General features: G+C 62.6%; 41 protein-coding genes (1 of these 41 running past the window's edge). 19 read left to right on the forward strand and 22 right to left on the reverse strand.

What is annotated here, in order from left to right; translation table 11 throughout:
• The 6 genes from NN5_RS07205 to NN5_RS07230 form a co-directional block, all read left to right on the forward strand.
• Positions 1–877 (forward strand): transferrin-binding protein-like solute binding protein (locus NN5_RS07205; RefSeq protein WP_067733418.1); only part of this gene is annotated, 877 nt, incomplete at its 5' end.
• A 196-nt stretch (positions 878–1,073) separates the two neighbouring features.
• Entirely contained in the window at positions 1,074–2,390 is a 1,317-nt protein-coding gene (locus NN5_RS07210; RefSeq protein WP_169800963.1) for a surface lipoprotein assembly modifier, read from the forward strand.
• A gap of 4 nt (positions 2,391–2,394) precedes the next feature.
• Entirely contained in the window at positions 2,395–4,077 is a 1,683-nt protein-coding gene (locus tag NN5_RS26270) for a DUF6065 family protein (protein ID WP_067733421.1), read from the forward strand.
• Positions 4,074–5,366 (forward strand): phospholipid carrier-dependent glycosyltransferase, encoded by a 1,293-nt coding sequence (locus NN5_RS07220; protein ID WP_067733422.1) that lies wholly within the window; start codon positions 4,074–4,076, stop codon positions 5,364–5,366. Before NN5_RS26270 ends, NN5_RS07220 begins: the two co-directional genes overlap by 4 nt.
• Positions 5,367–5,640: 274 nt before the next feature.
• The gene (locus NN5_RS07225; protein WP_067733424.1) at positions 5,641–6,462 is read left to right on the forward strand and encodes a sterol desaturase family protein; all 822 of its coding nucleotides are present in this window, start codon (positions 5,641–5,643) and stop codon (positions 6,460–6,462) included.
• Positions 6,459–7,133 (forward strand): TetR/AcrR family transcriptional regulator, encoded by a 675-nt coding sequence (locus NN5_RS07230; RefSeq protein WP_067733426.1) that lies wholly within the window; start codon positions 6,459–6,461, stop codon positions 7,131–7,133. Before NN5_RS07225 ends, NN5_RS07230 begins: the two co-directional genes overlap by 4 nt.
• 49 nt (positions 7,134–7,182) lie before the next feature.
• On the opposite strand, the gene NN5_RS07235 is transcribed toward NN5_RS07230, so the two are convergent.
• The 3 genes from NN5_RS07235 to NN5_RS07245 all read right to left on the reverse strand — a co-directional run bounded on the left by NN5_RS07235 (position 7,183) and on the right by NN5_RS07245 (position 13,246).
• Entirely contained in the window at positions 7,183–8,616 is a 1,434-nt protein-coding gene (locus tag NN5_RS07235) for an efflux transporter outer membrane subunit (protein ID WP_067733497.1), read from the reverse strand.
• A 331-nt stretch (positions 8,617–8,947) separates the two neighbouring features.
• Complete coding sequence (locus NN5_RS07240; RefSeq protein WP_067733428.1) at positions 8,948–12,130, reverse strand: efflux RND transporter permease subunit; 3,183 nt, start codon at positions 12,128–12,130, stop codon at positions 8,948–8,950.
• Positions 12,131–12,145: 15 nt separating this feature from the next.
• A complete protein-coding gene (locus NN5_RS07245) occupies positions 12,146–13,246 on the reverse strand; it encodes an efflux RND transporter periplasmic adaptor subunit (protein WP_067733430.1) in 1,101 nt (366 codons plus the stop codon).
• A gap of 247 nt (positions 13,247–13,493) precedes the next feature.
• Between NN5_RS07245 and NN5_RS07250 the strand changes: the two genes are divergently transcribed.
• Together NN5_RS07250 and pip are read left to right on the forward strand one after the other, a co-directional pair.
• On the forward strand, positions 13,494–14,090 hold the full coding sequence (locus NN5_RS07250) for a TetR/AcrR family transcriptional regulator (protein WP_067733432.1): 597 nt from the start codon (positions 13,494–13,496) through the stop codon (positions 14,088–14,090).
• A gap of 173 nt (positions 14,091–14,263) precedes the next feature.
• The gene (gene pip, locus NN5_RS07255; protein ID WP_067733434.1) at positions 14,264–15,205 is read left to right on the forward strand and encodes a prolyl aminopeptidase; all 942 of its coding nucleotides are present in this window, start codon (positions 14,264–14,266) and stop codon (positions 15,203–15,205) included.
• Between the two features lie 128 nt (positions 15,206–15,333).
• Here pip and NN5_RS25695 read toward each other — a convergent pair whose 3' ends face one another.
• Entirely contained in the window at positions 15,334–15,687 is a 354-nt protein-coding gene (locus tag NN5_RS25695; protein WP_157081049.1) for a hypothetical protein, read from the reverse strand.
• 129 nt (positions 15,688–15,816) lie between these two features.
• Here NN5_RS25695 and NN5_RS07265 point away from each other — a divergent pair, with 129 nt between their 5' ends.
• The 3 genes from NN5_RS07265 (at position 15,817) to NN5_RS07275 (ending at position 23,573) form a co-directional block, all read left to right on the forward strand.
• The gene (locus tag NN5_RS07265) at positions 15,817–20,340 is read left to right on the forward strand and encodes a DUF8508 domain-containing protein (protein ID WP_067733438.1); all 4,524 of its coding nucleotides are present in this window, start codon (positions 15,817–15,819) and stop codon (positions 20,338–20,340) included.
• A gap of 102 nt (positions 20,341–20,442) precedes the next feature.
• Positions 20,443–22,203, forward strand: coding sequence for a type I secretion system permease/ATPase (locus NN5_RS07270; protein ID WP_245656308.1), 1,761 nt, complete (start codon positions 20,443–20,445; stop codon positions 22,201–22,203).
• Entirely contained in the window at positions 22,200–23,573 is a 1,374-nt protein-coding gene (locus NN5_RS07275; RefSeq protein ID WP_067733440.1) for an HlyD family type I secretion periplasmic adaptor subunit, read from the forward strand. The genes NN5_RS07270 and NN5_RS07275 overlap by 4 nt, the downstream gene beginning before the upstream one ends.
• Before the next feature lie 242 nt (positions 23,574–23,815).
• On the opposite strand, the gene NN5_RS07280 is transcribed toward NN5_RS07275, so the two are convergent.
• Entirely contained in the window at positions 23,816–24,922 is a 1,107-nt protein-coding gene (locus tag NN5_RS07280) for an ROK family transcriptional regulator (RefSeq protein ID WP_067733442.1), read from the reverse strand.
• A 162-nt stretch (positions 24,923–25,084) separates the two neighbouring features.
• Here NN5_RS07280 and NN5_RS07285 point away from each other — a divergent pair, with 162 nt between their 5' ends.
• The 3 genes from NN5_RS07285 to NN5_RS26800 all read left to right on the forward strand — a co-directional run bounded on the left by NN5_RS07285 (position 25,085) and on the right by NN5_RS26800 (position 29,815).
• A complete protein-coding gene (locus tag NN5_RS07285; protein WP_067733444.1) occupies positions 25,085–27,577 on the forward strand; it encodes a TonB-dependent receptor in 2,493 nt (830 codons plus the stop codon).
• Positions 27,578–27,723: 146 nt separating this feature from the next.
• Positions 27,724–28,794 carry a YdcF family protein gene (locus NN5_RS07290; RefSeq protein WP_245656310.1) on the forward strand — a complete coding sequence of 357 codons (1,071 nt, stop codon included), beginning with the start codon at positions 27,724–27,726 and terminating at the stop codon, positions 28,792–28,794.
• Between the two features lie 25 nt (positions 28,795–28,819).
• Positions 28,820–29,815: a phospholipase C/P1 nuclease family protein gene (locus NN5_RS26800; RefSeq protein WP_245656312.1), complete on the forward strand. Its 996-nt coding sequence runs from the start codon at positions 28,820–28,822 to the stop codon at positions 29,813–29,815.
• Here the strand turns inward: NN5_RS26800 and NN5_RS07295 are convergent.
• Together NN5_RS07295 and NN5_RS07300 are read right to left on the reverse strand one after the other, a co-directional pair.
• On the reverse strand, positions 29,781–31,184 hold the full coding sequence (locus tag NN5_RS07295) for an MFS transporter (RefSeq protein WP_245656313.1): 1,404 nt from the start codon (positions 31,182–31,184) through the stop codon (positions 29,781–29,783). The two genes, NN5_RS26800 and NN5_RS07295, sit on opposite strands and share 35 nt — an antisense overlap.
• Positions 31,185–31,998: 814 nt before the next feature.
• Positions 31,999–33,144, reverse strand: a complete 1,146-nt coding sequence (locus NN5_RS07300; RefSeq protein WP_067733446.1) for a sterol desaturase family protein — start codon at positions 33,142–33,144, stop codon at positions 31,999–32,001.
• A 131-nt stretch (positions 33,145–33,275) separates the two neighbouring features.
• Here NN5_RS07300 and NN5_RS07305 point away from each other — a divergent pair, with 131 nt between their 5' ends.
• A complete protein-coding gene (locus NN5_RS07305) occupies positions 33,276–36,668 on the forward strand; it encodes a DUF2339 domain-containing protein (protein WP_067733448.1) in 3,393 nt (1,130 codons plus the stop codon).
• A gap of 125 nt (positions 36,669–36,793) precedes the next feature.
• Here NN5_RS07305 and NN5_RS07310 read toward each other — a convergent pair whose 3' ends face one another.
• Positions 36,794–37,228: a MerR family transcriptional regulator gene (locus NN5_RS07310; protein ID WP_067733450.1), complete on the reverse strand. Its 435-nt coding sequence runs from the start codon at positions 37,226–37,228 to the stop codon at positions 36,794–36,796.
• A gap of 72 nt (positions 37,229–37,300) precedes the next feature.
• Between NN5_RS07310 and NN5_RS07315 the strand changes: the two genes are divergently transcribed.
• Positions 37,301–38,344 (forward strand): SDR family oxidoreductase, encoded by a 1,044-nt coding sequence (locus tag NN5_RS07315; RefSeq protein ID WP_067733451.1) that lies wholly within the window; start codon positions 37,301–37,303, stop codon positions 38,342–38,344.
• A gap of 142 nt (positions 38,345–38,486) precedes the next feature.
• Here the strand turns inward: NN5_RS07315 and NN5_RS07320 are convergent, their stop codons facing one another.
• Positions 38,487–39,458, reverse strand: a complete 972-nt coding sequence (locus tag NN5_RS07320; protein ID WP_245656314.1) for a threonine dehydratase — start codon at positions 39,456–39,458, stop codon at positions 38,487–38,489.
• A gap of 134 nt (positions 39,459–39,592) precedes the next feature.
• On the opposite strand from NN5_RS07320, the gene NN5_RS25010 reads away from it, so the two are divergent.
• A complete protein-coding gene (locus tag NN5_RS25010) occupies positions 39,593–40,390 on the forward strand; it encodes a helix-turn-helix domain-containing protein (protein ID WP_084384793.1) in 798 nt (265 codons plus the stop codon).
• A 121-nt stretch (positions 40,391–40,511) separates the two neighbouring features.
• The gene (locus NN5_RS07335) at positions 40,512–41,660 is read left to right on the forward strand and encodes a threonine aldolase family protein (protein ID WP_084384794.1); all 1,149 of its coding nucleotides are present in this window, start codon (positions 40,512–40,514) and stop codon (positions 41,658–41,660) included.
• A gap of 225 nt (positions 41,661–41,885) precedes the next feature.
• Here NN5_RS07335 and NN5_RS07340 read toward each other — a convergent pair whose 3' ends face one another.
• The 11 genes from NN5_RS07340 to NN5_RS07385 all read right to left on the reverse strand — a co-directional run bounded on the left by NN5_RS07340 (position 41,886) and on the right by NN5_RS07385 (position 53,913).
• Entirely contained in the window at positions 41,886–42,359 is a 474-nt protein-coding gene (locus NN5_RS07340) for a DUF2269 family protein (RefSeq protein ID WP_067733457.1), read from the reverse strand.
• Positions 42,359–43,639: an SDR family oxidoreductase gene (locus NN5_RS07345; RefSeq protein ID WP_067733458.1), complete on the reverse strand. Its 1,281-nt coding sequence runs from the start codon at positions 43,637–43,639 to the stop codon at positions 42,359–42,361. Before NN5_RS07345 ends, NN5_RS07340 begins: the two co-directional genes overlap by 1 nt.
• Positions 43,640–43,751: 112 nt before the next feature.
• Positions 43,752–44,165 (reverse strand): adenosylmethionine decarboxylase, encoded by a 414-nt coding sequence (gene speD, locus NN5_RS07350; RefSeq protein WP_084384795.1) that lies wholly within the window; start codon positions 44,163–44,165, stop codon positions 43,752–43,754.
• Position 44,166: 1 nt separating this feature from the next.
• The gene (locus NN5_RS07355; protein ID WP_067733460.1) at positions 44,167–45,798 is read right to left on the reverse strand and encodes an NAD(P)-binding protein; all 1,632 of its coding nucleotides are present in this window, start codon (positions 45,796–45,798) and stop codon (positions 44,167–44,169) included.
• The gene (locus NN5_RS07360) at positions 45,788–47,332 is read right to left on the reverse strand and encodes a polyamine aminopropyltransferase (RefSeq protein ID WP_067733461.1); all 1,545 of its coding nucleotides are present in this window, start codon (positions 47,330–47,332) and stop codon (positions 45,788–45,790) included. Before NN5_RS07360 ends, NN5_RS07355 begins: the two co-directional genes overlap by 11 nt.
• Positions 47,325–47,534: a DUF350 domain-containing protein gene (locus tag NN5_RS07365; protein ID WP_067733463.1), complete on the reverse strand. Its 210-nt coding sequence runs from the start codon at positions 47,532–47,534 to the stop codon at positions 47,325–47,327. The genes NN5_RS07360 and NN5_RS07365 overlap by 8 nt, the downstream gene beginning before the upstream one ends.
• Positions 47,535–47,566: 32 nt before the next feature.
• Complete coding sequence (locus NN5_RS26275; RefSeq protein WP_169800964.1) at positions 47,567–47,710, reverse strand: hypothetical protein; 144 nt, start codon at positions 47,708–47,710, stop codon at positions 47,567–47,569.
• The gene (locus NN5_RS07370; RefSeq protein ID WP_245656315.1) at positions 47,707–48,981 is read right to left on the reverse strand and encodes a DUF4178 domain-containing protein; all 1,275 of its coding nucleotides are present in this window, start codon (positions 48,979–48,981) and stop codon (positions 47,707–47,709) included. Before NN5_RS07370 ends, NN5_RS26275 begins: the two co-directional genes overlap by 4 nt.
• Positions 48,978–49,652 carry a DUF4178 domain-containing protein gene (locus NN5_RS07375; RefSeq protein WP_067733467.1) on the reverse strand — a complete coding sequence of 225 codons (675 nt, stop codon included), beginning with the start codon at positions 49,650–49,652 and terminating at the stop codon, positions 48,978–48,980. The genes NN5_RS07370 and NN5_RS07375 overlap by 4 nt, the downstream gene beginning before the upstream one ends.
• Before the next feature lie 51 nt (positions 49,653–49,703).
• A complete protein-coding gene (locus NN5_RS07380) occupies positions 49,704–50,690 on the reverse strand; it encodes an SPFH domain-containing protein (protein WP_067733468.1) in 987 nt (328 codons plus the stop codon).
• A gap of 859 nt (positions 50,691–51,549) precedes the next feature.
• Entirely contained in the window at positions 51,550–53,913 is a 2,364-nt protein-coding gene (locus tag NN5_RS07385; protein WP_067733469.1) for a TonB-dependent receptor, read from the reverse strand.
• Between the two features lie 391 nt (positions 53,914–54,304).
• Here NN5_RS07385 and NN5_RS07390 point away from each other — a divergent pair, with 391 nt between their 5' ends.
• Positions 54,305–54,976: a cysteine hydrolase family protein gene (locus NN5_RS07390; RefSeq protein ID WP_217998613.1), complete on the forward strand. Its 672-nt coding sequence runs from the start codon at positions 54,305–54,307 to the stop codon at positions 54,974–54,976.
• Positions 54,977–55,066: 90 nt separating this feature from the next.
• On the opposite strand, the gene NN5_RS07395 is transcribed toward NN5_RS07390, so the two are convergent.
• Both NN5_RS07395 and ggt read right to left on the reverse strand, forming a co-directional pair.
• On the reverse strand, positions 55,067–56,326 hold the full coding sequence (locus NN5_RS07395; RefSeq protein ID WP_084384796.1) for an alpha/beta hydrolase: 1,260 nt from the start codon (positions 56,324–56,326) through the stop codon (positions 55,067–55,069).
• Positions 56,310–57,671, reverse strand: partial view of a gamma-glutamyltransferase gene (gene ggt, locus NN5_RS07400; RefSeq protein WP_067733476.1) — the 3' portion only. Its footprint extends 198 nt past the window's final position; the window shows 1,362 of its 1,560 coding nt (coding positions 199–1,560); the start codon falls outside the window, past its right edge; the stop codon is at positions 56,310–56,312. The genes NN5_RS07395 and ggt overlap by 17 nt, the downstream gene beginning before the upstream one ends.

A 57,671-nucleotide genomic window follows, 5' to 3' on the forward strand; every position in this document is an offset into this window, starting at 1 on the left:
GACGCCGACGCCCACCCCGACGCCGGTCCCTCTGGCTATCAATGCTGTGGGTGCGACGATTTCGGTCAACGGTAGCGGCGACATTGTTGCCCCCGTCACGCCCTTCTCGATTACGGGCACGTCAACCGACGATGCGACCGGCAGTGAATCGACCGTCGCTCTCAATTTTACGAGCGCGAACGGGACAGTCTCCGCGTCGTATTACACCGGAGATTCCGCCAACGTGGCGCTTGCGGGCGGGACGGCCGAAGCCGCCGAGGCAACCGTCTCGGCAAGCTCTGACAGTGCGATTACAGCCGGAACCGGCGTTGTGAGGACTTTCGATTTCGGCCAAGCGCTTCAATACACGTCCTATGGTCTGTGGGAGATCGCGTCCGATCCGGATGCCCTGTCGACTTATGCGGGTGTATTCGCAGGTGCTCCGCAAACGGCGCTGACCAGTGATATGCCGACCACCGGCAGTGCGACCTATTCCGGCAATGCCGTCGGCTATGTCGTCGACCCTTCGAGCGCGAGCGCTTATGGAACAGCCGGCCGCTTCTATGGCGATGCTACGCTGACCGCCAATTTCGCCGGCAATTCGCTTTCCGGTTCGATCACCAACAACACCGTCTACAGTGTTGGCGATGCGCAGGAGACCCTGGCGATCGGCGGCATGAATGACATTGCCCTGAGCGCCACGATTTCCGGCAATACCTATTCCGGAACGGCGACCGCAGGCAGCGGCACGGGCAATGTATTCGATATTGCCGGGGCCACTGGCACGCTCAATGGTGCCTTCTACGGAACCGCCGCAGCGGAAACGGGCGGCACCTTCTCGCTGGAGGGGGGAACCAACGGCGTTACCGTGATCGGCTCGTTCGGCGCGGCGCAATAGCGAAGCCTCGGGTATCAGCCTGCTGCGGGCATCGAGCTTCATGTTCGCAGCAGGCCATGCCTTCTGTTTCCGGCCTCGTGATCGCGAAGTACCGCGTATGCAGGAAGTCCTAGAGCAGGATCATGCCGTGGGCCCGTATCCCGCCAGCCCAGACGAACGGCCATAATTGATGCAATTGCTCCTGCCGGTCGCATTCATGGCCGTAGTATCCGCAGACCCTGTGCCGTCTGGAGCGGGCGTGCCGGAGCCGCCGGCTGCACCGCAGCAAACAGCCGGCCCGGCCGAAACTCTCGAGCGGGCCAAGTGGCTGATTTTCAGGAACAGGCAGGACGAAGCGCGAACGGCTCTTGAGCGGTTGGCGCAAACCGGCGGGGAAATGACGCGCGAACAGGCCAATGAGGTGCAGTTCCTGATCGGCCTGATCGATATCACCGGCAAGGATTACCCCGCTGCCATTTCCCGTTTCCGGCGGGTACTGGCGTCGGATCCCGATGCCGTGCGCGTGCGGCTGGAACTGGGGCGGGCCTTTTTCCTCAACAACGATTACAACAATGCCCGGCGGCAGTTTCTGTTCGCCCGCGCCGGTGACGTGCCGCCCACCGTCCGCAAGAATATCGATCGCTATCTTGTCGCGATCCGTTCCTTGCGCACGATGAAGTATTCCTTCTCGATATCGCTTGCGAGCGACACCAACCTGAACGCGGGGCCTTCGGCGGATACGATCACGATCTACGGCCTGCCGTTCGAGCTCTCGAAATCGGCCAGGGCGAACAGCGGAGTGGGGCTGGCGATCGATGCTGGGGCGGAATATGCCCCGCGCATCAGCGAGCGGCTGAAATGGCGCATGGGGACGCAAATTCACCGGGCGCAATATCGCTATACCGAGTTCGACGACATGACCATGAGCGTCTATACCGGGCCTCATCTCACGCTTCGCAAGTGGGATTTCAACCTCCTCGCCACGGCGGCGCGGCGCTGGTACGGCAATCGCGTCTATACCAACATCTTCGGCGGCCGTGTTTCCTCGACTTACTTCGTCACGTCGCGGTTCGGTATCGGTGCGGCGCTTGCCGTCAATCGCCTGAACTACCCGCGCTATACCCCGCAAAGCGGGACCGGCGGCAATGTGTCGCTCAACATGTTCTACACGCCCAGCACATCGAGCATCCTGAGCGCGCGCGCCACGCTCGGGCAGCAGGGCGCGAAGGACAAGGCGTTCGCCAATCACCTTCAGCAGTTCAATGTCAGTGTGACCAAGGAACTGGGGAGCGGCTTCACCGTGACGGCTTCTCCCTCCTACAGCAGGATTGCCTACGACGCGCGCCTCGCCGCGTTTGACCGGCGCCGGATAGATCATCAGTTTGTCGGGAGCCTCACGCTGCTCAATCGCAAGATCGACATCTTGGGCATCACACCGCGCATCGTTTACGCCTACACCAATAATGCCAGTTCGGTTCCGCTCTACCGCTATACCAAGCACCGGATCGAAATCGGTCTCACCACGCAGTTCTGATCCCATGACATCCACGCCAGAGAATACCGATTTCGTCTGCTACGTCGCGCCGGGCTGGGCGCCCCGCATCCGCGCGGCCTCCAGCAAGCGGGACTGGATGGACGCGGCCCCGGAATCCTTTCCCTACCGCTGCCTGCCGCTTGCCATCGCCAATAGTCACGGCTGGGAAATCCTGAGCCCCTGCGGTTTCGAAGTGACCTGGAACGGCGGGATGGCGCCGGAGGATGTGACGGTCCGCGCCGATGAAGGGGCAGAGCCGCACGAGCTTCCCGTGGCGCTTTTCGGGCTGGGAACGTTCACGGTCCATGTGCAGGGACTGTTCCGCACGCCGCCGAGGTGGAACCTCTATGTCTCGGGCCCGCCGAACAGCGCGAAGGACGGGGTGGCGCCGCTGACCGGCATCGTCGAGACGGACTGGTCGCCTTACACTTTCACGATGAACTGGCGGCTGACCCGGCCCGGCCATACCGTGCGGTTCGAAGAGAACGAGCCGATCGCCCATATCTTCCCGGTCGAGCGCGGCGCGATCGAGACAATGCAGCCGCGCGTGGCGCCGCTTTCGGACAATCCTGAACTGGAAGCAGGGTTCACGAACTGGTCGCGGTCACGCGATGCCTTTCAGGCGCATGTCGCAGCGAACCCTCCCGAAAAGCCCGCCGACAAGTGGCAAAAGCTCTATTATCGCGGCTTGACGCCGGAAGGGCGCTGTCCGGTTGCGGATCATCAGGGCAAGCTGCATGTGCCGGAATTCGCCAATACCCCGGAGATTCCACCAGCAAACGGCGCGATCCCGCAGGCAAGCGGCCCTGTTTCGCGTCCTCCGCAAGGCGATCAGGAAGCGCTCCGGCAGGCGCAATGGAAAATCGCAAAATACGAATGGCTGCTTGAAACCCTTGAACAGCAACGGGCGCTGAGCGCGACGGGCAACAGCATTTTCCGCTGCCAGGATGTGCCGCCGGAAGAGTTCCTGGAACATTTCTATGCACCGGGCTGGCCGGTGGTCCTGACCGGCCTGATCGACGGCTGGCCGGCGCGGCACAGATGGACGCCGCAATACCTGCGCGAGCGTGTCGGCGCGGCCATGGTCGAATGCCAGGCGGGACGCAGCGGCAATGCGCGCTTCGAACTCGATAAGGAGGCCCATGCCGCGCGACTTCCCTTTAATACCTTCATCGACGCCATTTCCGCTGCCGAGGGCAACGACCTTTACCTGACCGCCTTCAATTCGCGGGCCAATGGCGAGGCGCTGGCTCCGCTGGAGGCGGATATCGGGCGCATCGACAGCCTTCTCGATCACCCGGACGGTTCCAGTGGCGGCATGATCTGGATAGGGCCGAGCGGGACTTTCACGCCCCTGCATCACGATCTGACCAACAATCTGCTGGTGCAGGTGGCGGGCCGCAAGCAGGTGATCCTCCTGCCGCCGTCGGACACGCCCAAGCTGCACAACGATGTCCATGTCTTCAGCGCGATTTCCGACGTCTCCGATCCCGCGCTGGATCGGGGCCGCTATCCGCAGATCGACGCCTTGCGGAAATACGAGATCGTGCTCGAACCCGGCGAGGCGCTGTTTCTGCCGCTGGGCTGGTGGCACCAGGTGCGCGCGCTGGATTTCAGCGTATCGATGACATTCACCAATTTTCGCTGGCCGAACGAGGGCTATCGCGGGCATCCCGTTGCGCCATGAACGATCGCGGGAAATCCTGGGGGCTGTCTCCAAGGCTTACGTCACCAAGGCTCACCGGCGCGCTGCTGGGGCTCGTCGCGCTGGCCCTGTTCTGCTGGCATATCACGAGGCCCGATCATCCGTACTTTGACGAGACGCACTATGTGCCGGCGGCAAGAGCGCTGCTGGAGCGAGGCGCTCTGCTCAACCCGGAACATCCGCTTTTCGCCAAGACCCTGATTGCCGCGGGCATTGCGCTGTTCGGCGACAATCCCCTGGGCTGGCGCCTTCCGGGGGCATTGTGCGGCGCCTTGGGGATCGTCGCGATCTACTGGATTGCCATCCATGTCTTTGCCGACCGGCGCGCCGCGCTGGCAACGGCCTTGCTGGCGCTGTTCGACCAGACCTATTTCATCCAGGCGCGCATCGCGATGCTCGAAATGCCGATGATGGCCTTTCTGCTGATCGGCGCCGGGTGCCTGGTCCATGCGGGAAAAGACGGCACTCGCTGGCAGCAGTGGCTGGGAGCAGGGGCCTTCTGCATGGGGCTGGCTATGGGGGCGAAATGGCTGGCGGCCCCTTACGCTGCGTTGTACCTGCTGCTCGCCTGCCGGACTGCGTGGAAGAAGTCTGCGGGCGAAGGCGATGGCGGGGGCAAGGGCGGGGGCAGCGGCCGGGCCGCATCCTGCCTTCGTGAGGGGCTGGTGCTGTCGCTGATCATGGCGGCGGTCTATCTGGCCACGTTCCTGCCGGCGTTCCTGTCCCGGCAGGCGCCCATGACGCTGGCCGGGCTGATCCCTTTCCAGTTCGAAATGCTGGCCTTGCAGCGCGGTAGCCTCGCGCCGCATCCCTACCAGAGCAGCTGGTGGCAATGGCCCTTGATGCTGAGGCCCATCTGGTATCTCTTCGAAAAGAGCGATGACGCTTATCAGGCGGTGTTGCTGGTCGGAAATCCTGTTCTTTACTGGTCCGGCCTTCTCGCGGGTCTGGCGATCCTGTCCGGCTGGATGAAATCGCGCAGTGCCGCGGCCATTGCCGTTACGGCCCTTTATGCGGGGTCTGTGCTCATCTGGGCCGTGATCCCGAAGCAGATCGGGTTCTTCTATTACTACAACTTTTCCGCGATCATCCTGTGCTTCGTCGCGGTTGGATTTCTCATGGCGCTGGGCGATCTCGGCAAGCGCTTGCTGCCTTGGTACGTCGCGGCCAACGCCTTGGCATTCATCTACTTCCTGCCCATCATTTCCGCATCGCCGCTCCCAACGGACGATACCTGGACCCAATGGGTCTGGATGAAGTCCTGGTTCTGATGCTGGCGCGGGCCGGACGAACAGCACCTCGATAGCCTGAGGCCCGGAAAGACACATGAGCTCGCCGGTCGTAAGCGAAACGCCCGGTTCGCTCGTCCTCGCGGCCCAGATCACCAGAACGCTGCAATCATGTCTCCGCACCCGGCGCCAGAGGGCATCGGGTTTTGCCCCTGCGCCATGACTGGCCGCTGTTGGCAGAGAAAGTAAATCACTTGTTTTATTAAAGCGCATGAGTTACTAAATCGCCATCGAGTGGCAAAGTTGGAGAGTCGCGATGGCGATGCATGCACTTGGAATCATCCTGCCTGTCATGTTCCTGACCATGTTCGCGATCGAGGCTTTCGGCGGGCATCACACGCTGTCGAAAAAGACGTTCAAGGAACTGGGCTTCGCGGCCGTGACTATCCTGACCAGCGGCACGATCGCCGCACCGTTGATCGGCGTGCTCATCGGCTTTGCGTTCAATGCGATCTCTCCCGCGACCAGGGGCGCGCTTTCCGGCTACGGCTTCTGGACGATTTTCCCGCTGTGGTTCTTTGCCGATGAATTCGCGCACTACTGGGTGCATCGCCTTGCGCACGAATGGCCCTGGCTGTGGAAGTTCCACCGCACGCACCACAGCGCCGAGGAGATGAATGTCACCGTGGTTTACCGGATCAACGTGTTCTGGAACTTCATGCTTCCCCAGACCTGGTTCGCCGCCGCTGCCATTCACCTCGGCATCCCGATGGTCTTCGTCGCCTCGACACTGATTACCTTCGGCATCAACGTGTTCACGCACACCAGTTATCGCTGGGATCTGGCGTTGAGGCGCCTGCCGGGGATGGAGCCGGTGATGAACGTGCTTGAAAAGATCATAACCCTTCCCGATACCCATCACGCGCACCATGGCCTTGGGCGAGAGGCCTTCATGAAGGGCAATTACGCTGTGACCTTCTTCTTTTTCGACGTGCTGCTGGGGACTGCGCGTTTTCCGCACCGGCGCCAGTCGCGCTTCGGCCTGCCTCAGCGTTTTGACTGGCGTGAGGAGCTGTTCTGGCCGGTGTACAAACGCCGCCGGGCCAAGGATCCGGTGGCAGCCCCGATCGCCGAATGACCGGAGCGGCGACGACATCGCGCGCGCGCCAACAGCGCGACGGCCGGGCGGAACGGGGGGAGGAGACGCGCGCGCGGATGCTCGACGTGGCCGAGGCGCTGATGGCCGAGCACGGCATCAACGGCGTCTCGCTGCGCCGCATCAGTGCGGCGGCCGGCCTCGCGAATACGGCCGGATTCCAGTACTATTTTTCCGGCAAGGACGCGCTGGTCGAAGCGATCCAGCAACGCCGCCGCACCCGTTTTGAAGGGCGGCGCAAGCAGCTTCTCGCCGCAGCCCCCGCCGAGGGGCGCGAAGCCGTTGCCCGCGCCATGCTCGAAGTGATGTTCGCCCCGATCGCCGAGGCCATGGATGAGCAGGGCCGCCACGTCTATGCGGCGTTCCTGCTGCAGCTCACGGGCCTTGCCGCGCAGCACTCGGGCTTTTCAGCCCTGACGCAGGAACCGGGGGGCTCCATAGCGCAGGCAATGGAGCGCCTCTCCGCGCTGGTTCCCGGCATCCCGCAGGATTTGCTGACCAGCCGCGTGCTGCGCCTGAACCAGACATTCCTCTTCGCCTTGCTCGAACGCGACAATGCAAAAGAAGCGGGACAGGCGCAGGCCACCGACGAAGCCTTCTTCGCCGAACTCTATGCCTTCATGGCTGGCGGATTGCTGGCGGCGACAGAGTAGCGTCCCGGCGCCCGTCGAGGCTGGCGCTCGGGCGCCGGGACTGCATCCGTCAGAGCTTCTGCTCCGCTTGCGGCCCAGCCTGATCGGCCCCGGCATCGGCGCTTTTCCAGCCGCCGCCCAGAACCTTGTAGAGCGTGATGAGGTTGGTCTGCCGTGCCAGTTCGGTCTGGATCAGCGCCTGTCGCGCGGCATAGGCGCTGCGCTGGGCATCGAGCACTTCGTAATAGCCGGAGACCTTTTCCCTGTACCGCTTCTCAGTCAGGTTCTGGGAGGCCAGCAGCGCCTCGCTTCGCCTTTGCTGCGCGGTGAGGCGGGCATCCATCACCCGGCGCTGCGCCAGCGCGTCCGACACTTCGCGAAAGGCGGTCTGGATCGCCTGCTCGTATTGCGCGACGGCAATGTCGCGGCTGGCCTTGGATACGTCCAAATTCGCCTTCAGCCGCCCGCCGGTGAAGATTGGCAGGTTGATCTGCGGGGTGAAGCTCCATGCCGAGTTGCCGCCGTCGAACAATTTGTCGAGCGCGGTGCTGGCGCGCCCGATGCTGCCCGTGAGGCTGATGCTGGGAAAGAAGGCGGCCCGTGCTGCCCCGATATCGGCATTCGCGGCCATGAGATCATGCTCGGCGGCCAGAATGTCGGGCCGGTTCTGCAACAATGCCGACGGCAGGCCGGCAGGAATGTCTCTCACGCCGAGCATGGACGTCAGCCTTTGCCCACTGGGCAGCATGTCGTCCGTCAGCGGCGTGCCGGCCAGCAGTTCCAGGGCATTGCGGTCGAGATCGACCTGGCTGTCAGCGGTGAGGGCCGAGGAGCGGGCGTCTTCCAGTTCGCCTTCGGCCTGCCGCAATTCCAGCATGGAGATCGTGCCTGCGCCAAAACGCTTTTGCTGGATGGTGTAGGAGCGCTGCCGGGATTGCAGTGTCTCCTGCGCCAGTTGCTGCAAGTCCTTGTCCGCCGCCAGCGTGATATAGGCCGTGGCGACTTCGGCAATCAGGCTGATATGCGTGGCGCGCCGCGTCTCCACGGTGGAGAGGTAGCTTTGCAGCGCCTCGTCCTTCAGGCTGCGGACGCGGCCGAACAGATCCAGTTCATAGGAACTGACGCCCACGCCAAGGCTGTAGCTGCTGTCCAGCGTGGTCATATTGGCAGGCTGATCCTGCTCGGTGCCGCTCAGCGTGGCGGAGACCTCGGGTATCAAGGCCGCCCGCTGGATACGATATTGCGCGCGCGCCTTTTCGATGTTGAGCGCCGCGACCCGCAGATCCCGGTTGTTTTCCAAGGCAAGGCCGATGAGCCGCTGCAGGCCCGGATCGGTGAACATATTCTGCCAGGCTATATCGGCCGCAACCGGGCCTTCCTCCGGCGAGGAGGCGGCCGATCGGGGATATTGCGCCGAGACCGGAGCGACCGGCCGGTCATAATGAGGTGCCATCGAGCAGCCTCCCAGTAGCATGGCCATGCCGCCCGCCATTGCGGTTCCCATGAGGCGGAAGCGTCCGGGGGAATTGAAACGGTATTGGGGTTCGGAATTGCGCACGGGGTCCACCAGACTGAAAATGGGAAACGTTCTGATCAACAGGGCGCGCAGCCCGGCAGAATGGGGGGCACTGCCGGGCTGCGCAGGTGCCGGAGGGCCAGGGGGCAGGGGCTCTCCGGAATGGCCGCCATGACGACTGGCGGCCGGCCCGCCGCAGCCAGCGGTTGACCAGTCGCCGCTCAGGTGCGGGCTGGCCGTTTTGCTTGTTGCCGCTGGTGCGGTGGGGGCCATAGGGGGGGATACGGTGCCGCCGGGGCGGCGGAGATGGTGCAGGAGATCAGTCATGCTCGCCTCCATCATGTTCGCTTTCGTCACGCCCGTTTCCGTCGTGGCTGCTGCCGTCCGGAAGCGCGGGCTTCTGCTTGGACTTGCGGTCGAACAGGCTCATCACCACCACGAAAAAGAGCGGGACGAAGAAGATGGCGAGCATGGTTGCGGTCACCATGCCTCCGATCACGCCGGTGCCGATCGCATGTTTGCTGCCCGAACTCGCGCCGCTGGCAATGGCGAGCGGGATAACGCCTGCCGTAAAGGCCAGAGAGGTCATGATGATCGGACGCAGGCGCAATTTGGCGGCTTGAATGGCGGCTTCCGTCAGCGATTTGCCTTGCCGTTCGACCAGTTCCTTGGCGAATTCGACGATCAGAATCGCATTCTTGGCCGAAAGCCCGATGGTGGTGAGCAAGCCCACCTGGAAGAACACGTCATTGCCAAGGCCGCGCATGAGGGTGGCGATGACCGTACCCAGAACGCCCAGCGGCACCACCAGCATCACCGAGAAGGGGATCGACCAGCTTTCGTACAGGGCGGCAAGGCACAGGAAGACGATCAGCAGGGACAGGGCATAGAGAGCCGGCGCCTGGGAACCCGATAGCCGCTCTTCATAGGAAAGGCCCGTCCAGGACACGCGGATGCCCGAAGGAAGTTTCGAGGCAATTTCCTCGACCGCGGCCATGGCTTCGCCGGAACTCTTGCCGGGAGCAGACTCGCCGAGCAATTCCACGGCCGGCATACCGTTATAGCGTTCGAGCTTGGGAGATCCGTAAACCCATTTTCCGGTTGCGAAGGACGCAAAGGACACCATCTGCCCGTCGCTGTTGCGGACATACCATTTGTTGAAATCCTGCTCGGAAATGCGGGATTCCGGAATGCCCTGGATATAGACTTTCTTGACCCGGCCCTTGTCGATGAAATCATTGACATAGGCAGAGCCCCATGCCGCCGACATGGTGTTGTTGACGTCGCTGAGGCTGAGGCCGAGCGTCCGCACTTTCTCGTCATCGATCACAACCTGATATTGCGGCTCGTCGTTCATGCCGTTGGGACGCACCATCTTGAGGTTGGGATTTTGTGCCGCTAGCGCCAGGAACTGATTGCGGGCCTGCATCAGCCGTTCATGGCTGCCGCCGGAGCGGTCTTCCAGGAACAGGTCGAAGCCGGTCGCATTGCCGAGTTCCTGAACCGCCGGTGGTGCGAAGGCGATGACTGTGCCTTCCTTGATCGTGCTGAAATAGGCCATGGCGCGATTGGCCAGCTCGAAGACGCTGGAGTGCCTTTCGTCCCACGGCTTGAGCTGGACAAAGGCCATGCCCGAGCCCTGGCCGCGGCCGGCGAAGTTGAACCCGGAAACGGTCATGACGGAATCGACCGTATCGGCTTCTTGCTTGACCAGATGCCGGGCCACTTTCGACAGGACGGCCTGGGTCTGTTCGGTCGTGCTGTTGGGGGGCATCTGCGCCTGCACCATCATCGTGCCCTGATCTTCATCGGGAAGGAACGACGTGGGCATCATCGGGAACAGGATCGCCAGCAGGATGAGGATCACGCCAAAGGCGATCATGCCGCGCTTGCGGGCTCCCAAAAGCCGGGTGACGCCTCGTTCATAGCGCTGGGTCGAGCGGTCGAACCAGCGGTTGAACCAGCCGAAAAAGCCCTTCTGCGTCTTGTGATCCTGATGGATCGGCTTGAGGATCGTGGCGCACAGGGCCGGGGTGAAGACGATCGCAACCAGCACGGATAGCGTCATGGCGGCCACGATGGTGATCGAGAACTGCCGGTAGATAACGCCGGTCGAACCGCCGAAGAAGGCCATCGGCACGAACACGGCGGAGAGCACGAGGCCGATACCGATCAGCGCGCCGGTAATCTGCCCCATGGATTTTCGGGTGGCTTCCAGAGGAGAGAGGCCTTCCTCGCTCATCAGGCGCTCGACGTTTTCGACCACCACGATGGCGTCGTCCACCAGCAAGCCGATGGCCAGCACCAGTCCGAACATGGTCAGGATATTGATGGTAAATCCGAAAGCGGCCATGACGCCGAATGTGCCCAGCAGCACGACCGGCACTGCCAATGTCGGAATAAGGGTGGCGCGCCAGTTCTGGAGGAACAGGAACATCACCACGAAGACCAGCACGATGGCTTCGAGCAGCGTATGAACCACGCCTTCGATCGACTGGCTGATGACCGGGGCGGTATCGTAGGGATAGATGACCTTCACGCCTTTGGGGAAGGTCGGCTCCAGTTCCTTGAGCGTGGCGCGCACGGATTCGATGGTTTCCAGCGCATTGGCACCCGTCGCCAGACGCAGCGCGATACCTGCCGAGGGCTGGGTGCCGTTGTAATTGGCCTGGATGGAGAAATTCTCCGTGCCCAGTTCAACTTTGGCAACATCGCGCAGCCGGACCTGCGAGCCGTCGCTGTTCACCTTGAGAAGAATATTCTCGAACTGTTCAGGCGTCTGGAACCGGGTTTTCCCGATGACTGTCGCGTTGAGCTGGACTCCTTTGACGGTTGGCAAACCGCCGAGCTGCCCGGAGGAGACCTGAACATTCTGGGCCTGGATAGCATTGCTGACATCGAGCGGCGTCAGGCTGTAGCTGGTGAGCTTGGTAGGATCGAGCCAGATGCGCATCGCATTCTGGGCGCCCATGACCATGAAGTCGCCAACGCCTTTGGTTCGGGCAAGCGAATCCTGCAATTTGGAGACGATGAAATCGCCCAGATCATAGCCGCTCATCTTGCCGTCGGTGGACACCAGCCCCACCACCAGCATGAAGTTGATCTGGAATTTGGCGACGCGGATGCCTTGCGATTGCACTTCATCGGGCACAAGCGGGGTCGCCAGTGAAAGCTTGTTCTGGACCTGCACCTGCGCGATGTCGGGGTCCGTTCCCTGCTCGAAAGTGGCCGTGATCGAGAAACTGCCGTCGGCGTTGCTCTCCGATTTGAGGTAGCGCAGGCCGTCGAGCCCGTTCAGCTGCTGCTCGATGACCTGAACGACGGTGTCCTGCACGGTTTGCGCGGAGGCCCCCGGGTACGTGCCGCTGATCTGGATCGCGGGCGGGGCGATGTTGGGATATTGATTGATCGGCAGCGAGCGAATGGCCAGAAATCCGGCCAGCATGATGACGATGGCGATGACCCAGGCGAAGATGGGCCGATCGATGAAAAAGCGAGACATCTGTACCAGCCCCTTTTAGATCTTGGCCGCTACGGCTTTGACCCGGGCGCCGGGCTGCACGTTCTGAACGCCGTCCACGATCACGCGGTCGCCAGCCTTGAGGCCGCTGCTGATGAGCCAGCGGGATCCGATGCTGCGCTCGACCGTCACGTCGCGGAGCTGCGCCTTGCCATCGGTATCGACCACCAAGGCGGTTGCCTGACCGCTCGTGTCTCGCGTCACGCCGCGCTGGGGGACGAGAATGGCGCCGTTGCGAACGCCCTGCTGCAGCTGGGCATGGACGAACATGCCGGGCAGCAGAATGCCTTCGGGATTGGGGAATTCGGCGCGTAGCGTGACCGAGCCGGTGCCGGCATCGACGCTGACTTCGGAGAATTTCAGTTTGCCGGGGTGGGGATAGTCCTTGCCGTTTTCCAGCCTGAGGCGGACTTCGGCCTGATTGTCTCCGGTTCGTTTCAGGCGGCCGCTCGCCAGCGCTTCGCGCAAGTCGAGAATGGCCGTGGAGGGCTGGACGATGTCCACGTAGATCGGATCAAGCTGCTGGATCGTGGCCAGCGCATCGGCCTGGTTGGCCGTTACCAATGCGCCCTGGGTGAAGGCGGAACGGCCGATGCGGCCGGAAATCGGCGCTGTTATCCGAGTGAAATCCAGATCGATCCGGGCAGATTGCACGGCTGCTTTCGCCTGCAGATATTGCGATCTTGCATCGTCGCTATCCTGCTGGCTGATCGCCTGGTCCTTGATCAGGCGGTCGTAACGCTCCGACAGCAGGCGCGCGGAGGTCAGGCTTGCCTGCGCTTTCGCCAGAGTGGCCTGAAAGGGGGCGGGGTTGATCTGATACAGCGGCTGTCCCGCTTTCACATTGCTGCCTTCCTCGAACAGGCGCCGGAGCAGGATTCCGCCGACCTGCGGTCTGACTTCCGCGACCAGATAAGGCGTTGTCCGGCCCGGCAATTCCGTGGTGAGCGAGACATTTTCGGGCTTGAGGGTGACGATGCCGACTTCCGCGACGGGCTGGGCAGGGGCAGCGTCTTTCTGCTGGCAGGCGGACAAGGCCAGACTTGCGCCTATGATCAGGGCAAGGCCGGAAACAGAATGTGTCTTTCTTGCTGTCATGCGGAAAATCTGCCTCGCATAAATTAGGTCGAACGATCGACCTAAAATGTTGGTCAAAAAAAGGGAGGCTCCTTTCCCATGGTGACATGGGGGAGGCTCTCCCGACTCGGGCGAGTTCCTAGATTGAATGTTCGACCTAATCAACTATAGATATGTATCATGATGTCCCGGGCCGGCCGGACGGGCGGAAATATGATGAGTTGAACGGGCAAGCCGTATAAGGCGCAGGCAAGCAGGAGATGATGAGATGGCAAGAGGCGGGGCCAAGGCGGAAGAAACGGCTACGGCGGAACGGCGTAAGGCGCAGGTGCTTGAGGCGGCGGCAAAATGCTTCCGGCAAAAGGGATTCCACGGCAGCAGCATGGCGCAGATTTCCGAAGCGGCCGGGATGAGCTCTGGGCACATCTATCACTATTTCAAGAACAAGGACGAAATCATCGGCGCCATCGTCGATCGGGAAAAGGACGAAGTGGAATTCCTGCTCGATGGCATGAAGAATGCGGCAAACCCCGAGGACGCCATGCGCGTTTTTATCGATACGGTCGAACAGGGCGTCGCCATGCATCAGGATACGACGCATGCATCCTTGAAAATGGAAATTCTTGCCGAAGCCGGACGCAACCCGGATATCGCCAGCCGGGTGCAGCGTAACAACGCCGAGCTCAAAAACAGCCATCTCAAACTGTTCAGTGACAGCGATGCTTCCACGGCTTCGCGGCTGGAACTGGCAGCGGCCCTGATGGAAGGCGTTTCGATCCGGACCTTGCGCAATCCCAATCTCGACAAGGAATTGGATGTCGAGAGACTGAAAGACATCATCCGCTATATATTTTCAGCCCCCTGAGGACTGCGGAGATCCAGTCTCAGGTGGGGATCGCCCGCAAGGGGGCGCTTTAGTCAGATTTCCGCGCGCCAGCGAAACAGCCAGTTTCGGCTTCTCGAACGGTGTCGCTCAATGCTGGCGATAGGTACTTCAAGGCGCTGGCTGAAACCGGGCGGGTTGCTAAAAGAGGCGTTATGCGCACGCTCTATCCCCCAATCGAACCCTTTGCTTCCGGCCATCTCGACGTTGGCGACGGACATCATGTCTATTGGGAACGCGCTGGTACGCCCGGGGCCAAGCCGGCCGTCTTCCTGCATGGAGGCCCGGGCGGAGGCATTTCGCCAGACCATCGCCGCCTGTTCGACCCGGCGCGTTATGACGTGCTGCTGTTTGACCAGCGCGGCTGCGGCCGTTCGACCCCGCACGCAGATCTCAACGCCAATACCACATGGCATCTGGTCGCTGATATCGAGCGGCTGCGGGCGATGATGGGCGTGGAGCAATGGCTGGTGTTTGGCGGCAGTTGGGGATCGACACTCGCGCTCGCCTATGCCCAGAGCCATGCGGAGCGGGTGACCGAACTGGTGCTGCGCGGTATCTTCACCATTCGGAAGAGCGAGGTCGACTGGTATTACCAGCATGGCGCAAGCCGTATCTATCCCGACAAGTGGGAACGGTTCGTCGCGCCAATCCCGGAGGCCGGGCGCGGCAACATGGTCGCTGCCTATCGCGCCATTCTGACAAGTGATGACCGCGCCGCCCGGATCGCCGCGGCCCGGGCCTGGAGCGTGTGGGAGGGCGAAACGATCCGTCTGCTGCCAGACCCGGCCTTGTCCGCGACCCATGACGAGGATGATTTCGCGCTCGCTTTTGCGCGGATCGAAAATCATTATTTCGTCCATGGAGGCTGGATGGAGGATGGGCAGCTGATCCGCGAGGCGGGGAAGCTGAAGGACATTCCCGGCGTCATCGTGCAGGGTCGCTATGACATGGCCTGCCCGGCCGAGACCGCCTGGGCGCTCCACCGGGCCTGGCCGCAAGCTCGCTTCGAGATGATCGAGGGGGCCGGCCATGCCTACAATGAGCCGGGCATATTGGACGCGCTGATCCGTGCGACCGATGGGTTTGCGGGATAGCGAGGCTTTGTCGGTTATCGGGCAAATATGTTGATCTGGAGGTCCGCTCTCTCAACGAAGGACTGGTTTCGGGAAGCTCATTTTGCCCTGCAAAGGCCAGCTATGCTGGCGTATGCCTTCGATCGGCATCAATAGTTGCATTGGCGGCTTTCCGCCGCGTTGTCGTTATCCAGGGTGCCCGTCGCTGCTGCGAACCTATTGGACAGTACACGAGCACCATATTGCAACATTGATGGTTTTGTCCTTGCCGCAGTTCGACCGGAAGGAAACGGCATGACTTGTAGCAAGTGCATGTTGAAAACTTCCGCATCTTGAAAGTCAAATCTGTCGCCGGGAATACCTTCGGGGATGCCGTAATGCTTCCGCAAGGGACCGGAATTGGTCGGTTCATTCTGGCTTGGCTGCCGTTCGGATGGTGCTTGGCGAACCCGATCATCGGTTCGGCCATGCGGAGCCCGTTTTTTGCGATGAGTCCGTTCCATTTTTTCTGCGTTGCAACAAGGTCGTAATAATCCAAGGTGATGGCTGCCTTTGAGCGGGCAGTGCGACACCAATAGGGCCCGCGGCTTCGAACAACTCAATTAATGGTTTGCCAATCTAAGGGGATCGGCATGAGCGACACCGTATTCATTAACGAGATTCACTACGATAACGCGAGCACCGACACCGGAGAGGCGATCGAGATCGCGGGCGTTGCGGGCACGGACCTCACCGGTTGGAGCCTGGTGCTCTATAACGGCGGTAATGGTGCGGCTTATTCAACTGTCGATCTGAGCGGCTACACGCTCAGCGATGACGGCAGCGGCTTTGGCTTCGCCGCGATCACTTATGCCACGAACGGCATTCAGAATGGCGCGCCCGACGGCATGGCGCTCGTCGATGGCGCAGGCAATGTCGTTCAGTTCCTGTCATACGAAGGCACCATGACGGCCGTCGGCGGTCCGGCTGATGGGATGACCAGCACCGATATCGGCGTTTCGGAAAACGGCACCGGCGCCGTTGGCGATTCGCTCCAGCTGACCGGCACGGGCACGCAGTATTCGGATTTCATCTGGTCCAGCGATGCGCCCAATACCTTTGGCAGCGCGAACAGCGGCCAGACCTTTGGCAGTGGTTCGGGGACACAGCCGGGTACGCTCTCGATCGCCGATGCCTCGGTGGCCGAGGGCGATAGCGGCTCGACGGACATGATCTTCACCGTCACCCGCACCGGGGGCAGCGATGGCGCCGTTTCGGCCGACTGGTCGCTTGCTCCGGGGACTGCGGACAGTGCGGATCTCGCTGCGGGCGCGGTGCTTTCGGGCACGGTGAGCTTTGCCGACGGCGAAACGTCGAAGGAAATCCACGTGGCCATCGCCGGGGATACCGATTTCGAAGCGGACGAGACATTCACCATCGGCCTGTCCAACGTGCAGGGCGGCGCTGCGTTGGGGCAGGCGAGCGCGACCGGTACGATCATCAACGATGATGCCGTGCCTGCCACCGGTCCGGCGAACTTGTGGATCAACGAAATCCACTATGACAACACCGGCACTGATACCGGTGAGGCGATCGAGATCGCGGGCGTCGCGGGGACCGACCTCACCGGTTATGCGCTGGTTCTCTACAATGGCAGCAATACGCCGGACGCGGCGCCGACTTATGGCAGCCCGATCGCGCTCTCGGGCGTGATCGACGACGAGGGGCAGGGCTACGGCGCGGTTGCCTTCGATTTTCCGTCCAATGGCCTGCAGAATGGCGTGGCTGACGGTTTCGCGCTCGTCGCGCCCGATGGCACGGTCGTGCAGCTGCTGTCCTACGAGGGGACTTTTACCGCAGCGGAGGGCACTCCGGCCGCGGGGATGACCAGCACTGATATCGGCGTTCTCGAAAGCAGCGGTCCTGTGGGGCAGTCGCTCCAGTTGACGGGCGCGGGGGCCGTGGCCGGTGATTTCGCCTGGCAGGAAGACAGCGCCAGCAGCTTCGGTTCGCTCAACGCCGGGCAGACGATCATCGGCGATTTTGATACCGGCCTCGTCTCCGTGGCGGACGTTTCCGTGGCGGAAGGCGATAGCGGTACGACTGCGCTTACCTTCACTGTCCATCGTGCCGGTGGTCTCGGTCAGAGCGCGGGAGTTGACTATACGATCGCTCTCGATGGCACGGCGGATGCCGCCGACCTGGTGCCGGGTGCGGTGCTGGCGGGCCATGTTGATTTCGCCGAAGGCGTATCCGCCGTGACCGTCACTGTGCCGGTGCAGGGTGATACGGTCGGCGAGGACAACGAGACACTTTCCATCGCCTTGTCGAACCCGACCGGCAATATCTCCATTGCCGATGCCGAGGCTGTGGGCACGATCGTCAATGACGATCCCATTGCGCTCACGATCATGCAGATTCAGGGCGCCACGCACTATTCGGACTATGTGGGCCAGTCGGTCTTGACTGCGGGTATCGTTACCGCAGTCGATGCCAATGGTTTCTACATGCAGGATGCGGCCGGGGATGGCGATGCCGCGACTTCGGACGGCATCTTCGTCTTCACCGGCAGCGCCCCGGCGGTTGCGGTGGGCGACGGTGTTTCGGTGAGCGGCACGGTCAGCGAATATGCCGGCGACGCTGCGGGACTTCCCGTCACCGAAATCGCAGCGCCCACGGTCACGGTCGAAAGCACCGGCAATGCCTTGCCCGATGCCGTGGTTATCGGCGTCGACGGTATCCTGCCGCCGACTTCGGTTATCGACGATGACGGTCTTTCGACCTTCGATCCGGCGCACGACGGCATCGACTTCTGGGAATCGCTGGAAGGCATGCGCGTGACCATCGAGGGCGCACAGGCGGTGGGCAATACCAACACCTATGGCGAAACCTGGGTTGTCGCGTCGGACGGCGAAGGCGCTACCGGCATGAACGAACGCGGCGGTATCACTCTCTCCGAAGGCGACAACAACCCGGAGCGCGTGATCATCACGGCGGACAGCGATGTCTATGCGGGGTACAATCCCGATCATACCATCGGCGATCAGCTCGGCGACGTGACCGGTGTGCTGACGTATGGCTACGACACTTACCGGGTTGTCGTGACAGAGGATGTCGCGGTCCAGAACGACACCACGCTGGCCCGCGAAACGACCAGCCTTGCGGGTGATGCCAATTACCTCTCGATGGCGACTTACAACGTCGAGAACCTCGACGTTTCGGACAACAAGTTCGACATTCTCGCCAGCGACATCGTCTATAACCTCAACGCGCCCGACATCATTGCCCTCCAGGAAATTCAGGATGCCGACGGGGCAGGCACGGGCAGCGACTTGTCCGGCACGGTCACGGCGCAGGGTCTGATCGATGCGATCTATGTCGAAACGGGCATGACTTATGCCTATGTCGAGATCGCGCCCGAGACGGCCAACAGCACCGGCGGCGAGCCCAACGGCAATATCCGCAGCGGCTACCTCTACAATGTCGATCGCGTCGACTACCTCGACGGCAGCGCCGCGCTGATCCCGGGCGATGCCTATACCAACAGCCGCAGCCCGCTGGTCGCACAGTGGGAATTCGCGGGCTCGACGGTGACGACCATCGACGTGCATTTCTATTCGCGCGGCGGCAGCGACGAGGCTTGGGGCGATACCCAACCCGCCGCCGATGCCGGGGACGACCGCCGCACCGCGCAGGCGGCCGGCGTCAAGGACTACGTCACCACCTTGCTGGCGGACGATCCCTCGCTCAACATCGCGATCCTGGGCGACTGGAACGGCTTCTACTGGGAGGATGCCCAGACCCAGCTCACCGATCCGGAGCAGGGCGGCGTGTTCACCAACCTCAACACCCTGATCAGCGAAGACGAGCGCTACTCCTACTACTACGAAGGCAATTCGCAGCAAATCGATCACATCCTGGTAACGGGCGGTCTGCTGCAGAACGCGCAGTACGATTCGGTTCACATCAATGCCGAGTTCGACAATATCGACCGGCCGACCGACCACGATCCGCAAGTCGCACTGCTGATGCTCGGCCAGGCGCCCAGCGACCTCGTGCTTTCGAACGCGGAAGTGGCCGAAAACATGGCGGCGGGCACTGTCGTCGGCACGCTCTCGGCGACCGATACTGCGAACGACACGCTGACTTACGCGCTGATCGACGATGCTGGCGGGGTGTTTGCGATCGATGCCGCCACGGGCGTGATCACCACGACGACGGCGCTCGATTACGAGGCGCTGGCCGCCTATATGATCACGGCTACGGCGACTGACAGCGGTGGGCTGAGCACGAGCAGCGATTTCGCCATCGCTGTCACCAACGTCAACGAGGCGCCGATTGCCGAAGCCGATGCCGTGGCCATCGACGAGGATGCGACGAGTGGCAACCTGTGGACGCAGCTTCTCGGCAACGACCACGATCCGGATGCAGGCGACACGCTTGCAATCAGCGCCGTGGATACCGCGGGGACGCTCGGCACCGTTACCTTCGACGCGACGTCCCAAACGCTGACTTATGCCGCCGACAACGATGCCTTCGACTATCTCGCCACCGGCGAGACCGCGACCGACAGCTTTACCTATACGATAACCGATGCAGAAGGGCTGACCAGCACGGCGGTGGTCACACTGACGGTCACGGCGATTGCTGACGGTGTCGTCCAGCACGGCACCTGGCGCAGTGACACCCTCTACGGCACGTCCGGCGAGGACAAGCTGTACGGCGGTTTCGGCAACGACAAGCTCTATGGCCTTGACGGGCACGACGAACTGCATGGCGGTTTCGGCGCCGATCTTCTCGATGGCGGAACCGGCAACGACGCGCTCTATTCGGGCATGGGCAATGACACCATGACCGGCGGAGAAGGCCATGACACCTTCCACTTCGGCTGGCTGGGCGGGCGCGATACCGTGACCGACTTCAATGTCGACGAGGATACGATCGTGCTTGAGGACGGCGTGTGGATTGCCAATTCCAAGGTCCGCGATGTGGATCATGACGGCGTTCAGGATCTGATCCTGACGCTGGGCGGCGGCACCTCGGTGACCTTGCTCGGCGTGAACGACATCGATCAGGTCTCGATCGCGGGCGATGGCGAGCATCGTGGCTTTGCCTTCGCGGGGCTGCTGCAGGATCTGGAGCATGGCAAGCTGGTCGATCTTGCCCACGGCTTCTGATCCGGCGCCTGCAACCGGCCGGATACAGACGGGTCCGTGCGGCATGGCGCCGCGCGGGCCCGTCGCGCTTGATATGAAACCGCTCGCTCAGGATCTGCCCCTGTGACTTTTCTCGAACCCGCCGGTGAAGCCTTGCGCAGCGCGCTTGCGTCCTGCCGCCGGCATCTGGGCGCGGTTGCCGCGTTCAGTGCACTGGTGAACCTGCTCTACATCGTGCCCACGCTCTACATGCTGCAGGTCTATGACCGCGTGGTGCCGACCGGCGGGTTGCAGACGCTGACCTTCCTCACGCTGGTACTGCTGCTGGCGCTGGGCACGCTGGCCTTGCTCGACCGGTTGCGCAGCCGTCTGCTGGTGCGGGCCGGACTCCAGCTCGATATCGATCTCGCCCCGCGTATTCTCGACGCTTCGTTCGCCCGGCCGCAGATGGCCGAGGCGCGGGCGGCTCTGCGTGATTTCGATACCTTGCGCGGCGCGCTGTCCGGCCCGGCGTTCATTGCGCTGTGCGATGCGCCCTGGCTGCCGGTCTATATCCTAGCCTGTACGGCGATGAGTCCCTGGATCGGGCTTGTCGCGCTGCTGGGCTGTGTCGTGCTGCCTCTGATCGCCTGGGCCAACGAGCGCGCGACCGGTGCCCGGCTGGCGCAGGCACGCACGATCGCCGGTCTCACCAATCTTCACCAGGACGCCGCGCTTGCAGGCGGAGAGGCCGTGCGCGCGCTGGGCATGCGCCGTGCGCTGGTCGCTCGTGCGATGCGTCAGCGCCGGGCCATGCTGACCAGCCAGACCGAGGCAGGCTTCGCCGCCGGCAACTATGTGACGCTCACCAAGTTCGTGCGGCTGGCCCTGCAGTCGCTGGCGCTTGGCCTTGGCGCGTTGCTGGCCGTTGAAAAGCAGATTTCGCCCGCAGCGATTTTCGCCTCCTCGTTCCTGATTGCCCGGGCGCTATCGCCCATCGAACAGCTGATTGCCCATTGGAAGACCGTCCACGCCGCGCGCGAGGCCTGGCGCGATCTCGACGTGCTGCTGGCTTCTGCGCCGAAGATGCATGCGCCCACGGCTTTGCCCACGCCCAAGGGCGCCGTGGCATTGGAGAGCCTCGTCGTGCTCGATCCCTCGCGCGCAGGCCCTGTATTGCACGGCCTTTCGCTGGCCATCGCAGCAGGCGAAACCGTGGCGGTGATCGGCCCGAGCGGAGCGGGCAAGTCCACTCTGGTGCGGGCACTGTCCGGCGCCGTGCGTCCCGACCGCGGCACGATCCGTATCGACGGCGCCGATATGGCCGATTGGGATGCGGAGCGCCTTGCCGTGCATATCGGTTATGTGCCGCAGGCCCCGACGCTGTTTGCCGGAACTGTTGCTGAAAACATCGCTCGCTTTTCCGGTGAGACCGGCATGGCAAAAGAGGCGCTCGACGCCGCCGTGGTCGAGGCGGCGCGGAAAGTTGGCGCCCACGACATGATCCTGGGGCTGCCGGGCGGCTACGACCACCGGCTGGGGCATGACGGCAGCGGGCTTTCGGCCGGACAGGCGCAACGCGTGGCGCTGGCCCGCGCGGTTTTTGGCAGTCCCGCACTGCTCATCCTGGATGAGCCGAACGCGCATCTCGATGCCGAAGGCGATGCGCAGCTGATAGAGGCGCTTGGCATGCTCAAGCAGGCGGGCACGACGATTGTCGTCGTGTCGCACAAGATGGGTATCCTGCCCGTGGTGGACCGTATCCTCGTGCTGCGGGAGGGGCGCGTCGTGCTGTTTGGCCCGCGTGAAGAGGTCATGGCCAAACTTGCCCCGCCTTCCGCGCGCCCGCGTGTGGTGGCAGGGCAGGATACCGCAGGCGGTCTCAATGCCGGGAGCGGCGCATGAGTGCCGCGCTTCCCGTGACCGCGGACGTCGTCGCGGCGGCGCACGATCCCGCGCGCGCTGCAGCTATTGCCGATCCGCGCGGAGATATCCGCATCGGTGCGGGCATCGCCTTCGTCTTCTTTGTCCTGTTTCTGGGATGGGCGGCTTTCTTCCGGCTTGACGCGGCAGCGACGGCACCGGGCGTGCTGGTCGTTTCCGGCGAGCGCCAGACGGTGCAGCACCGTGATGGCGGCGTGGTTGGCGCTATCCATGTGCGCGAGGGGCAGATGGTGAAGAAAGGGCAGCTTCTGATCGAGCTGTCTGCACCCGAAGTCGCCGCTCAGGCCCGTGCCTTGCGCGCCCAGGCGACCCAGCTCCTGGCCGAGCGCGCACGGCTTGAAGCCGAGCAGGACGACGCGGCGAAAATCGCTGCCCCGCCGGAATTTGCGGCGCTCACTGGCGCGGAAAAGCAAGAGGCAGAGGCCGTTATGGTCCGTCAGGTCACCGAACTGCGCGAACGCCGCGCCGTGCTTTCCGCCCAGCGCAGCGCGCTTCTCGAACGCATTGGCCAGTCCGGGCAGCAGGGCCGGGGCTATAGCGACCAGGCAGCGGCGGCGCGCGAACAGATCCGGCTGATCGACGAACAAGTCACGGCAATGAAACCGCTCGCCGAAAAGGGCTTCGTCTCCAAGAGCCGGATGCGCGAACTCGAACGCGCCCGCGCCGCGTTGGAAGGACAGCAGGGCCAGTACAGCGCCAGTGTGGCCAGCTCGCACGGTGCGGCCAGCGAGACGCGGCTGCAGATCCTTGAAGCCGAGCGCAGCTTCCACGAGCGCGCCGCTGCGGATATGCGTGATGTCGAGACACGCCTTGGCGACGTGCTGCCCAAGCTGGCTGCTGCGCGCGAGCAATTGGCGCGTACCCAGATCCGCGCCCCTGCGACGGGTGCCGTGGTCGGTCTCAGCGTGTTCACGCCGGGCGGCGTGATTGGTGCGGGGCAGCGGTTGATGGACGTGGTTCCCGAACGCCAGCCCTTGCGGATCGAAGTGCGCATCGCTCCGGAGGATGCGGACGATCTGCAGGTGGGTAACAAGGCGCTGGTGAAATTTCCCGGCCTGCACGACCGCTCGCTGCCGGATCTGGAAGGCAGGCTCACGCGCTTTTCCGCCGACAGCCTGACTGACGAGAAGACTGGTACGCGCTACTTCACGGGCGAAGTGACAGTGCCGGGCGATCAGCTCGCGATCATCCGCGCAGCGCGCGGACCGGACTTTGCCCTGCGCGCAGGGCTGCCGGCCGAAGCGCTGTTCCCGCTGCGGAAGCGCACTGCGCTTGACTATGCGCTCGAACCTCTTGTCGGCAGCTTCTGGGGTTCGTTCCACGAGCATTGAGGCATCTCGCTAGCCAAAAACGAAAGGCCGGTCGTCCAACATTTTGGCTGGAACCTGCCGGTCCGGACACGCAGGCATTACCGACATCGAGCGCTCTGCGGAAAACCTTATTCCAGCGGGATGCTGATATCGAACCATGTTTCAAAAAGATCGCGAATTTCATCAATTTTTCTGCCGATCTTATTTGGAACGTTTACTATCAAGTGCACTTTTTCACGAAGTTCCTCTCTGGGTTCGTCTAGTTACCCAGACAAAGCATGAACCGGGAGGAGGGCAGCGCCCAGAGTGACCGGAGATTCCTGAAGATTGGAAATGCGCAAAGGGGGGCGTCGGGACCCGATCGTAGTGACCAGCTTGGAACTGGTGAGCCGCTGCCCTAGGCCACAGAGGATCGGAGGCGGTAACGTTCCGGCAATCACGATGACGCCCGGATCAAACCAGGCAAAAGCCGTGTTGCACACGATCTTGAGCTGTTGGGCAGCCCGGTCCATCCAGGTCTCAATGATGTCCAGCTGATCCGGGGCGTCCGGATCGATTTCTGCAAGCGAGGTGAGGGCGCAGCCTGCCTTCTGCAGGTTCGACAGCAGATCAAGCGGGCTGGGGCGCGGTTTGGCGACAGGGAACAGGCAGCCAATTTCACCCGCTGCGCCATATTGTCCGCGCAGCAGCTGGCCATCCACGATCACCCCGGCGCCAAGGCCATAACCAAGCAGGACCACCGTCATGGTCGAGCAGCGGGCTTCGTGCCCGCCGCGATACAACTCCGCGATAGCGGCCGCATTTGCGTCATTTTCAAGCCAGATCGGCCAGCCCAGTTCGGCGGAGAAGATGTCGCGCAGCGGCGCTCCCCGCCAACCCGGCATGACATCGACGACGCTCCAGCGGTCGCCGGCCTGGTCGTAGGCCGGGCCGGGAATAGCCACTCCCATTCCCAGCATGCGACGGCCCAGCAGATCGTGGCGTTCGACGAGATCATGGGTGATGCGTCGGACTTTCCGCGCAAATGCCACGGGATCGAGAGCTTCCGTCGCTTCCCTGTGGGTGGCAATCGAGTTGCCGACGAAATCGGTCAGCGCAATGTCGAGCATGCCCTTGTGGGCGGTAGCCCCCACTGCATAGCCGCCGCGGGATGACAGCGCGAGCGGTATCGCCGGCCGCCCGCGGCGCTGTTCGCCTGCATCGGGCAATTCCTGAACCACCTCCAGAGACAGCAATTCGCGGGAAAGGCGGGTCATTGCCGTCGGGCTGAGTTCCAGTCTGTCGGCCAAGGCCACGCGCGACAAGGACCCTGCCAAACGCAATTCGCGCAGGACTGCACGCTGTTCCTTGTCGAAGCTGAGGACGTTCATGTGGTCGCTCCCGGGCCGTGGCCGTCATCAGGCGGTCACCGGTGCGCCTTCAAATATTCATATTATTTTATTTTTCAAATAATAATTATTAATGTCATGTTCGCCCATCAGACGGCCCCCGCCGCGGCAGCTTCCCGGCGTGATTTCAAAAGTGGGGTCCACATGTTCAAGACTATTCTCGCCTGCGGCAGCGCGCTTGCGGCCATCACGCTTTGCAGCGCGGCCGCGAATGCCGAGACAGCCACGCAGCCCGCATCGAAGGGCGCAGACACCAGCGAAGAGGCGGGCGATATCATCGTCACCGGCTCAACCCGCGCCGAGCGCCGTTTTGATGTGTCCTATGCGATCAACACCCTGAACCAGGATGAGGTGGCCAAGATCGCGCCGGTCAACATGGCCGACCTGATCGGTCAGCTCCCCGGCTTCCAGACCGAGGCGACCGGCGGTGAAGTCCAGAACATCTATCGCCTGCGCGGCCTGCCCAGCGACGGCAGCTTCGTTGCGTTTCAGCAGGACGGCATCACCCTGTTCCAGGACAACGACGGCTATTTCTGGCGCGGCGATGCTCTCATCAAGTACGACCTGATGAGCGATCGCTTGGAAGTGGTGCGCGGTGGCCCGGCGCCGATCTACGCCAGCAACTCGGCCGCGATCATCAACCAGATCACCGTGACCGGCAGCGATACCCCGCGCGGCAAGGCGCAGGTGACGCTCGGCGATACCGGTCTGTACCGTCTTGATGCCTATCAGGCTGGCCCGATCAACAGTAACACCTATTACGCGATCGGCGGTTTCCTGCGCTATCACGATGGTTACCGCGACAACGGCTTCCCCAACGACAAGGGCGGCCAGCTGCGCGCGAACATCAAGCATGATTTCGACAACGGCTCGATCAAGCTGAGCCTCAACTACGTCAACGACCACAACGTGTTCTATCTGCCGATCCCGGTAGCCGATCCGACCGATCCCAGTGTTTCGCTCAACAAGTACATCGACTACTTCACCGGCACGCTGAACACGCCGGAGCTGCGCAACGTCACGCTGCAGTACCGCGACGGTGCCGGCAACATCCAGAGCCGCAACAGCGACCTTTCGGATGGCCGCCACATGCAGATGGTGAATGTCGGCCTCCAGTACGAAGGCGAATTCGGCGACTGGCTGGTTTCGGCAAAGGGCGGCTACACGCAGGGCAAGCTCGACTTTGCTGCGCTCTATTCGACGACCAACCCGGCCGACGCCGATACATACGCCGCAAGTTTCCTGACCAAGGCGCAGACCGCATTCGGCAGCGACGTCACCTCCCTCGGCTATGTCTATGCCGGGACCAGCACTGTCTATGATCCCTACACGCAGTCGGGCCTCGTCATGCAGGCGCAGTACCGCGACATTCATTCGAAGTTCTATTCGGGGCAGGGCGATCTCTCGGTCGCGCGCACCTTCCACACCGGCATCGGCGAACATGACATCAAGGTCGGTCTCTATGCCGCAGCTTATGGCGAGAGCCGCGACGTCATCTATCAGAACTACCTGATGCAGGTCGCGGGCCAGCCCGCGCTTCTCGACCTCGTCGCCTATTCTTCCTCGGGCGCTGTTCTGGGGGCGGTCACCGACAACGGCGTGCTGAATTATACGACGACGCTGGCCAGGGGCGACACTGACGCGACGATGTACGGCCTCTATGGCAATGATACCTGGACGGTGCTGCCGGGCCTGCGCATCGACGCCGGCATCCGTTACGAGAAGTACCACTATACCGGCTGGGCGGCGCAGACCGAGCAGGTCAATCTGGGCGATGCCACCACGCTGGCGGACGATACGACCCGGGGGTACACCGGCACGATCATCAATCGCAAATATTCGCCGGACTCGATCAACTGGACGGCGGGCGTGAACTACGACTTCAGCGGTTCCGTCGGCATCTACGGCCGCGCTTCGCACCTTGAGCAGCCCTACAGTGTTTCGGCCGCGATGTCGGAAAGCACGCCGTCGAACATCACGACGAAGGTCAACCAGTTCGAGGCCGGTCTCAAGCTGCGCTCCGGGCGCTCTTACCTCTATGTGACCGGGTTCTATTCGGACTTCGACCCGCTCAATTCGTCGTTCCTGGCTTACAATCCAGCCACGGGCCGCAACGACCAGACCGTGCCTTTCGTGGGCAAGGCCCAGATCAAGGGCGTGGAGTTCGACGGGCATTTCCAGCCGGTTGCCTGGTTCTCGCTGACCGGCGCGCTCACTCTCGCCGATCCCAAGTACAAGAATTTCGAGAACGCGCAGGGCGCCGATCCGTCGCTTGCGGAAGGCAACCAGATCGTGCGCGAGCCGAAGATCTACGGCAACATCCGCCCCAGCTTCAACTTCACCAGCGGCGGGACGGACATCTCGGTCTATGGGCGCTACACCTATACCGGCAAGCGCTACGTCGATATCTACAACAATACCGCGATGGCTGCGTTCGGCACTTTCGGTGCAGGCGTTACCGCGAGCCACGGATCGTGGCAGTTGCAGGTGGTGGGAGACAACCTGTTCAACGCCCACGGCCTGACCGAGGGCAATACGCGTACCGATGGTCTCAGCGGTCAGGGCAGTGCCGAGGCGATCTACGGCCGCCCGATCTATGGCCGCAACTTCCGTCTCGTCGTGAGCAAGTCCTGGTAATGGGCGTGCCTCACCGCTGCCCCGCCGCGACTGTCCTCCTGGCGGGTCTCCTATCGCTCCTTTCCGTCCCGGCACATGCCGGGACGGATACGGCTTGGGCCACGCCGACTGAGGATCAGGCTCGTGCAGGCGCCGTCCGGGACACGGTGGACGATGTTCTCTCGCATCGCCTGTTTCCGGTGCTGGACAGTCTGGGCACCGACCCGGCAAGGCTCGACGCAATGCGCCGGGTGCCTCGCCTTGCTCCGGTCCTTGCCGCCCGGCAAGCGCGGCGCGCGGCCTGCGCGGCGGATGTGGCCTGCCTTGCACAGGCCATGATCTGGAGCGAGGCCGAGATCGCGGCGTTCGCCGCCGCCATGCCTCCCGTTTCCAAGGCGGCGAATGAAGACGCGGCCGCGCTCTCGCGTGAACTGCAGGGCATAAACACTATCGTGCGGACCTATGGTCTGGGCATGGCGCCCGGCTATCCGCAGATCGACGGCGCCGGGCCGATCGAACCGGAAGAGCGGCAGGCCCGTTTGCAGGCGGCGGCCTGGCTGGCGCGCACTCCGCGCGCCGGCTCGATCCAGGCTCTCGATACCAGCGTGGATTTTGCCCTGGCGCTGCTGGACGGAAGCGACCGTACCGACGCGATCGGTTTCGAGCCGCTGGCCGGAGGCCTCAATGCCCCCGCCATGACGCGGGCCGCGGGGATCGATTGGAGCCGCTGGCGCTATTCGGCGATGATCGTGACCGGTGTCGGTCCGGAAATTCGTGGAATGCCGCTCAGCCCCTTCGGCAAGTATCACGTGCGCCTTGCCGCTGCCCGCTTCGCCAAGGGAGATGTGCCGTTCATCATCCTCACCGGGGGCCGGGCCCATCCGCGCGCGACCCGCTTCGCCGAGGCCGAACAGATGCGCAAGGCCCTGATCGAGCGCTACGGCATTCCCGCCGATGCCATCGTCATCGAGCCCTATGCGCGCCACACCACCACCAACCTGCGCAATGCAAGCCGTATGCTGATGCTGATGGGCGCGCCGCTGGCGAAGGAAACCCTGATCGTGTGCAACGAGGGGCAAAGCGCGTACATCGAAAGTGACGCTTTCACCCAGCGCAATGCGCGCGAACTCGGCTATCAGCCTGGCAAGGTCGTTCGGCGCCTTTCGCCCACGGAACTCACTTTCCTGCCGTCTGCATCGTCCGCGCGGGTCGATCCCCGCGATCCGCTCGACCCCTGACCCAATCCCCGGAGGTTTTTGCCCCATGCGCAACGTGTTTGCCGGCGCCCTGACGGTTGCCGTTCTTCTTGCCATCACTCCGGGCACGGCATTGGCATGGGGCCAACAGGCCCATGCCGTGATCGACCGCGCCGCGATCGAGGCGATTCCGGATGACGGGCCGGTCTTCCTGCGCAAGTACGAGGATTATATCGCTACCGCCGCAACCCTGCCCGATGCCTGGCGGGCAAACTGGGAAGGTTTCTCGAAGATCGAGGAAGATCCCAACCATGGCTGGTTTCGCGAGCAGTTCGCCTTCCTCAAGACGATCCCCCGTTCCCGCTACGAATTCGTGATCGCGCTCTACAAGCACTACGAGGCGATCAAGGACAGCGATCCGGCCGCCGCCGCGCGCACCAACGTGCGCTGGACCGGCACGCTGCCTTATGCAGCCATGGAGAACTATCAGCGGCTGATCGTGTGCATGCGCCTTGTGCGTGCGGCGCAGGCGGCCGGCAAGGACCCCGCCTTTGCCGAACAGGCTTGCGCCTTCCACGCGATCCGCCTTGCCCACTATATCGGTGATGGCTCTGAGCCGCTGCACGATTCGGTCAATTCCGACGGCTGGCGCGGGCCCGATCCGGAAGGATATACGCGCGACCGTTCGATCCACGGGCGCTTCGAATCCCGTTTCGTGGAAGGCATGGGCCTTGCGGTGAAGGACATCGCCCCGCGCATCGGAGTGCCCGGGCATGCCAGCGGAGACATGTTTGCCGCGGTGCTGGCCTTCCTCGATACGGCGGGCAGCAAGATGGAGACCGTCTACAAGCTGGAAAAGCGCGACGGCTTCAGCAACTTCGCGGACAAGGATGTGCGCGAACTCATTTACGCGCAGACCGCGCAGGGCGCGACGATGCTTCGGGACATGCTCTGCCGGGCATGGGCGGAAAGCGCCAAGCCTGCGCCCGAGGTTTCGCCTTCGCCGATCGACTTTGGCAATCCGGCCTTCAATCCGGAGACGGGCTCGGCACCAGCGGACTGATCGCGGACGGCCAAAGTGTTCTGGCTGCACCGTTCCTGCGGCCCAGCGCGGAGATGACGCGCGCATGGGTGGCGTGATCGATGCGCAGGCGGCTGGCTATTGCGATGGCGATAAGGGAGCCGGTCAGGGGCAATCCCAGCCCCAGACCAAGCATGGCTGCTTTCGTGGTGTCGTTCTGCGCGACCTGCGGTGCATACCCTGACCATTCCAGCGCAAAGCCGACTAGCGCGGAACAGGCTGCGCCGCTGGCCTTTACGATAACGAGATAGAACGCGAAGATCCCGGCTTCGTAGCGGCGGCGATGGCGCCATTCGATCATGTCGACAACGTCTGCCAGGATACCCCAAGGCAACATGAAGACGCTGGTCTGCCCAATGCCGAGAAGCAGAACGCAGATCATCATCGCCCAGTTCGACCCCAGCGAAAAATAAAGCATCGCCAGGCAGATGGCGCACATGGCATGGCCCAGCGCAAGCAGGCGGGGATTGCCGATCCATCGTGTCAGGCTCGTCCAGAGGAACACGCCGGCGAATTGTCCCACAGACAGCGCGAAAAGCAGCCTGGGCACCTGTGCCGGCGCTTCGAACACATAGGTCCCGAGATAGAGCAGCATTCGTTCGAAGGCGGGCACAGCAAAGCCGGAGAGTACGCCAATCGCAGCCATCGCGATGAGCAATGGATCGCCAAGGGGGACCGCGATGCCGTCGCCGCGCACGACATGCGGCGGAGGGGAGGGCGTGAGGGGCAGGGAAAGCAGGGCGCTGCCGATCATGGTCGCGACGAAAGCGGCCCCGGCACAGATGCCGGTTGCTGACAGTGCAGAAAATTCATGGGTATGGGCCGCAGCCTGGACCAAGGGCGTCAGGATCATGGCAACGCACAGGGACGCGGCCGTGCTGAAAAAGCGCCGGTAGCCGGAAACCCGTCCCCGGGCGCTGCTGTCGAGCGTTACCTGGGCCATGAGTGCGTTATGCGGTACATCGATCACGGCATAGGCGCCCCGGAAGACCATGAGCGTAAGGGCCAGAACCCAAGTGCCGAGCATGTGCAGGGACGGCAGGGAATAGACCAGTGCAAAGGCGATGCCGCAAGGAAGCGCGCCCGTCGCCAGTAGCCAGCGATAGCCTCGGCCACGCTGGCGAAGAGCGATGACCAGCTTCGCCGCAAGGAGATCGAAAACCAGATCGCCGGCCAAGGCGGCAAGCATGAGTGACGCCGCGCGGCCGGCCGGCAACCCCAGCAACTCTGTAAGAATGAACAGGAACGTGAGATCCGCTCCCGAAAACACGAGATTCTTGCCAAAGTTGGCTGCCGAATAGGCAACAAAGCGCAACTCGCGAAATCGCCAGTGACTGCGGTATGTGCTCATCTCGTTGTTCGTGGGACTACATGCTTCGGGCGGAGAGATCGGCGTCAATCTGTGGCCACAATGCCAAAAGGTTTCGGAGGGACCTCCGAGCTAGATGAGGAATCTTACATTGCCGCGACGGTTGGCGTGGGTCAGTTATGACCCGATGAATGGATGGCGGGTTTGAGGGCATGGATGCAGGGCTATGTGCGCCCGCTATGGCGGCGAGAGATGCCGCACCGCACTGACGTGCAAGACCTGCAAAGGGTCTACTGATTTTTGCACTTGCTAAATCATGCTGCGATGCACAAAAAGCGAGTGCCTTTCAGGCATCCTCTCCCAAACTTCTAAACCCGGTCGAATGCGGCCGGGTTTTTCTTTACCTGAACGGAAGTGCGGTTTTCGAGGTGAGCTGCGGTCATTCTCATGACGGTTGTGTCGGCAGATGTCGCTAGTTCCCTAGGTTATGGGTGAACGGCGGCATTCCAAACCTTTGATTCAGAAGTCGCCGTTCCTGATGCGCCGACATTGCGGATACCAGTGCGCATTGGCATTCTGCGATGATGAACCCCTTCGCATCGTTATAGCCATTCTACTTGGGGCACCTGCAACCAGGCAGGCGTGAAGCCGGGCGAGGGGCGATGGACAGCTTACAGCCGTATGGCGAAAGTCAGGACGGCAGGGCGCTTTGAACCATCCCCCAGTCACAGCATTTGTGTTGGCAAGGCGGTGCCGGCCATGACCGGCGGACTGGTCCGTTCCAAGCCAATCGTTGTCGAGAGCCCCATGGCCGATATGGCGATGGGGGGCGGGGGAAATGCGAAACAGGTTCGGTTCAGGTGTTTCGCTTGCGACGGAACGGGTACTTCATCTGGGCGACATACCCTGACGGTACCGCTTCGGGCACGCCATAGCCGCAAGGCCACTTGCCGTCGGGCAGATAGTGGGTTCCAAAGATTCTGTCGATGACAGGAAAATGGATCGCGAAGTTCTTGTCGACGCCCTCTGCTTCGATCGCATGGTGCCAGTGGTGGAAGCGCGGGATGACAAGCCACTTGCCGAGCCGATCGAAATCGCCGCTGAGGTTGGCGTGGACCAGTGAGGAATAGACATAGACCAGCCCGACATAGGCCTGCATCACCGATGGCAGGAAGCCGAGCGTCAACAAGGGCAGCGAGGTGACGCCGCGCAGCAGGACGATCTCGATGAAGTGCATCCGCGCGCCAGCCAGCCAGTCCATCGAGCGGGCACTGTGGTGCACAGCATGAAAACCCCACAGGAACGGCACACGGTGGAACAAGCGATGAAACCAGTACTGAGCGAGGTCGGTGAGCATCATGGCGAGCGCAAACTGCACCAGCCAGGGTAGCGAGGAGACGGCCGCACGCGTGCCGCTCAGCCAGTCCCAATGGGTATTGACGAAACTTGACGGGGCAAGCGTGAGGAAGGTGATGAGCTGAACCAGCATCGAGCTGAGCAGGAAATAGAACAGGTCCTCACGCCATTCGGTGCGGAACAGCCGCTGTTCGGGGCGGTGCGGGAACAATCGCTCGATCGGGGCGAACATCAGTCCGGATGCGACCATGTTCACCACGAAAAAGTCGAGACCGAAGAAGATTCCCCAATCTTGCGTTTCCTGCGGTTGAACTGCTGCACCGCCCATGATCGTGGCTCCGAGAGCCAGCGCCAGGGCCGTGGCACCGAGGACCTTGTGTGGACGCAGCATCAGGCTGAGCAGCGCAAGCGCATAGGCGCCAATCAGGGAAACGTGGATTGCAGAGCGGAAACCACCCCATTGGCGGATTGCATCGAGCTCCGGCATCGCGAACCAGCTGGGCCAGCGCATCGCCGCCACCATGCTCAAGCCCACGAAGGCGAGAAGGATCGCGAAGAAGCCGGCGAACCAGCCAGTCCCCAGTCCGCGCGCCTCTATCGGTGCCTCAAGGTCTCTCTTCAACTGTTCCCAATAGGTGCTTCGCATCGCTGTTTCCTATGTGCAATCGCTCGGACCTATAGCTTGAAAACACGGTCAAGAGGTTAATTGAACGATGTATATTTGTTATTGAACAGTGATTATTTTGTGCGTAGCGTGCCTGTCGAGGAGGATTCGACATGACCGGATTCGTCGTTACGCTGATCGTGCTGGTCGGACTGCCGCTGCTTTTGAACGCTGGCTCGCGGATTTCCCGGCTGGAGCATCGGCTTCGGCTGGTCGAGGAAGAATTGCGACGCCGCATCGCCGCCGGACAGGAATTGCCGCGCGAAGCAACGACACCGGTCGCTGCGGTGACGCCAGCGGCAGCTTCGCCAGTCGAACCTGAGCCTCAGGTGGCCCCTGTGGAACCGGAAGCTCAGTGGGTGCCGGATGCGCCGCTTCCGATGGAGCCGGAAGTGCCCGATGCGGTGGTACCATCGTTTCCCTCCGCGATCTCTGCCGCTCCCGAGAACCCGACCGGCTTGCAAAGCGAATCCCAATCCGAACCGTATGAGCGGTCCGCCGACTTTGAGCCAGCCCTTCATACGCAGCGCGAGCCGCACCGTGCTTCGTTCAATTTCGAAGACCTGTTCGGACGCAAGCTGCCGATCTGGGCTGGCGGAATCACGCTTGCCATCGCTGGCGTGCTGATCGTCAAGTATGCCATCGATGCAGGCTTTTTCCATCAAGTCTTCACACCTGGCGTGCAGGCGGTTTGCGGCGTGCTTTTCGGGCTGGGCCTGATCGGCGGTGCCGAATGGGCCCATCATGCCCGCCAGAAGGTTCAGGACCCGCGCGTCAGCCAGGCGCTTTCGGGTGCGGGCATCTCGACGCTTTATGCTGCGTTGCTGGTCGCCGCCAACGTCTATAGCCTGATCTCCCCCCTTGCGGCCTTTGTTGGCCTTGCGACGGTGACGGCAGGAGCGCTGTGGCTCTCGCTGCGCCACGGCATGCCGAGCGCGCTGCTGGGGCTTGCAGGGGGGCTTGCCGCCCCGGCGCTGACCGTGGGCATGGATGCCAGCGTACCGATGCTGGCGACCTATCTTGCCTTCACCATTGCAGGGCTTGTGGGTGTAAGCCGTTTCCAGCGCTGGCCCTGGCTTGCATTGATGGCACTGGCGGGCGGGGCAGGCTGGAGCTTATGGCTGGTTCTGGCAGGTGAAGCACTCGCGATGCTTGGCGCTCTCTCGGTGGGCACATTTGTGCTGCTGCTGGCGATAGCGTTGCCGCTTTTCGCCTTCGAAGGCGCGGCGGCTGGCCTGTTTCGCATTATCTGCGCTGTTGTCGGCGCTGCCCAACTCGCTCTCCTCGTCGCCATTGGCGGCTACCAGCCGCTCCATTGGGGGCTCTTCGCGCTGATCGCCGCCGCTGGCCAATGGCTGGCCTGGCGCGACCGCACGCTCGACATCGTGCCGACACTGGGCGCGGCGCTGTCGGTTCTGCTGTTGCTGCTCTGGCCAGACCCCACCGGCTACTGGCTCGCCGCCACTGGCCTGTCGCTTGCCGCGATCCATGCATTCCCTCTGCTGGCGAAACTCTGGCGCGATCCCGCCTGCGTGCGATCGGCTGTTGAACTCAGCGGCATTGCCGCCGCTGCCCCGCTCGTCGTCCTGCGCCACTTCCATGCCCCCTGGGGTGAGATTCAGACGCCCGGCGCGTTTGCCGCGGCCGGGGGCGCATTGCTGGTCCTGGCAGGCGCCGCGCGGGGCTGGAAGGTGCCGGACCGGACCGGGGACGTACGCTTCGCGCTCCTTTTGGCGACGGGCGGTGCGCTCCTGTCGTTTGCTGCCTGGATGGGTTTTCCGCACTGGCAAGCCCCGCTTTGGATTGGCATCGTGAGCGCCGCTCTGCTGATGATCGCACGGCCTTCAGCCGATCCTCGCGTCGAACCCGTGGCCGTCTTCTACACCGGCCTTGCCCTGTTCAGCCTGCTGGGAACGATATTTGCCGGGCGTGTGGGCGAAGTGCTGGTCCTGTTCGGCGCGGCCGTTCCGACCAACGGTTGGACCGCCATTCTGCGCTGGGGCGGCCTGTCGCTGCTGTTCGCGCTGTTCGCATGGCGGGGCGAGCGGACAGCAACCAGGCTGCCGTCCTACTTCTGGAGTACCGCGCTCGCTTATGGCCTGGCGGCGCAGCTTGTGCCGCAATGGGCGCTTCCGCTGGCGATGGCCTTACTTGCCGCGTTTGCGCTGGAGGCCTTGCGCCGCCGGGAAGCGCCCGCCGCTGAGGTGCAGATCCTGCTTTTCGCAGCAGGTGCGGTCCTTCTGCTGGGCGTGACCGGTCCGCACCCGCATGGTGAGTGGCAGAACCTGTCTGGTGCGGGCGATGGCCAGGCCAGTGCACTTGCGCTGCTGCGCTGGGCTGGCGTGGCTGCAATGGGGGCACTGCTTGCCGTGCGTTCACGCCTTGCTCCCCAGCGTGACATCGCGCAGGGCGCGGCCGCGCTACTGGTATACGGTGCGATGGCACAGGTGGTGCCCCCAATCGTTCTGCCATTGGTGCCCGCGGCAGGTTTAGCCGGTATCGCCTTCTGGAGCCACCGTATTGCCTGGCCCCGGCTGCGCACGGCCTGCATTGTCCTGACTTGCGTGAGCGCGGCTTGGGCCTTCATCCCACTCGTCGAATGGACTTATCGGGGAATTCTTTCGCTCGCCGGAGTGCCGATGGCGCTGGATGTACCGGAACTGACCGTGCTGGCGGTGCTGCGGCGCTTGCTGCTGCCGGCTTTGCTGGTGGGGAGCGCGCTCGGATCGCTGCGCGGGCAGCTTTCTCGCCAAGCGTGGCTCTGGTCCGTCGGTCTTGTCAGTGTCACGGGGATGATCGCCGCGCACTGCATCTATCGCATCGGATTCGCTGCTGTTTTCGGCATTGACTTCGTCGCGACCGGTCTTGGCGAACGGCTTTTGTGGAGCGGTCTTCTGGTGACTGCCGGTGCGGTCTTGTGGAAGCGGGGAGGGGCTGCTCTATCAAGTAGCGTCGCACCGATGCTGGTTATCGTCGCGGCATGGCACGTCGCATGGTACAGTCTGCTTCTCCATAACCCGCTATGGACCGCGCAGGCAGCAGGCGGTTTTCCCGTTGCGAATCTTCTCCTGCCGCTCTTCGCCGCGCTGCCGGCTTGTCTCGTTTTCATCGCGCGGGTGCGCCCGGACTGGGCTGGTGCAATGGACCGCATGGTGCAACCTGTGCTGATGGCGACAGTGGCCATGTTTGGTTGGGCAAGCCTGCGTCACGTGTTTCACGGGACGCTGCTCACGGTCGCTGGCGTGACGCCGCTTGAGGATATCCTCCGCTCAATTCTGGGCATTGCACTGGCGGTGGGGTACCTGTTGTGGGGCATCCGCACCGAGCGTCATAGCTGGCGGATCGCCAGTCTCGTACTGATGCTGCTGGCCGTCGCCAAGGTGTTCCTGTTCGATGCCGCGGGGCTGTCAGGGCTGCTGCGCATTGCGAGCTTTGTGGCACTGGGCTTCAGTCTGATCGGCATCGGCTGGCTCTATTCGCGCCAGTTGCGCCGGGAAGGGCATTGATCCGGCTCCTGTTGCGAGCGGAGGACATTCCCCGCCGGCAGGCGACTGAAGCGTCCGGTCGTGGAAAGCGATCACTGCGAAAGTGAAGCCGCAGCGTCGGTACGCTTTGCGTAGTCCGCTCCGTTCTAGGTTGATGGCGTCATTGGCGGCACCATCGTGGTGAGGCAAAGCCCATCCTCGGAGAAACGCGGTTCGTCGCCGGGCTTGGCACGCGCCATCCAGTCCCGCTTGGCGCGTAGATAGCCAAGCAGTTTCGCAAGATCGGCGGCCTTCTGTTCAAGCCTGACGATCTGAACGTCGATGATCTCCATCTCTCGCTCTGCCGACAGGCCGTTGCTGGCCAGTTCGAGCGCGATTTCCGCGATCTCCTTGAGCGGCATGCCGAGGGATTGCGCGAACCGGATCATCACCGCGGTGGAGACGTCCCGCTCCGAGAAAATCTGATAGGGGTTGCGACCGCCTCGGACCCCTGTTTTCGGTGCCAGAAGCTTCTTCCGGACATAGAATCGAACGGTATCCTGGCTGAGGCCGGTACGCTTCGCGAACTCCCCGATCAGCATCGAAAATCACCCTTGACCATGGACCATGGTCAAGCCTTATAGGACTGGCTCCCTCGTTTGTGGAGCTGACACATGACAGATGATGTAAAGAATAGGCCATCCTCGCCCCTGGCGCTCGTAACGGGGGCGACAGGCCTTCTCGGCAACAATCTGGTGCGTGAACTGATAGCGGACGGCTGGCGCGTGCGGGCGTTGGTCCGATCTCCCGACAAGGCGCGGCGGCAGTTCGCAGGGATCGACGTGGACATCTTGCGCGGCGACATGCTCGATGTGCCCGGCTTCGCGGCATCGCTTGCCGGGGTCGACACCATCTTCCACGCCGCAGCCTATTTTCGCGACTCCTACAAGGGCGGGCGGCATTGGGAGGCACTCCACGCCGTCAATGTTGAGGGAACGCGCCATTTGCTCGAACATGCCTATCAGGCGGGTGTACGACGTTTCGTTCAGACCAGTTCGATCGCCGTGCTGCACGGCGCACGCCGCGCGGTTATTGACGAGAGCATGTTGCGGGACGAGCGTGACGCCGACGACTATTACCGCAGCAAGATCCTGTCGGATCGAGTCGTGCTTGGTTTTCTCGACACTCATCCGGATTTCTGGGCCACCTTGGTGTTACCCGGCTGGATGCACGGACCGGGCGACATCGGACCGACCTCGGCGGGGCAAACGGTCATCGACGTGGCGCTCAAGCGACTGCCCGGCGTTCCGCCCGGCTCCTTCTCGGTGGTCGATGCCCGCGATGTCGCAAGAGCCATGATCCTGGCCAACGACAGGGGACGGCGCGGCGAGCGCTATCTGGCAGCCGGACGACACATGACGATGGCCGATCTTTTGCCGCTGGTCGCGCAGGCGGCGGGCGTGACGCCGCCGAGCCGGCGCATCCCGCTGTGGTTGATGCACCTGCTCGCTGCCGGCTACGAAGTCTATGCCCGGCTCACGGGACGCCCGGTTCTGCTGAGTTGGGCGATGGCGCGCACGGTCGCAACGGAAGACGATCGCTCGCGCTACGACCGGGCCAAAAGCGAACGCGAACTCGGTCTGCGCTTTCGCCCGGTAGAGGAAACGCTGCGCGACGAAGTGGCATGGTTCCGAACCAATGGCGTCATTCCGGCGTGAGTGGGGCTGGCATCACTTCATACGGAGTTGGGCAACCGCGCGGCCGACGCGCAACGCCAGCATGAACGGATGTATCCCGGCCGTCCGCAAGCATGGTCCTGACCACCGTTCCGGCGCTGCCACGCAAATGGGCCGGGTTATTCTAATTGGACGCAGGTACTCCTCCGGCCAGAACCCGAGCAAACACTTCCCGGTCCACGTTTCCGCCGGAAAGGACAACTCCGACACGTCGGCCGGCATAAGCGGTGCGCTCTTTCAAAAGAGCGGCAAATGCGGCGGCTCCGGCGCCTTCGGCAACATTATGCGTGTCGGTAAAGAGGGCGCGCATCGCTTCTGCGATCTCGTCCTCCGTGACCCGTATGATGTCCTTTGCTCCGCGCAGGATGACATCGAGCGCTTCCTGTTGTGGTTCGCGGCAGGCAAGGCCATCGGCAAACGTGGTTGCTGGAAGGCCCAGTATCGGTCGCCTGGCTTGAAACGAGGCGTGAAAGGCGGGCGCTTGATCCGCCACGACCCCAACGATGTCCGTTCTCAGTTGCATGAGATCGCGCACGGCGATCAGGGCGCAGATGCCAGAACCCATGCCGATCGGAACGAAGACGGCGTCGAGATCTTTATGCTCGTGGAAGAATTCCCACGCATAAGTCGCGACGCCGCAGACCAGGTCCCGATGAAAAGAGGGGATGAAGAAATAGCCGAGCGTCGATGCCTCGACATAGGCAGCCTGCCTCGCCTCATCGAAATCGCGCCCGTGCACGACCAGGTCAGCTCCGAACGCCTCCATCGCAAGGTTTTTTTCCGCGGAATTGCCTTCAGGCACGACGATGCGGATCGGAATTCCGGCTGCGCGGGCGGCGATGGCTAGCGATTGGCCGTGGTTTCCGCGAGTGGCGGTAATCAATCCGGCCGGCTTCCCTTGCCGACGCAACCGTTCGACGAAGACAAGACCTCCTCGCGCCTTGAACGAGCCGGTAGGTGTGTGATTTTCGTGTTTGACAATAACGTCTGCTCCACATCTTCGCGCCAGCAATGGCCAGGCGTATGCGGGAGTCGGAGGAACGCTGCGCCGGACAATACCCAGGGCATCTTCAATATCGCTGCGAGTAATTTTCACTTTGTTGCCTCCAGAATTTCCGAAAGGCATCGTAGTGGATCACAGGATTCCGTCTTTCACGCATCGCATATGAAATCGCGCTGGCCGACAAAAACGATGGATCAGTCGAGCATGGGATAGTCTAGGCTGAAAGCATGGCTCAACTCTCCGCTCTTCCAATCCCGGCAATCCCGCGCGTGCGTCTCGGCGCCTGGCAGATCGAGCTTCTGCCTCCGGCCGGCTATTGCACTCAGTACGTTGCCTCCAGCGGAATTCTCGGCTTCGCCTTTGATCCGCAATTTGGGGAGCACGCGCTGGGTAGCGATCGCCGCCAGGCTTTCCAGGTTCGCGCAAATAGTCTGGCCTGGTTGCCGGCAGGTTGCGACGTTTACTCCCGTTCGGAGGGCGGCGGCGAGTATCTCCGCATAATGCTCGATGCCGACCTCGGAGGCGAGCGATGCATGCGCGACGTTCTTGACAATGAGGCTAACCCGATTGGCTGGAGGTTGAGACGAGCGCTGATCAAGGGCGGCGACTGCCTGGAGGTGGAGGACCTCGCTCTGGGCCTCGTTCAACGACTGCAAACGATCTGTAGCAGCGAGAGTCCGTCATATCGCTCGTGGATGACTCCGAACCGCCTGCGCAAAGTCGACGAATTGATCGAAGAACGGCTATCTGATGGCCTGCTCGTCGCGGATTTGGCGAGTGCCCTCAATCTGTCGGTCGGGTTCTTCGCCAGGGCGTTCCGCGAGGCAACGGGGCGATCTCCGCGCGATCACATTATCGCCCGCCGCCTTGCCCGGGCGCGCGTGCTGATCGAGGCCAATGATGCTTCGCTAGCGATCATCGCCAGCAAATGCGGGTTCGCATCGCATGCTCATATGAGCAACCTCTTCCGGCATCGGCTTGGATTCGTGCCAAGCGACCTCAAGGTCGGGCAGGCATCCGGCTGATCGGGCAGCGCGCGATCCTTCGATACCGTTTCGTTCGAGAGCGACCCGGCCGGATTGGCCGACATCGTGGACGTCAGCGATGGGCTTGCTGTGAGCGCTTGCCGGCGGCAAGAGGCCATCCATGAATGAAGCCGAAGCCTTGGCCGCCGAACGTACGCGGCTGCGTCTCACCTGCCGTCACCTCGCTGGTCATGGCCCGATTCATCCGGCCGAGCCGTTCGAGGCGATTGCGGCCTGGCTGCGCGAGAACGGCAGCCGGGACCTCGGTGGAGGCTTCGTGCCGGGAGTGCAGCCTGACGTCTATGGTACCGGCGCACTGGTGGAGGACTTCGAAGCCGAGATCGCGGCGTTGTTTGACATGCCCGCCGCACGCTTCATGCCGTCCGGCTGCATGGCCCAGCCGATAGCGCTTCGTATCTGGAGCGATCGTGCCGGCAACCCGACTACGGCCTTCCACCCGACCTCGCACCTGGAGCTTCACGAAGAATTCGGTTATCGCGAACTGCATGGCCTGAGCGCACATCTCGTCGGCGACGCGAACCGACCGACGACCGCAGGCGATGTGATAGAACTGATCGGCCCAGGCGGCGCAGCTCACGAAACGGGCCTCGCCAGCTTGCTCGTCGAGTTGCCGGCGCGCGAAATCGGCGGCCAGTTGCCCTCGTGGGAAGAACTGGTGGCGCTTAGCGAATTGTGCCGGGATCACGGCATTCGCTTGCACCTGGACGGCGCCAGAGTGTGGCAGGCGGCGCCGGCCTATGGCCGCAGCCTGTCCGAAATCGCGGCGCTTTTCGACTCTGTCTACGTGTCATTCTACAAGGACGTAGGCGCGCTTGCGGGTGCGATGCTGCTTGGCCCTCGTGAGTTTGTCGACGAGGCGGCAATCTGGCAGCGCCGTCAGGGCGGGACACTGCATTCGGCAATGGCCAACATTATCTCGGCTCGGCTCAACCTTGCCGGTTGCCTCGAACGCATGCCTCTGCTGGTAGAGCGTGCCCGACAGGTGGCCGCGCTGTTCAGCTGCCATGAGCGCGCCAGCGTGATACCCGATCCGCCGCACACGAGCATGTTCCACTTGAGGCTTGAGGGAGAAGAGGAGCAGTTACTCCAAGCCCGCGACCGTGTCGCGCGCGAGACCGGAATCTGGCTGTTCGGAACCTTGAAAACCGTTGAGGGGCAAGCGGCCTGTCAGGTCGAGATTTCGATGGGGAAAGCCAGCTTGGCACTGGAAAATGAGGCACTCGCTGAGGCTATCGCTCTGCTGTTCTGAAGGGAAATAGCCAGTTGAGCAAACATCAGCTCATCGCTTTGCGTGCCATTCCGAACCATCTGGGATCCTCGACATTGCCACCATTTAACAGTCTCCAGATGCCGCCTTATACAGGCCGCTCGTTTCTCGGTCAGAACGGATCAATGGACGACCGCTCTTGGTAACGGCCGAAGTGCTTCGGAATGTCCGTTTTGCAGGTGATTGTTTGGTGCAGCAGCAGCAGCGTCACCACAGAACGGGTTTTGCGATCATCAGCCAGAACACGCCCATTAGTCCGAGAAATGCAGGCCATCCGAGCGCAAACCAGAGCCGCATGGTGCGGTAATACTCTCTCCCAAGTGATTGTCCCGTCTGGGCGGCGAACTGCGCAAGACGCTGGGCCTTGATTTGAAGCCAGACGACGGGAGCCCAGCAAATGAACGCAAGGGCATAGAGCGCATAGGTGAGCAGCAGCCAGGATTCGGTCAGGGAATAGCCGACGAGGTGGACTAGCAGAATGCCGCTGATTGGCTGCACGATTCCGCTGGTGCCGGTGAAAATCCAGTCCGCCTGGACCACCATGCGTCCGACACGCGCGATTATCTCGGGCTCTCGGGTCAGGTGGGCATTCCAGAAATACCATGCGGTGCCGGCGCCAAAGCCGAACAGGATCGTGCTACTGACGACATGCACCCATTTGACGAACAGATAGAAATCCATCAGCGCTTGTTTCCGATTACTCCATAGATGGCGATGGCCACCATCACCGGCAGATTTTTGAGAAGCGGTCCGAGCGGATCGAGCCAAAGCTGCGGCAGGGCCACGCTGATCACCACGGTGTAGCCGCACACAATTGCTAGCTGCACCAGGGCAGCACGTGCCGCCGAGCGCCCAAAAAGCAACTCGGCGGCGACCAGGGTATCGAGAACGCTGCTTCCGATCCGCAACGGATCGGCCCACCCCATTGGCATGCCGAAATTATGTACGAGGACCTCGGTTTGCGGCGCTCCGTACATGAGCCCCAGCCAAGCCGACATCAGCCACATCAGGATGAGTGTGGCCTGCAGTACGGGAGCGAAGAAAAACAACCTCGCGTGCCAACGATCCTGCACCTGGGCGGGTCTGTCGCGTAGTGCCGCACCGAGACTGCGGGGAACAAAGTCCACCGCCTTGGCAAAGGCTTCGCTGTCGCCAGCGTTTCCAGCCACCATCTGCGTTAGACTGTTGGTTGCGATCGGGCCATCACCCACCAGATCGCCAAAGCGTCCGAGCAACTGCATGAGTGGCATCGGCACATGAATGAAGCGCGCTCGCCCAAAGCCTAGCCACGCCCTATAGCGCGAGAGCAGACACTTTAGGCTGATCGTCTCGGGGCCGACTGGTTCGAGCATCTGCCTCGGCGGCAATCCACCCTCACAGGCAATTCGTACCGTCCGTGCCAGATCGTTCACATGGATCGGCGTGAAAGCGAAATCACCTCGACCAGGCAGGGGCACGACGCAGGGCAGGCCAGCCATTCCTCGCAGTAGCGAGGTGCCTCCATAGCTCCCATCGCCGTAGACTAGCGAAGGACGGAGGATCGTGTAGTCGAGGCCAGAACAGCGCAATACCGCCTCGCCCGCAATCTTCGACGCGGAATAGTCCGTCGCCACGTCCTCACGTGCGCTGATCGCCGAAATCAGGACTGTCCGTTGGACCGTGGCAGTTGTCGCGGCTTCATAGAGGGTCTTCGGCATGTTGACGTGGATTGCCGCCATGTCCGGCCCGCGCAATACCCCCGCTGCGTTCACGACGACGTCCACGTCCGAGAGGTGGATGAGCCAATCCTCCGGACCGACAGTTTTCGCGAGGTCGAGCGCAACGAAGGTCGCTTCAGGGAACGCCGTCGCAAGAGTTTCCGTAGATCGCGCCACCCCCGTAACGTTGTGGCCGGCAGCAAGTAGTTCAGCCACAATATGCCGGCCGATGAAGCCACCTGCGCCAAGTACCAGAATTTGCATGAAAACCCCCTGTACAACTCCGGTAGCATCACAGCGAACGTCAATGAATGGCCACTCTCAAGGACTCTCGGATATGTGACTGTCATCGGCTCCGTGCCCGCGCGCTAATTGCTCACTGAAATTTCGGTAGAAGCAAGGCGGCAGGAGTTTCGCTCGCGGTCTGGTCTCCAATCGCCATACCCAGCCTCTCGATCGTCCGACTTAGGCGGATTGTGCCATGAAGGGCCTTGCGGATCACTTCGAGACCTGCGGCAGCGTCCGCCTCCTTGCCGCATACGAAAAGGTCGATCGCGGCGATGCCGTGTTCGGGCCAGGTGTGGATCGAGATGTGGGATTCGGCGAGTAGCGCAACGCCGGTCACGCCCATGCCGTCGCCGAAATGATGGAGCCGCACGTCTAGTACGGTGGCGCGCGCGGCGCTCGCGGCTTCGCGCAGGCACGCGTCGATGTATGCCAGGTCGCCAAGGTGCGTGCAGTCTCCGAGATCGGCGACGAGATGGAGGCTGGTGTCGGGCTGGTGCGCCATGTCAGGTCAGGCTCTCGAATGCATGGTCGAGGTGGGTGAGCGCGGCCTCGGCGGCCATCACGCCGCGATAGTGCGCTTCTTCGAAGAGTGACAGGCCGCTCATGTCGGAATGGGCATGCAGGATCGGCGGTGGGCTGGCGATGGCCGCGTGCCGGGCGGGATCGCTCAGGAAGCCCGGAGAGGGGCGGATCATCGCATGACCCCAGCGCCAGACGTCGATCCGCCGGATGGCCCCCGTGAGGTCGGGATTCATCGCGAGGAGGTCGTCGCGCACGATAGCCTGCCACTGCGCCAGCCTGCGCGTCATCAGCATCTTGCGGGCCTGTTCCGGGCTCTCCTTCGACAGCGGCAGGTACCACGTCAGGACGGTGGGACCGGCGTCGCGTGATAGGCTCTGGTGCGTGGCGACGACGTAGCCTAGCGCTTCGCTGGCCGTGGACACGTTGTCCCAGGCAAGCGGCACGCCCTTGCCTTCAGGCGGGCGCGAGACGGTGACGTTGGCAACGACCCAAGGCGCATACTGGTAGCTGCCGCGCGGATCGAAATCTCCGGTGGCGATCCAAGGGACGACGCGAGGTGCTGCGACGAAGTGCGGCATGGCGATAACGACCGTTCGCGCACGGAAGCGGCGGCTGGTCTGCGCGCGATGATCGAAGACATCGACGAGCGCACCGTCACCCTCCTGCCGAACCCGGAACACGCTGTGTGCGGAGGCGATGTGCGACCGGATGCGTCCGGCCATCAGGTGAACGAGGCGACCGTTGCCTTCGGGCCAGGTCAGCTCGCGATCGCCGTCGCCACCCGCCGCCCAACCGCGCCGCGCAGCGAAGTAGTGGATGCCCGCCCATGCTGATACCTGTTCCGGCTCGCTCCCGTAATCGTCACGGCAGCAATAGCGCAAGTAGGCGCGCAAGGTGGGAGCGGTGAACCCTTGGCCATCGAGCCAGGTGGCAAAGCTGAGGGCATCGAGTTCGCGGAAGCGCGGATCCGCGCTCGACAGGGCCATCGGGCTGGCAAATGCGGGGCGACCGTCTCTGCCGGTGGCTGTGCGAAACTGCGCCATGCGGGCATCGAAGGCGTTGCGTTGCACGCGCGTCCCGGCGTCGAGCCCCTGCTGCGGGAAGAGTCCTTCGTGCCAGCGCCCGCGCCAGAGCAGCCGTTCCTCAAGGTCGGCGCAGAGCTGGTAGGGATCGTAGACCGGCACGCCGTTCTCTTCGCCGACGATCATGCCGAATTGCTTCAGCATGTACCGCAGTGCCGTCGCCTCGCAGTTGGGGACGGGCAGGTAGTGTGCGCCTAGCGGATAAGGGCTGATCGCATTGGCGCCAGAGCGTGCATTGCCGCCGGTCGAATCTTCCAGTTCGAACAGCCGAAAAGAGGAAAAGCGCGCTTCGGCAAGGCGCCAGCCTGCGGCTAGTCCTGCCACCCCGCCACCGGCGATGACGACGCCGATGTCCTCGATCGGGCCTGTGGGATCTGGAAACTTGCGGTCGCGGAGAAGATGGCCGCGCTGCCAGTCGGCGCCAGCGAGCGTCCCGGGGATCGGGTTTTCGCCGCAGCCGCCCAGCATGGCAGCGCCAGCAGCAAGGGATCCGCCCGCCAGCACCTGGCGGCGGGTTGCCTCACCCTTCATACTTGCCCCATTCCTCGGCGAAACTGCGTACGAGGGCCTGGTTGTCGAGGCGGTTCACCGGCGTCGGGCGGCGCGCCATGTCCGGCGGGAAATCGAACATCGCCCGCTCGCTGGCAGGGGTCAGAAACTTTAGGCCGCGAGGCAGTGCGACGCTGTCGGACAGCGGATGGTGCGCTGCGAGCGTGAAACCCCATTCCCCGAAGCTCGGGACGTAGGCGTGGTAGCCCCGCGCGGTCAGACCGGCTGCTTCCAGTGTGGATGCGACCGTCCAGTAGGATCGCGGGGCCACGAGCGGGGAGGTGCTCTGGACTGTCATCACCCCCTGCGGAGCGAGCAGCCGCGCGACCTCGCGATAGAAGCTCTCGGTATAGAGTTTGCCGAGCGAGAACTCTGTGGGATCAGGAAAATCCACCAGCACGGCATCGTAACTGCCTCTGGCATCGCGCACCCAGCGGAAGGCATCGGCATTGTGCACCGTGACGCGGGGGGAGGACAGCGAGCGGTGGTTGAGCGCGGCCAGTTGCGGCGTGTCGCGGAACAGGTGGGTCATTTCGGGGTCGAGATCGACCAGCGTAACATGCCGGACGCGCGGGTCGCGCAGCACTTCGCGTGCCGCCAGCCCGTCTCCGCCGCCCAGGATCAGAACTTGCGAGGGGTGCGCCACGCGGCCCAGCACCGGCCAGACCAGCGCCTCGTGGTAGCGGTATTCGTCGCGGGTCGAGAACTGCAGATTGCCGTTGAGGTAGAGCCTGAGGTCGCTGCCGCGACGGGTTATCACCACTCGCTGGTAGGGCGTCGAGCGGGCATGGATCACCGGTTCGCCGTAGAAGGCGACTTCCGACCAGCGCTGCATCGTATCGGCCGTCGTCAGCCCCGCGACAAGGCTGGCCATGACTGCCAGTGCCGCCGCCAAGTCTGCGCCAATACGACGCTTTCGGCGCAGCGCCACGAGCAGCGCGATCGCGACCGCAACATTGGCGAGCCCAAAGACGAAGCCAGTGCGGATCATGCCGAGCTTGGGTACCATGACCAGCGGGAACAGGATCGAGGCGACCAGCGCGCCAACATAGTCGTAGGTCAGCACGTTCGAGACCAGCTCGCGGAAAGCGAAGCGATGGCGCAGGATGCGGATCAGCAGCGGGATTTCGAGCCCGACGAGGACGCCGATCGCTAGCACCAGCGCATAGAGCACGACCCGGAAGTCGCCCACGAGCGGGAACAGCATGAACAGCCCCGCTGCCGACCACCCTCCCAGCGCCGCGATCATCACCTCGACGCGAACGAAAGTGCCGATCTCGTCCCGCCTTACATGACGCGAGAGCCAGCTGCCTACGCCCATCGCGAAGAGATAGGCGCCGATCACCGTCGAGAACTGCGTAACGCTGTCGCCGAGAAGATAGCTGGCGAGCGTGCCCGCGAGCAGTTCGTAGATCAGCCCGCAAGTCGCGACGACAAGGACGGAGACCAGCAGAATGACTGCGAGCGAGGCGGGGGCCTTCTCCCCGTTCTCGCTCGCCGCAGTTTCGTCATCCATGCACGGCCGCAGCGATGATGTTCGAGATCCCGATGGCGACAGCGCCGGCGAGCAGCGCCACGGCCAGGTTTTTGCGCTCGATGATCTCGCGCCAGAGTTCGCCCGGCGTCAGCTTGTCGACCAGCACGAAGCTGACGATGAAGATCAGGATGCCGAGTAGCGCGTAGCCAAGGGTTGCGAGGAAGATGGGAAGCGTGAGCATGTCGAGGGCTCCTTGCCGAGCATGGGATGAAACTACTTGTGGGTGGGGCCGTAGGACTGGCCGGCAACAGGGCGCTCTTCGCTCGAATAGGGCGACCATGCATAGTACGAGGTTATCATCGTGCCGAGCGCCAGTAGCAACGACCATAGACAGAAGATGAGGAGGCGCGGGGTCATGAGAAGTGGTGTTTCCAGCGGTTCCAGGTGATCACGCAAGGCACCGTGAAAAGCAGCACGACCAGGGTGAACCAGTTGCCCCAGGGCAGTGCGCCGGTCTCAGCCTCGATCGCGACGTCGATCGTTGCCGCGTCGGCCCAGGCGTCGGTGCTCGGGGGCGGGGCATCGACCGGCCAGCTATGCGCCTGGGCATTGACGTAGAGATCGTACGTGCCTGCCGGGACCCGTCCGACGAGCGTATCCGCTCTGCGGTCGCCCTCGGTCCAGGGGCCGTCCGAATCACGGCCTGAATAGCGCTCGACCAGGCCATAGCTGTCGATCGACTGGCCAGTCGCCTGATCGACGAGGCTATAGTCGAGATCGACCCAGTGGTTGTCGAAATAGGCGCCCTGGGCTCGCACCCGGATGAACTGCCAGGGGCGCCGCACGGTCAGCGTGCCGACCTTGTGGCCTTCCAGCGTGGTCAGGTAAGGCGCGGAAATCTGGGTGCTGGCCCGCTCGACCGGGCCGGCGATCAGGACCATGGCCAGCAATGTCATGATCGCAGCGCCAAACGCGGCAGCGAACATCATGGGCAGGTCGTCCCGTTCACGGCCGTAATCGGACTTGAAGGAGAGGGCGCCTTGCGGCTTTTTCGCCCGGGGCTGGCGACGGCGGTTCGGGGCGAAGGTGGCCTGGATGTCGTCCCCATCGACCGGGACTAGCTGGGTCCAGGTCTCCTCGCCGTCGACCAGTTCTTGTGAGAGAACTTCGTCGCCGCGCTCGAACTGCGAGGCTTCGGCCTTGTCACCGCGCGCGACACGCCAGTAAAATTCGCCGATCACGAATTCGGTTTGCGTCGTCTGCGGCTGGCCCTGCCGACGATAGACGGTGCCGCGCCAGCTAACGCCTTTCTTTACCTCTGCCGGGCGATCGAGGAGCATGGTGCCGAACTGCCACTCACCGTCGCAGACCACCAGCCAGCGATACCCGAGATAGGGATTGAACAGCAGGAATTCCTGCCACCTGTACAGGGCGTCGCGTCGCTTGAGGGCGCCGATCACCTGCCACTCCTGTCCGAAAAGTTCGCCGCGAGCGCCGAGTTCGAGCGCAAAACTCGCTTCGGCGCGCTTGTAGGCCGTGATGATCTGAACCTCGGGACGCGAGACATCGACGATTGAGCCGCAATACCGGCAGGCAAGGCTTACCGACCAACCTGCTGCGCGCACTTCCAGCGTTCCGCCGCACGCGGGGCATTCTATGGTTCTGGCCCTGCTGCCGACGCGCTTCACGCTCTTGCTCCTGGAAATCCGGAAGGAAGCGACCATCCCTCCAGTTCGCGCAGTGACGAGGGGTTAAGGTCGGCAAGCTCATGCCAGGTGCCCAGCCAGGCACTGGTTCCTTCGGCATCGCGCTGAAGCGAGAGCGCCTCGCCCGAGGGGCCGCGCAGGTCCACGTTAGTCATGGTGCGGCCGCTGTGGGCGGGGAAAGGCAGGTCGCCTTCGCCACCGAGGCACTCCGCGCGCTTGATGTCAGTGACCGCAAAGCGCGTTGTGCCAGAGCTGATCGTCTGTCCCACGGCGAGGTCTGCACCCTGCGCAAAGCGGACTACTTGAGGATCGACTAGCGCATCGGGGCATTCAGCGGTCAGCATGTACATGCCCATTGCCTCGCCCAGCCAGTGCGAGCGACCCGCGGCGGAAAACAGCAACCATTCGTTCCACGAGCCGCCACTCCAGGCCCAGCGTACGCGCCCGGCGGCAACAAAGTCTTCGGCGCCGAGCCGGAAGCGGGTGCCGATCTGGACCGGCGAAATGTCGTCGGGCACGACCGCCACCTTGCCGACCATTTCGACCGACTGGCCTTGCCGCAGGATCAGGGCCTGGCAATGATGGCACGTGGTGTAAGGCACGCCGAAGCCCCGAACCGGCAGGGCTGCGCCGCACGACGGGCAGTTGATCACGCCGTCAGTCCCCCAGAAAGTTTCCCCTTTGCGCGAAGATGCGCCAAAGCCTCAGCGGATGCGCGAAAGCAGTTCGGTTTTCTTGGCGTCAAACTCCTCCTGGCTCAAGGCGCCAAGCGTGACGAGCTTGTGGAGCTTCTCGATCGTCTGGATCGGGTCTTCTTCGGCGGCCGGAGCGCTAACGGACGGCACCGCACCGAGCCCGGCAGACATCGCCCCGCCCAGCGTGCTGGCTGCGGCTATCCCCGCGCCGATACCGGTAACACCACCTTCTGCGCCCGCCGCCTGCTCGATCGCCTCGGCCGTCTGGAACCGGGTATATTGCGCCAGATCCCCCAGCACGCGCATTGAGGACCCCTTGTCGAGGTGAGCCTGCACCTCTTCCGGCAACGAAACGCTCTCGACGAACAGGCTCGAACATTCGAGGCCCCACTGGGCGAAGACCTTGTCGACTTCCACCCGGATCCGCTCGGACAAGGCCTGCTGGTTGGCGGCCAGATCAAGGAAGGGCACTGCACCGCCGCCGAGTGCCGATGCCAGTGCGGTCTGGATCGCGGCGCGCAGTTGTGGTTCCAATGAGGCGGTGGTGACTTCCTCAAGGGTTCCCACTACGCGCTCGACGAAGGGCTCCACGCTTGCCACGCGGAAAGAGTAGGATCCGAAGGCCCGGATTCGCAGCGCACCGAACTCGCTGTCGCGTACCGTCACCGGCTGGGCCGTTCCCCATTTGAAGGCGAGCTGCTCCTTGCGCGAGAGGAAGAGTACGTCCGATTTGAACGGAGATTTGAAGCCCTTATCCCAGTTGAGGAGATTGGTGAGCACGGGAAGGTTTGCAGTATCGAGCCGGTGCAGGCCCGCCTCGAAGATATCCGCCACGCAGCCCTCGTTGAGGAACACTGCGACCTGCCCTTCACGCACCGTCAATTGCGCGCCGTTCTGGATTTCACGATCTTCGAACGGCACTCGCCAGGCGAGTTCGCCGGGCTGCTCCAGCCACTCGATGACGTCGACAAACTGCTTCTTCAGAAAACCGAACATGGGATAGTCCTGCCGCCAGTATCTTGATCTCCCATAAGATCTTTGGCGGCGACTGCAAAGAACGTCGCAGCGCTCTGGAATACTCTACTGAATGCTGGAAGGTTCAAGTCATCGATGTGCCACAGCCTTGGCTGTTTCCAAGTCATCGAACGATGCGAATGAACGACGCGTTTCAGAAGGTAGGCTCGGTGCCCGAACGTCCGCTCTGCCGCCGACGGCGGATGGCACGTTTGTTACCGCACGGTGTCTGGAATCGACGCGGTGGCGCTCTGAACCCGAGAGTCGCGATTGTCACAACGCCGACGAAGACGAGCTGGAGCATTTTCTCGGAAGGCTTGGCTGGTTACGGATCAATGACCGCGCTTACGGAGGGACAAGCCAATCGCAAGCGCGACATACCGCTCGGCCCTTTGTCAGGGTATCTCATTCGTCCCTCTCACGGACTCAGTCATCGATCAACCGTCGCAGGCACCGGCACAGGATGAAGGCCGATCGGCCGATCTTCATGGTCTCGATCTGGCCGGACCGGATCAACTCGTAGAGTGTCGTGCGCGGTAGGTAGATCGCTGATTTCCTCCAATGTTGCCGTCACGGCCTTTTAACGCTCTTCTGGCGTCTGGAGCCTGCTCATGATTTCGACCATCTCCGCCCGAATAAATGGTCGATTTCGAGGAAGTTTCCGGGCATGGTGGGAATGATCCCTGGGGGTGGTTCTTTGTATTCATGTAATTGTCGCGGGTAATAGGAGCGATATGTCATGTGTATTGGGCTGGAAATGAGTTCTATACTTTTCCATCGGAGAGAATTCTCCCCGATGGAAAAGTCATGACTGATCTCGTGGTTTTATTGCTAGGGCGGATTAGAACGTCTTGGCAAGCGAGAGCCCGATCGTGCGGGGCCTTACGGTAAGGCCCTGGGTGATGAACAACACCGAAGGTTTCTGGATCACGGTCTGATCATTGGCGATGTTTTTCACGAAGACCGAGAGCCTGAAGTCGCGGTAGTCGATGCCGGCATCGAGATTGCCGACCCAATAGTCCTCCCGCACATAGTCCGAACTGGACGTGCTGAAGCTGCCGTGGCTCTTGCCGGTATAGGTCCAGTTGGTGCTGAAGGAAAACGCGAGATCGTCAGAAATCTGCCGGTTGTAATCCAGCCCCAGGGTCAGCGTGGTATCGGGCACGCCGAGCACTTTTTGCCCCTTGCTGGCAGAAGATCCTTCGGCTTCCTTAGTGATTTCGGCATCGGTGTAACCTGCCGTGGCCCGCAGAGACAGCTCGTTGGTGAGCTTGGCCATCACTTCCAGTTCGCCGCCCTGGCTGCGCGCGTCGCCGGCATTGGCAGTGATTACATAGCCGCAGGAAGACAGCCTTAGCTGCTGCTGGATGTTCTTCCAGTCTATCCGGTAAACCGAGCCGTTCACGGTCAGGCGGTTGCCGAACAGGCTCGACTTGAAGCCCGTTTCAAAGGCCCAGAGCGAATCCGATCCGTAGGATTTGGACTTGGTTGCATCCAGGCCCAGCGATTCGATCGAACTGGCGCAGTAGTTGGGCAGCGAGTTGTTCTGCCCGCCGAGGCGGAAGCCCTTGGTGGCGCTGGCGTAGAGGCTGACATTGTCGCTGGCCTTGTAGTTCAGGGCAAACTTCGGTGTCAGCGGGCTTTCGTTGCTCTTGACCTTTTCATAGGACGGCGTGCCATCGGCGAGCCACCCACCTTCGTTCATTTCGTATTCGGTCCAGGCCTTGGTCTGACGCAGGCCGGCGGTGAACTTGAGCGAGGGCGCCAGCATGACCGAACCTTCCGCGAAAGCGGCGATCTGCTGCAGTTTGCGGTTGGAATGGAAGTAGCCGAGCAGGTCGTCCGGCGCTTCGTATCCGATCAGGTCTTCGACTGTCGTATCGCTGTAGAGATTGGCCACGGCATCATTGAGGCCATAGACATATTCGTCGTCCAGCGAGCGGACCTTCAGTGAGTTCATATAGAGGCCGGCCTGCCATTCGAAGCGGTGGCCTTGCTCGATCGAAGGCGAGGCGAAGCGCAGTTCCTCTACCCAGTTGGAAATCTTGTCGTCGTTGAGCAGGGCACCGGGAAGGCTGGCGATCGTGTCGTAGGGCGTGCCGAAGCTGGGATCGATGGCCCAGGCGACATATTCGCTGTCATAGATCGTGGCATCGAACCGGCGTTTGAAGTTGCGGTGCATGTAGGACGTGACAGAAGTCAGGCGGTAGTCGCCGAAACTCTTCTCGATCGTGAGGCTGGGGACGACAAGCTCGTCACGGCTCGGCTCGGTCAGGGCCTTGTTGACCTGGAACCTGGGCAGCGACAGATTGAAGATGCTGTTGTCGGCCGTCTTGACCAGCTGGTACTGGATCGCAGGAATGATCTGGAGGTCGTCCGAAGGTTCCCACAGAAGCGATGCCCGCACAGCGTGGTGGCGTTCGGAATCGATGTTTTTATCGATGACGTTTCCGCTGGAATCGACGCGATCGATGAAGCCGCTCTGATATCCGGTTTCACCGGCTATGCGCAGGGCGGCGTGTTGGCCCAGCGGAACGCTGATCGCGCCATTCAGCTTGTAATTGGTGCCGCCCCCTTCGGTGGAGGAGACTTCGCCGCTGGCCTCGCCTTCGGCATAGCCCAGCTTGGGCTTGTTGGTGATGAAGCGCAGGGTGCCGCCCAGCGAGCTGTCGCCGTAGAGCGTGCCCTGCGGACCGCGCAGAACCTCGATACGTTCAATGTCGAACATGCGCGGCAGCGTGGCGCCGGTGAAGAATTGGTTGGGAAAGGTCAGCGAAACATCGTCGAGATAGACGCCGACGGTTGCCGAACCGGAAGAGGAGGCAATGCCGCGCAGGGCAATGCGCGTCATTCCCGAGTTGCCGAAGTTGTTGAGGGAAAGGCCGGGAACCAGCCGCGAAAGATCGGTGTAGTCTGTGGCATGCGTCTTTTTGATCAGGCTGGAATCGATGACGCTGATGCTGACAGGAACGTCGAGCACGTTTTCCGTGCGTTTCTGGGCAGTGACGACGATGGCGCCGTTCGCCGAGACCGAGCCGGTGCCGTTCGCCGAGACCGAGCCGGTGCCGTTCTCATTGTCTTCCGCCATTGCGGCGCCGGGCAGCACCAGCCCGAGTGCGCCGATCAGGCCTGCATATTTCAGAACTCTGGCAAGCCGGCGGCACGAGGCGGCACGTTCCGGTGCCGGATTGTTTCGATAATGCATGGCGTAACCCTCATAAGCAGGTGTGTTGCTGTGTCTTCTCCGTCGTCATCCTGCGAACGCCGCCCCGCTTTGCGCGGCATTGGCGAACTGTCTTGCAACCGCATTCTTTTGATCTGGCTTTGTCGTCCGACTGGCCTTTGAAGGCCGGGTGGGGCGCTGGTTGCACATCGGAGAGTTACAGAACTCGGTCGATGAAAAATGCTGCGACGCACAAAGTTAGTTTCCGGATTTGCAAACTGATCGGCACGGCTGGTTTTGTCTTGGCCTCCGAAGACCCGGAATTCCGGGCCTTCGGAGGCCATCGCCGTCCGGCAATGATGATTACTTGCCTTGAAGAGCAAACATCGTTGCAAAGGTGGCTATTCCAGCCGCCCATGGATGCCGACATCAAATGGGCAAGCGACAGGAACAAGAGACCAGATTTATGGGTGACTTAACCAAGACCCCCAAACCCATGATTGTCGGCCGGCCGGTTCTGCTGGTTATCGATGTTCAGAAGGGAAGCTTTGCCGAGTGGGAGCCCAGCGAGAGGCTGCCGATGCTTCCGGACCGTATCGAACGCATGCACCGGGTGCGCCAGGTGGTCGATGCGGCGCGGGACGCGGATATTCCGGTGGTGTTCTTCAAGGAAGTCCACCGCCCGAACATGGTGGATTTCGGCCGTGAACTGGATGGCACCGAAAATGCCCATTGCCTGGAAAATTCGCCCTATACCGAAGTCGCGATTGAAGAGCTGGGCGTGAAGCCGGACGATTATGTTATCGCCAAGCGGCGCTATTCCTGCTTTTTCGGCACCGAACTCGAAATCCTGCTCAAGGGGCTGAAGGCTGACACGCTGCTGATGACGGGCGGCTTTACCGACGTCTGCGTGCACTACACATTCGTCGATGCGCATCAGCATGACTATTACTGCCGCGTGATCGAGGATTGTACGACGGCCTCTTCCCCGCCGGCCCACGAGGCCGCACTGAAAGCGATGGAGTATCTTCAGACGGGGGCTGTGCGCACCTCGGTGGAAGTGATCAAGGCTATGGTGCAACGCGATTTTTCCCCGACAGACTGATCTGGGGCGGCTGTGCACAAAGGTCAGTGGAATAGCAGTGAAGCAAGGGGGCAGGGCGGCGACGTTCTGCCCCCTCTTATAGCTCCGGGCTTATTTTGGCGGTACCAATTCCGCGCAGCTGCCGGTGACAGGCCTGCCGTCCATCACCGCTTTCACGAAGGCAGGGGCATCGGCCAGCGCAGCAGAAACCGCTGTGCTGTGGGTCTTGCCCGGGTAGTAGTGCCATTCCACCGTGGTTCCCGCCGCGCACATGGCGGAGATGAAGTTGTACTGTTTGGCAGGCTGCGCCGCCGTATCGATCAGGCCAGTGCCGGTGAAGACAGGCGTCGCGATGTGCACGTCTGGAAAGGCGGAGCGTGCTGTCGTTGCCTTATCCAGCGCATCGATCGGGCGTTTGTAGAATTGGGACATGGGCAGCTTGCGGACATTGGCATATTCGCGCAGCCCGCTCATGCAGGCCTTTTGCGACTCTTCGAGCATGGGCCAGCCGGTCTTCGCAATGTAATCTTCGGGCCGCACGGTTGCCGGATCGAGGCTGCGCGCTGCGCCCAGGAACCAGAGGATTTCGTAGGCTGAGTTCCCGTAGTCGTTCTCGTCCTGATAAAGCTGCGGCGGCGGCAACTGGGCGGCGCTGCCGGTGTTCTGGGTATGGGCGACGATACCGGTGGCGACGGTGCCCTTGATGGCCAGCTCAGGCGCATAGCTCGACGCAAGGTAGGCCGCGGCGATGGCCCCTTCGGAGCCTTGAGACTGGCCCATGGTAACGATCCGTGTCGCATCGAGCTCTGGGTAGCGGGCCAGTGATGCACGGATGGCATCGAGTACGGACATGCCTTCCGGTTTGTATTGCAGGTAAGGGTGCACACCCGGCGTGCCAAGGCCGGCATAGTCGGTGGCCACGATCGCATAGCCATGGTCGAGCCAGTACCCGAGGAACTCGGCATCGCGCGGCGAACGCGGCAGGACAGAGGGTGCGCACACGTCGGCGATGCCGGTCGTGCCGTGTGCCCAGGCGATAACCGGCCACCCGCTCTTGGGCGCTTTGCCCTTGGGGAAGAAGACGATGCCGGACACAGTCGTGGGCCGCGCGGGATCGCGCCAGTCGGTCGAACTGTAGAGAATGCGCTCGGCGCGCCCGGCGGCCGGCAGTGAGACATTGGCTGGTGCCGTTTCGGTGCGCAGCATGATGCCGGGCCTGGCGGGGATCGGCTGGTTCCATGTGTAGAAAGCAGGCACCCCGCCATCGCCCGCCCAGGGATCGGCCAATGGATCAGCGAGGGAGGGGGAACTCCATACCAGAACGGCCGAGGCCGTGAGCAGGGTGGCAAACTTCCTAGAAACCGAGTGCATATCCGTCCTTTCTCGGGTCTGTTCCCCCAATCAGTATGCCGCGCTGATGGTCGATCCACACGGCCTGCCCACCGCCCATCGGGCGCTCGGCCCGGCGCAACCTGTGGCCTTTGGCCGCGAGCATGGCGGCAATCTGATCCGGAACGGTCCTCTCGATTTCCAGGACGCCGCCGTAGGCGAAATGGCGCGGCAGTTCGAGCGCCTGCTGCGGGTCCAGTCCGGCATCGAGCATGGCGGAAAGGAGCTGGACCTGGCCGGTCGCCTGATAATGTCCGCCCATCACGCCGAACGGCATGACGGGCTTGCCGTCATGCATGGCAAGGCCTGGAATGATCGTATGCATCGGCCGCTTGCCCGGCGCTGCCGCGTTGGCGTGGCCTGTCTGTGCCGTGAAGCTGGCGCCGCGATTGTGCAGCAGGATACCCGAGGCTTCATCGTAGATGGCGCTGCCGAAATCGGTGAAAATCGAATTGATGAAACTGATCGCGTTGCCATCCCGGTCGACACAGGCGAGATGGACTGTGTCCTTGTGCTCGGGCTCGTCGATCGGGGGGATTTCGAGGGACCGTTCAGGGTCGAGCCGTTCGCTCAAGTTGCGCGCGAAATCGGGCGAGAGCAGGGTGGCGAGTGGGATGGCGGCGAATTGCGGATCGCAGATCCACCGGTCGCGCTCGGCATAGGCGAGTTGGCTGGTCTGGGCGAGCAGGTGAATATAGCGCGCCGGATCATGCCAGACTTCGGCCATGTCCAGCCCGGCCAGCATATTGAGCATAATTAGCACGGTCATGCCCTGGCCGTTGGGCGGGCATTCGAGGATGTCCAGCCCGCGATAGCGGGTGCGGATCGGTTCTACCGCTTCGCCGCGATGGGCGGCGAAATCGGCGGCGGTATGGCTGCCGCCCAGCGCGCTCAGGGTAGCGACGATGCTCTCGGCCGTTTCGCCCTCGTAGAAGCCGGCGCGGCCGTTGACGGCGATGTCCTGCAGGGTGCGGGCCAGAGCGGGCTGGACGATCCGGTCTCCAGGCGCCACGCTGCGTGCCCAGAACGGTTTCGCGGTCGGGCTAGCAGCCAGCCTTTCGCGGCCGAACTGCCAGTCCCAGGCCACGCGCGGCTGGACCAGCCAGCCTTCGCGGGCAAGAGCAATGGACGGTTGCAGGAGCCGGTCCAGCGGCAGGCGGCCATGATCCTCATGCAGGCGCAGCAAGGCATCGACAGCGCCGGGAATCGTGACCGAGTGCACGCTTTCCTGCCCAATGACGCCCGCTGCCTGTGGATCGAAAGCGGCGGGTATCCGGCCCGAGCCATTATAGGCGGAGACCGCTCCGCCCGCGCTGCTGTGGATGTA

This window comes from Novosphingobium naphthalenivorans NBRC 102051 (assembly GCF_001590985.1).
Classification (GTDB): domain Bacteria; phylum Pseudomonadota; class Alphaproteobacteria; order Sphingomonadales; family Sphingomonadaceae; genus Novosphingobium; species Novosphingobium naphthalenivorans.

Coding starts and splice junctions, on each gene's coding strand:
- NN5_RS07210 (WP_169800963.1), top strand. CDS start 1,074: ATGGCCGTAGTATCCGCAGACCCTGTGCCGTCTGGAGCGGGCGTGCCG.
- NN5_RS26270 (WP_067733421.1), top strand. CDS start 2,395: ATGACATCCACGCCAGAGAATACCGATTTCGTCTGCTACGTCGCGCCG.
- NN5_RS07220 (WP_067733422.1), top strand. CDS start 4,074: ATGAACGATCGCGGGAAATCCTGGGGGCTGTCTCCAAGGCTTACGTCA.
- NN5_RS07225 (WP_067733424.1), top strand. CDS start 5,641: ATGGCGATGCATGCACTTGGAATCATCCTGCCTGTCATGTTCCTGACC.
- NN5_RS07230 (WP_067733426.1), top strand. CDS start 6,459: ATGACCGGAGCGGCGACGACATCGCGCGCGCGCCAACAGCGCGACGGC.
- NN5_RS07235 (WP_067733497.1), bottom strand. CDS start 8,616: ATGGGAACCGCAATGGCGGGCGGCATGGCCATGCTACTGGGAGGCTGC.
- NN5_RS07240 (WP_067733428.1), bottom strand. CDS start 12,130: ATGTCTCGCTTTTTCATCGATCGGCCCATCTTCGCCTGGGTCATCGCC.
- NN5_RS07245 (WP_067733430.1), bottom strand. CDS start 13,246: ATGACAGCAAGAAAGACACATTCTGTTTCCGGCCTTGCCCTGATCATA.
- NN5_RS07250 (WP_067733432.1), top strand. CDS start 13,494: ATGGCAAGAGGCGGGGCCAAGGCGGAAGAAACGGCTACGGCGGAACGG.
- pip (WP_067733434.1), top strand. CDS start 14,264: ATGCGCACGCTCTATCCCCCAATCGAACCCTTTGCTTCCGGCCATCTC.
- NN5_RS25695 (WP_157081049.1), bottom strand. CDS start 15,687: ATGGAACGGACTCATCGCAAAAAACGGGCTCCGCATGGCCGAACCGAT.
- NN5_RS07265 (WP_067733438.1), top strand. CDS start 15,817: ATGAGCGACACCGTATTCATTAACGAGATTCACTACGATAACGCGAGC.
- NN5_RS07275 (WP_067733440.1), top strand. CDS start 22,200: ATGAGTGCCGCGCTTCCCGTGACCGCGGACGTCGTCGCGGCGGCGCAC.
- NN5_RS07280 (WP_067733442.1), bottom strand. CDS start 24,922: ATGAACGTCCTCAGCTTCGACAAGGAACAGCGTGCAGTCCTGCGCGAA.
- NN5_RS07285 (WP_067733444.1), top strand. CDS start 25,085: ATGTTCAAGACTATTCTCGCCTGCGGCAGCGCGCTTGCGGCCATCACG.
- NN5_RS26800 (WP_245656312.1), top strand. CDS start 28,820: ATGCGCAACGTGTTTGCCGGCGCCCTGACGGTTGCCGTTCTTCTTGCC.
- NN5_RS07295 (WP_245656313.1), bottom strand. CDS start 31,184: ATGAGCACATACCGCAGTCACTGGCGATTTCGCGAGTTGCGCTTTGTT.
- NN5_RS07300 (WP_067733446.1), bottom strand. CDS start 33,144: ATGCGAAGCACCTATTGGGAACAGTTGAAGAGAGACCTTGAGGCACCG.
- NN5_RS07305 (WP_067733448.1), top strand. CDS start 33,276: ATGACCGGATTCGTCGTTACGCTGATCGTGCTGGTCGGACTGCCGCTG.
- NN5_RS07310 (WP_067733450.1), bottom strand. CDS start 37,228: ATGCTGATCGGGGAGTTCGCGAAGCGTACCGGCCTCAGCCAGGATACC.
- NN5_RS07315 (WP_067733451.1), top strand. CDS start 37,301: ATGACAGATGATGTAAAGAATAGGCCATCCTCGCCCCTGGCGCTCGTA.
- NN5_RS25010 (WP_084384793.1), top strand. CDS start 39,593: ATGGCTCAACTCTCCGCTCTTCCAATCCCGGCAATCCCGCGCGTGCGT.
- NN5_RS07335 (WP_084384794.1), top strand. CDS start 40,512: ATGAATGAAGCCGAAGCCTTGGCCGCCGAACGTACGCGGCTGCGTCTC.
- NN5_RS07340 (WP_067733457.1), bottom strand. CDS start 42,359: ATGGATTTCTATCTGTTCGTCAAATGGGTGCATGTCGTCAGTAGCACG.
- NN5_RS07345 (WP_067733458.1), bottom strand. CDS start 43,639: ATGCAAATTCTGGTACTTGGCGCAGGTGGCTTCATCGGCCGGCATATT.
- speD (WP_084384795.1), bottom strand. CDS start 44,165: ATGGCGCACCAGCCCGACACCAGCCTCCATCTCGTCGCCGATCTCGGA.
- NN5_RS07355 (WP_067733460.1), bottom strand. CDS start 45,798: ATGAAGGGTGAGGCAACCCGCCGCCAGGTGCTGGCGGGCGGATCCCTT.
- NN5_RS07360 (WP_067733461.1), bottom strand. CDS start 47,332: ATGGATGACGAAACTGCGGCGAGCGAGAACGGGGAGAAGGCCCCCGCC.
- NN5_RS07365 (WP_067733463.1), bottom strand. CDS start 47,534: ATGCTCACGCTTCCCATCTTCCTCGCAACCCTTGGCTACGCGCTACTC.
- NN5_RS26275 (WP_169800964.1), bottom strand. CDS start 47,710: ATGACCCCGCGCCTCCTCATCTTCTGTCTATGGTCGTTGCTACTGGCG.
- NN5_RS07380 (WP_067733468.1), bottom strand. CDS start 50,690: ATGTTCGGTTTTCTGAAGAAGCAGTTTGTCGACGTCATCGAGTGGCTG.
- NN5_RS07385 (WP_067733469.1), bottom strand. CDS start 53,913: ATGCATTATCGAAACAATCCGGCACCGGAACGTGCCGCCTCGTGCCGC.
- NN5_RS07390 (WP_217998613.1), top strand. CDS start 54,305: ATGGGCAAGCGACAGGAACAAGAGACCAGATTTATGGGTGACTTAACC.
- NN5_RS07395 (WP_084384796.1), bottom strand. CDS start 56,326: ATGCACTCGGTTTCTAGGAAGTTTGCCACCCTGCTCACGGCCTCGGCC.